This window comes from Gammaproteobacteria bacterium, assembly GCA_013214945.1.
GTDB lineage: Bacteria > Pseudomonadota > Gammaproteobacteria > Enterobacterales > Psychrobiaceae > Psychrobium.
Map to the genome: position 1 here is coordinate 57,672 of JABSRT010000015.1, position 57,671 is coordinate 115,342.

At 43.3% G+C, this 57,671-nt stretch carries 51 protein-coding genes and 1 CRISPR repeat array (2 of these 52 cut by a window edge); of the genes, 19 read left to right on the top strand and 32 right to left on the bottom strand.

Annotated features, from left to right (window positions below):
* Window positions 1-357: the final stretch of an MFS transporter gene (locus HRU23_12675; protein NRA54992.1), read on the top strand. It extends 834 nt beyond the left edge of the window; 357 of the gene's 1,191 nt are visible here — the last part of the coding sequence; its start codon lies off the left edge, out of view; the stop codon is at window positions 355-357.
* A gap of 189 nt (window positions 358-546) precedes the next feature.
* Here HRU23_12675 and HRU23_12680 read toward each other — a convergent pair whose 3' ends face one another.
* The 6 genes from HRU23_12680 to nudF form a co-directional block, all read right to left on the bottom strand.
* Window positions 547-1,428 (bottom strand): WYL domain-containing protein, encoded by an 882-nt coding sequence (locus HRU23_12680; GenBank protein ID NRA54993.1) that lies wholly within the window; start codon window positions 1,426-1,428, stop codon window positions 547-549.
* A gap of 153 nt (window positions 1,429-1,581) precedes the next feature.
* Window positions 1,582-3,489, bottom strand: a complete 1,908-nt coding sequence (gene parE / locus HRU23_12685) for a DNA topoisomerase IV subunit B (GenBank protein ID NRA54994.1) — start codon at window positions 3,487-3,489, stop codon at window positions 1,582-1,584.
* Window positions 3,490-3,568: 79 nt separating this feature from the next.
* Window positions 3,569-4,150 carry an esterase YqiA gene (locus tag HRU23_12690; GenBank protein ID NRA54995.1) on the bottom strand — a complete coding sequence of 194 codons (582 nt, stop codon included), beginning with the start codon at window positions 4,148-4,150 and terminating at the stop codon, window positions 3,569-3,571.
* A gap of 52 nt (window positions 4,151-4,202) precedes the next feature.
* Window positions 4,203-5,012 (bottom strand): 3',5'-cyclic-AMP phosphodiesterase, encoded by an 810-nt coding sequence (cpdA, locus tag HRU23_12695; protein NRA54996.1) that lies wholly within the window; start codon window positions 5,010-5,012, stop codon window positions 4,203-4,205.
* Window positions 5,009-5,473, bottom strand: coding sequence for a DUF1249 domain-containing protein (locus HRU23_12700; GenBank protein NRA54997.1), 465 nt, complete (start codon window positions 5,471-5,473; stop codon window positions 5,009-5,011). The genes cpdA and HRU23_12700 overlap by 4 nt, the downstream gene beginning before the upstream one ends.
* Window positions 5,466-6,092, bottom strand: a complete 627-nt coding sequence (gene nudF, locus HRU23_12705) for an ADP-ribose diphosphatase (GenBank protein ID NRA54998.1) — start codon at window positions 6,090-6,092, stop codon at window positions 5,466-5,468. The genes HRU23_12700 and nudF overlap by 8 nt, the downstream gene beginning before the upstream one ends.
* Before the next feature lie 197 nt (window positions 6,093-6,289).
* Between nudF and tolC the strand changes: the two genes are divergently transcribed.
* A complete protein-coding gene (gene tolC / locus HRU23_12710) occupies window positions 6,290-7,606 on the top strand; it encodes an outer membrane channel protein TolC (GenBank protein ID NRA54999.1) in 1,317 nt (438 codons plus the stop codon).
* A gap of 237 nt (window positions 7,607-7,843) precedes the next feature.
* Here tolC and hldE read toward each other — a convergent pair whose 3' ends face one another.
* On the bottom strand, window positions 7,844-9,271 hold the full coding sequence (gene hldE / locus HRU23_12715) for a bifunctional D-glycero-beta-D-manno-heptose-7-phosphate kinase/D-glycero-beta-D-manno-heptose 1-phosphate adenylyltransferase HldE (GenBank protein ID NRA55000.1): 1,428 nt from the start codon (window positions 9,269-9,271) through the stop codon (window positions 7,844-7,846).
* Between the two features lie 61 nt (window positions 9,272-9,332).
* Between hldE and lpxL the strand changes: the two genes are divergently transcribed.
* Window positions 9,333-10,325: an LpxL/LpxP family Kdo(2)-lipid IV(A) lauroyl/palmitoleoyl acyltransferase gene (gene lpxL, locus HRU23_12720; protein NRA55001.1), complete on the top strand. Its 993-nt coding sequence runs from the start codon at window positions 9,333-9,335 to the stop codon at window positions 10,323-10,325.
* Window positions 10,326-10,410: 85 nt separating this feature from the next.
* On the opposite strand, the gene HRU23_12725 is transcribed toward lpxL, so the two are convergent.
* From HRU23_12725 to HRU23_12740, 4 genes are all read right to left on the bottom strand, one after another.
* Window positions 10,411-10,875 (bottom strand): NfeD family protein, encoded by a 465-nt coding sequence (locus HRU23_12725; protein ID NRA55002.1) that lies wholly within the window; start codon window positions 10,873-10,875, stop codon window positions 10,411-10,413.
* Between the two features lie 2 nt (window positions 10,876-10,877).
* Window positions 10,878-11,813, bottom strand: a complete 936-nt coding sequence (locus HRU23_12730) for a paraslipin (protein ID NRA55003.1) — start codon at window positions 11,811-11,813, stop codon at window positions 10,878-10,880.
* A gap of 177 nt (window positions 11,814-11,990) precedes the next feature.
* A complete protein-coding gene (locus tag HRU23_12735) occupies window positions 11,991-13,094 on the bottom strand; it encodes a phosphoribosylaminoimidazolesuccinocarboxamide synthase (GenBank protein NRA55004.1) in 1,104 nt (367 codons plus the stop codon).
* A gap of 189 nt (window positions 13,095-13,283) precedes the next feature.
* The gene (locus tag HRU23_12740; GenBank protein ID NRA55005.1) at window positions 13,284-13,889 is read right to left on the bottom strand and encodes an NAD(P)H-dependent oxidoreductase; all 606 of its coding nucleotides are present in this window, start codon (window positions 13,887-13,889) and stop codon (window positions 13,284-13,286) included.
* A gap of 99 nt (window positions 13,890-13,988) precedes the next feature.
* Here HRU23_12740 and HRU23_12745 point away from each other — a divergent pair, with 99 nt between their 5' ends.
* On the top strand, window positions 13,989-14,885 hold the full coding sequence (locus HRU23_12745) for a LysR family transcriptional regulator (GenBank protein NRA55006.1): 897 nt from the start codon (window positions 13,989-13,991) through the stop codon (window positions 14,883-14,885).
* 77 nt (window positions 14,886-14,962) lie between these two features.
* Window positions 14,963-17,629: direct repeats of the CRISPR family, unit length 28 nt; unit sequence TTTCTAAGCGGCGTGTGCTGCCGCGGAT.
* Between the two features lie 127 nt (window positions 17,630-17,756).
* On the opposite strand, the gene cas6f is transcribed toward HRU23_12745, so the two are convergent.
* The 19 genes from cas6f to dnaK form a co-directional block, all read right to left on the bottom strand.
* Window positions 17,757-18,356 carry a type I-F CRISPR-associated endoribonuclease Cas6/Csy4 gene (gene cas6f, locus HRU23_12750; GenBank protein ID NRA55007.1) on the bottom strand — a complete coding sequence of 200 codons (600 nt, stop codon included), beginning with the start codon at window positions 18,354-18,356 and terminating at the stop codon, window positions 17,757-17,759.
* Between the two features lie 24 nt (window positions 18,357-18,380).
* Window positions 18,381-19,406 carry a type I-F CRISPR-associated protein Csy3 gene (gene csy3 / locus HRU23_12755; GenBank protein NRA55008.1) on the bottom strand — a complete coding sequence of 342 codons (1,026 nt, stop codon included), beginning with the start codon at window positions 19,404-19,406 and terminating at the stop codon, window positions 18,381-18,383.
* A gap of 51 nt (window positions 19,407-19,457) precedes the next feature.
* Window positions 19,458-20,423, bottom strand: coding sequence for a type I-F CRISPR-associated protein Csy2 (gene csy2 / locus HRU23_12760; GenBank protein NRA55009.1), 966 nt, complete (start codon window positions 20,421-20,423; stop codon window positions 19,458-19,460).
* A complete protein-coding gene (csy1, locus tag HRU23_12765) occupies window positions 20,420-21,703 on the bottom strand; it encodes a type I-F CRISPR-associated protein Csy1 (protein ID NRA55010.1) in 1,284 nt (427 codons plus the stop codon). Before csy1 ends, csy2 begins: the two co-directional genes overlap by 4 nt.
* A gap of 23 nt (window positions 21,704-21,726) precedes the next feature.
* The gene (gene cas3f / locus HRU23_12770) at window positions 21,727-25,278 is read right to left on the bottom strand and encodes a type I-F CRISPR-associated helicase Cas3 (protein NRA55011.1); all 3,552 of its coding nucleotides are present in this window, start codon (window positions 25,276-25,278) and stop codon (window positions 21,727-21,729) included.
* Complete coding sequence (cas1f, locus tag HRU23_12775) at window positions 25,275-26,270, bottom strand: type I-F CRISPR-associated endonuclease Cas1 (protein ID NRA55012.1); 996 nt, start codon at window positions 26,268-26,270, stop codon at window positions 25,275-25,277. Before cas1f ends, cas3f begins: the two co-directional genes overlap by 4 nt.
* Window positions 26,271-26,463: 193 nt before the next feature.
* Entirely contained in the window at window positions 26,464-27,186 is a 723-nt protein-coding gene (locus tag HRU23_12780) for a WYL domain-containing protein (GenBank protein ID NRA55013.1), read from the bottom strand.
* A gap of 106 nt (window positions 27,187-27,292) precedes the next feature.
* The gene (locus HRU23_12785; protein NRA55014.1) at window positions 27,293-28,600 is read right to left on the bottom strand and encodes a diguanylate cyclase; all 1,308 of its coding nucleotides are present in this window, start codon (window positions 28,598-28,600) and stop codon (window positions 27,293-27,295) included.
* A 185-nt stretch (window positions 28,601-28,785) separates the two neighbouring features.
* The gene (locus tag HRU23_12790) at window positions 28,786-29,463 is read right to left on the bottom strand and encodes a TIGR01621 family pseudouridine synthase (protein NRA55015.1); all 678 of its coding nucleotides are present in this window, start codon (window positions 29,461-29,463) and stop codon (window positions 28,786-28,788) included.
* Between the two features lie 9 nt (window positions 29,464-29,472).
* Window positions 29,473-29,847 carry a sulfurtransferase gene (locus HRU23_12795; GenBank protein NRA55016.1) on the bottom strand — a complete coding sequence of 125 codons (375 nt, stop codon included), beginning with the start codon at window positions 29,845-29,847 and terminating at the stop codon, window positions 29,473-29,475.
* A 150-nt stretch (window positions 29,848-29,997) separates the two neighbouring features.
* The gene (carB, locus tag HRU23_12800) at window positions 29,998-33,213 is read right to left on the bottom strand and encodes a carbamoyl-phosphate synthase large subunit (protein ID NRA55017.1); all 3,216 of its coding nucleotides are present in this window, start codon (window positions 33,211-33,213) and stop codon (window positions 29,998-30,000) included.
* Window positions 33,214-33,243: 30 nt separating this feature from the next.
* Window positions 33,244-34,398 (bottom strand): glutamine-hydrolyzing carbamoyl-phosphate synthase small subunit, encoded by a 1,155-nt coding sequence (carA, locus tag HRU23_12805; protein NRA55018.1) that lies wholly within the window; start codon window positions 34,396-34,398, stop codon window positions 33,244-33,246.
* 903 nt (window positions 34,399-35,301) lie between these two features.
* Complete coding sequence (locus HRU23_12810) at window positions 35,302-35,538, bottom strand: hypothetical protein (GenBank protein ID NRA55019.1); 237 nt, start codon at window positions 35,536-35,538, stop codon at window positions 35,302-35,304.
* Between the two features lie 195 nt (window positions 35,539-35,733).
* Window positions 35,734-36,201, bottom strand: a complete 468-nt coding sequence (locus tag HRU23_12815) for a PEP-CTERM sorting domain-containing protein (protein ID NRA55020.1) — start codon at window positions 36,199-36,201, stop codon at window positions 35,734-35,736.
* Entirely contained in the window at window positions 36,201-36,371 is a 171-nt protein-coding gene (locus HRU23_12820; protein ID NRA55021.1) for a choice-of-anchor E domain-containing protein, read from the bottom strand. Before HRU23_12820 ends, HRU23_12815 begins: the two co-directional genes overlap by 1 nt.
* Window positions 36,372-36,736: 365 nt before the next feature.
* Window positions 36,737-37,354 (bottom strand): FKBP-type peptidyl-prolyl cis-trans isomerase, encoded by a 618-nt coding sequence (locus HRU23_12825; GenBank protein NRA55022.1) that lies wholly within the window; start codon window positions 37,352-37,354, stop codon window positions 36,737-36,739.
* A gap of 17 nt (window positions 37,355-37,371) precedes the next feature.
* Complete coding sequence (locus tag HRU23_12830) at window positions 37,372-38,178, bottom strand: M48 family metallopeptidase (protein NRA55023.1); 807 nt, start codon at window positions 38,176-38,178, stop codon at window positions 37,372-37,374.
* Window positions 38,179-38,253: 75 nt separating this feature from the next.
* The gene (gene dnaJ / locus HRU23_12835) at window positions 38,254-39,384 is read right to left on the bottom strand and encodes a molecular chaperone DnaJ (protein ID NRA55024.1); all 1,131 of its coding nucleotides are present in this window, start codon (window positions 39,382-39,384) and stop codon (window positions 38,254-38,256) included.
* An 81-nt stretch (window positions 39,385-39,465) separates the two neighbouring features.
* Window positions 39,466-41,385, bottom strand: a complete 1,920-nt coding sequence (dnaK, locus tag HRU23_12840; GenBank protein NRA55025.1) for a molecular chaperone DnaK — start codon at window positions 41,383-41,385, stop codon at window positions 39,466-39,468.
* Window positions 41,386-41,621: 236 nt separating this feature from the next.
* Here dnaK and HRU23_12845 point away from each other — a divergent pair, with 236 nt between their 5' ends.
* Window positions 41,622-42,323, top strand: coding sequence for an SIMPL domain-containing protein (locus HRU23_12845; GenBank protein NRA55026.1), 702 nt, complete (start codon window positions 41,622-41,624; stop codon window positions 42,321-42,323).
* A gap of 442 nt (window positions 42,324-42,765) precedes the next feature.
* Here HRU23_12845 and grpE read toward each other — a convergent pair whose 3' ends face one another.
* The gene (grpE, locus tag HRU23_12850; protein ID NRA55027.1) at window positions 42,766-43,380 is read right to left on the bottom strand and encodes a nucleotide exchange factor GrpE; all 615 of its coding nucleotides are present in this window, start codon (window positions 43,378-43,380) and stop codon (window positions 42,766-42,768) included.
* Between the two features lie 199 nt (window positions 43,381-43,579).
* Here grpE and nadK point away from each other — a divergent pair, with 199 nt between their 5' ends.
* Window positions 43,580-44,476, top strand: coding sequence for an NAD(+) kinase (gene nadK / locus HRU23_12855; GenBank protein ID NRA55028.1), 897 nt, complete (start codon window positions 43,580-43,582; stop codon window positions 44,474-44,476).
* On the opposite strand, the gene HRU23_12860 is transcribed toward nadK, so the two are convergent.
* Window positions 44,473-44,850, bottom strand: coding sequence for an MmcQ/YjbR family DNA-binding protein (locus HRU23_12860; protein ID NRA55029.1), 378 nt, complete (start codon window positions 44,848-44,850; stop codon window positions 44,473-44,475). The genes nadK and HRU23_12860 overlap by 4 nt on opposite strands.
* A 254-nt stretch (window positions 44,851-45,104) precedes the next feature.
* Here HRU23_12860 and HRU23_12865 point away from each other — a divergent pair, with 254 nt between their 5' ends.
* The 13 genes from HRU23_12865 to tsaA form a co-directional block, all read left to right on the top strand.
* Complete coding sequence (locus HRU23_12865) at window positions 45,105-46,046, top strand: adenosylmethionine decarboxylase (protein ID NRA55030.1); 942 nt, start codon at window positions 45,105-45,107, stop codon at window positions 46,044-46,046.
* Window positions 46,047-46,187: 141 nt separating this feature from the next.
* On the top strand, window positions 46,188-47,855 hold the full coding sequence (recN, locus tag HRU23_12870) for a DNA repair protein RecN (GenBank protein ID NRA55031.1): 1,668 nt from the start codon (window positions 46,188-46,190) through the stop codon (window positions 47,853-47,855).
* 145 nt (window positions 47,856-48,000) lie between these two features.
* Window positions 48,001-48,342 (top strand): ribosome silencing factor, encoded by a 342-nt coding sequence (rsfS, locus tag HRU23_12875; protein ID NRA55032.1) that lies wholly within the window; start codon window positions 48,001-48,003, stop codon window positions 48,340-48,342.
* A gap of 9 nt (window positions 48,343-48,351) precedes the next feature.
* Window positions 48,352-48,822, top strand: a complete 471-nt coding sequence (rlmH, locus tag HRU23_12880; GenBank protein NRA55033.1) for a 23S rRNA (pseudouridine(1915)-N(3))-methyltransferase RlmH — start codon at window positions 48,352-48,354, stop codon at window positions 48,820-48,822.
* A 194-nt stretch (window positions 48,823-49,016) separates the two neighbouring features.
* The gene (gene mrdA / locus HRU23_12885) at window positions 49,017-50,930 is read left to right on the top strand and encodes a penicillin-binding protein 2 (protein NRA55034.1); all 1,914 of its coding nucleotides are present in this window, start codon (window positions 49,017-49,019) and stop codon (window positions 50,928-50,930) included.
* The gene (gene rodA, locus HRU23_12890; protein NRA55035.1) at window positions 50,927-52,051 is read left to right on the top strand and encodes a rod shape-determining protein RodA; all 1,125 of its coding nucleotides are present in this window, start codon (window positions 50,927-50,929) and stop codon (window positions 52,049-52,051) included. Before mrdA ends, rodA begins: the two co-directional genes overlap by 4 nt.
* Window positions 52,048-52,962 (top strand): septal ring lytic transglycosylase RlpA family protein, encoded by a 915-nt coding sequence (locus HRU23_12895; GenBank protein NRA55036.1) that lies wholly within the window; start codon window positions 52,048-52,050, stop codon window positions 52,960-52,962. The genes rodA and HRU23_12895 overlap by 4 nt, the downstream gene beginning before the upstream one ends.
* Before the next feature lie 133 nt (window positions 52,963-53,095).
* Window positions 53,096-54,268, top strand: a complete 1,173-nt coding sequence (locus HRU23_12900) for a serine hydrolase (protein NRA55037.1) — start codon at window positions 53,096-53,098, stop codon at window positions 54,266-54,268.
* 331 nt (window positions 54,269-54,599) lie between these two features.
* On the top strand, window positions 54,600-54,869 hold the full coding sequence (locus HRU23_12905) for a DUF493 family protein (GenBank protein NRA55038.1): 270 nt from the start codon (window positions 54,600-54,602) through the stop codon (window positions 54,867-54,869).
* Window positions 54,870-54,909: 40 nt separating this feature from the next.
* The gene (lipB, locus tag HRU23_12910; protein NRA55039.1) at window positions 54,910-55,581 is read left to right on the top strand and encodes a lipoyl(octanoyl) transferase LipB; all 672 of its coding nucleotides are present in this window, start codon (window positions 54,910-54,912) and stop codon (window positions 55,579-55,581) included.
* Entirely contained in the window at window positions 55,574-56,545 is a 972-nt protein-coding gene (gene lipA, locus HRU23_12915; protein ID NRA55040.1) for a lipoyl synthase, read from the top strand. Before lipB ends, lipA begins: the two co-directional genes overlap by 8 nt.
* 281 nt (window positions 56,546-56,826) lie before the next feature.
* Window positions 56,827-57,480 carry a carbonate dehydratase gene (gene can / locus HRU23_12920; protein ID NRA55041.1) on the top strand — a complete coding sequence of 218 codons (654 nt, stop codon included), beginning with the start codon at window positions 56,827-56,829 and terminating at the stop codon, window positions 57,478-57,480.
* Window positions 57,481-57,545: 65 nt separating this feature from the next.
* Window positions 57,546-57,671 carry the 5' portion of a tRNA (N6-threonylcarbamoyladenosine(37)-N6)-methyltransferase TrmO gene (tsaA, locus tag HRU23_12925; protein ID NRA55042.1) on the top strand. Its footprint extends 591 nt past the window's final position, so the window shows 126 of its 717 coding nt (coding positions 1-126); it begins with the start codon at window positions 57,546-57,548; its stop codon lies off the right edge, out of view.

The following is a 57,671-nucleotide window of genomic DNA, read 5'->3' on the forward strand; positions in this document are numbered from 1 at the left end:
ATATTACTGACCTTTAGCTTTACCGCGGTTAACCCAATCGCCGCCGTATTAACTATTTTAGTGTGGGGCGCGTTTGCCTTTGGCAATGTACCTGGCCTTCAGGTTTACGTCGTGAATATGGCGCAGCAACATACCCCAGACGCGGTCGATGTTGCCTCAGGTTTAAACATTGCGGCCTTTAATGTTGGCATCGCTTTAGGTGCTTGGGGGGGCGGATTAATTGTTGAGCAGTCAGGATTAATGACGACCCCTTGGGTTGGCGCAATCGTGGTGCTTGGCGCATTGGCCCTAACCCGTTTAAGCGGCGCATTAGATAAACGTGATTCAGGCCAAGTGGCAGCGAGCAACGCAATATAGTGAACATAATAGTTCATACACACTGGGGTTTATCAGCGTGTGTGAACTATTTTATCGACAATATTTTTTAACAATCAAGGGAAGCAATAACTCTGCCCTTTGATTTCTGACCCCTTGATTTCTTACAACACTTGTTTGCCACGTACTTTATTAGCGGCATCCCTGGTGTTTATTCAAAACTAACTTCTTTTAAGTCTTGTAACCAGGCGCAATCGACAAGCTCTCAATGCGCTGTAATTGGTGAATATTGTCGAGCCTAAGTTGATACTGGCCGCCAACTAATGTGCCTTCTAATGTGCCTTCTAATGTGCAATCAACATTCCATTGACGCATTAAGTAACCTATCAGTGCTTCGCGCACGCTTAATTCGAGTTTGCCAGCCACCATGGCATAATCTAATTCAATCGCTTTAGGGTGTTTAATGGACGGGTGAGGTACGAGTGTAATGTGATGAAATGTATTCCATGCGCTATCTTGCGCTAGTGCTGCTTTGTCCTCGACCTTTATCGATGATTCTTTGACGTTTTGCAAACGAGTACAGGCAAAGTCTCGAAACTCGTTTGATTTGCTATCGAATGCTCGCACATGCCAACGTTGGCCGTTATTGGCCAGTGCATGTGGCACTAACATTCTTGTCGTTGTACCCGAACTTAGCGAGGTATAGTCACATGATATGGCACTGCCACTGTTGATCGCTCGCATAAGAGTGGCGATAACATCGGTGTCGGGCTGGATTAAGCGACTAGCATCAATGCAAACTTGCGATGGTGTAATGTGCTGTGAGAAACCATCACCAAAACCTCGGCACAAACTATCAAGGATCGCTTGGGGTTTATGGTCGAAAACTGGGATAAACCCATTCGTTCGGTAATACAGCTTGGTGGTATGTTTTAAGGTTAAATTATTGGGCGCAAGCTCACGATATAATGTTAAATCACGAGAACATGACGCTAAGCCAGTTTTAAAGTGCGCAATCAGATCGGCACGCGCGATTTGTCCGAAAAATTGCAAACTGAAATCTATAAACGCCAACCTTTCACGTTGGGCATGATTCAATTTTTCTAATGGCATTATCGACTCTTATTTATGACAGGATTAAAGTGCACCATACTAAATAAAAAATAAAGGTGCAATCAAATTGATAACATCAAAATGATTGCACCTTTATTAAGGATCTACATGCTCGTCTTCACATGCCGTCTTTACATATTAGTCTTATACAAATTAATCTTCTACCACGTCAGTGACTTGAGCCAAGTTACCCTTAGTTTCTAACCAATGACGACGATCTGGCGAACGCTTTTTCGCCAATAACATGTCCATGCTTTCAACCGTTTCTTCAACATTGTCTAAGGTTAGCTGAACCAAGCGACGGGTATTAGGATCCATCGTGGTTTCACGCAGTTGCAGCGGGTTCATTTCACCCAAGCCTTTAAAGCGTTGTACGTTGACTTTACCGCGTTTTTTCTCCGCTTCGATCCGGTCTAAAATGCCTTCTTTTTCGCTCTCGTCCAGCGCATAGAAAACCTCTTTACCAATATCAATCCGGTAAAGTGGCGGCATCGCAACATATACATGGCCCTTTAGCACCAACTCTCTAAAGTGCATCATGAACAAGGCGCACAATAAGGTCGCAATATGCAGCCCATCGGAATCGGCATCGGCAAGGATACAAACTTTGTCATAACGCAGTTGAGACAAATCACTCGAGTCGGGATCTAGGCCAATCGCCACTGAAATATCGTGGACTTCTTGTGACGCTAATACCTGCGTTGATTCGACTTCCCAGGTATTAAGGATTTTACCGCGCAGTGGCATTACCGCCTGAAACTCACGATCTCTCGCTTGTTTGGCAGAGCCGCCCGCCGAGTCACCTTCCACCAAAAACAGTTCGGCGCGCGATGGATCTTGCCCGGTACAATCGGTTAATTTACCCGGCAGTGCTGGACCTGAAGTAATCCTTTTACGGGCAATTTTCTTGCTGGCTTTTAAGCGGCGCTGGGCATTACTAATACAGAGTTCTGCCAGTAATTCAGCAATATCGGTATGTTGATTTAACCACAGGCTAAAGGAGTCTTTTACCACACCACTGACAAAAGCGGCGCACTGTCGTGATGACAAGCGCTCTTTGATTTGACCAGCAAATTGCGGCTCAGCCATTTTTACCGACAAGACATAGCTACACTTGTCCCAAATATCATCTGGGGTCAGTTTAATACCACGTGGGATAAGGCTTCTAAACTCACAAAACTCACGCATTGCGTCAAGTAAACCAGTCCGCAAACCATTAACATGAGTGCCGCCCTGAATCGTTGGAATGAGGTTAACATAACTTTCATGCAGGCCATCGCCGCCTTCTGGCTGCCATACTACCGCCCATTCAACAGCTTCAGATTGGCTGCTCATGCTGCCAGTAAAAGGGTCGTCAGGCAAACATGGCCATTGCTTTACGGTGTCGAGCAAATAGTCTTTAAGGCCAGCTTCATAACACCAGTCTTGCACTTCTTTGGTGATTTTATTGGTAAAACGAATTTTAAGCCCAGGACTTAATACCGCTTTTGAACGCAATAAATGAAATAAACGTGAGACCGAGAATTTAAACGAATCAAAATATTTTGGATCGGGCCAGAACCGTACCTGAGTACCGGTATTGCGTTTACCGCAGGTACCCGTGACTTCAAGCTCTTCAACTTTAAAGCCATTTTCAAAGGCGATTTGATACACTTGAGCATTACGGCGAATACTAACTTCGACCCGAGTTGATAAGGCATTAACAACCGAAATGCCTACGCCATGCAAGCCACCCGAAAATTGATAATTTTTACCTGAAAATTTACCACCAGCATGCAGCTTACATAAAATAAGCTCAACCCCGCTAACCCCTTCTTCTGGGTGAATATCAACGGGCATGCCACGACCATCATCGGTCACTTCGATTGATTGATCTTCGTGTAAGGTCACTTGAATATAACTGGCAAATCCAGCCAATGCTTCATCGACACTGTTATCGATAATCTCTTGTGCCAAATGATTTGGTCTGGTGGTATCGGTATACATACCGGGGCGGTGCTTAACGGGATCTAAGCCTTTGAGTACTTCGATCGCATCCGAATTATATTGTTGGTCAGTCACGTATTGGCCCTGTTTTTAATGAGTTGGTGCTATGGTGCCCAGTGTAGCGAAAATAAGCCGTTGATTTAAGTCTTTAGCCCTAGTTTTCAAACAAAAACTCTACAATTGCATTTAAATAACGCTCAAAACCGTAAAATCCATGATCGCCGCCCGGTTCAAGGGTAATTCTGGCGCCTTGATAGGCATTGTTTGCACATTGATAATCAAGGGTCTCGTCACCTTGTTGCAACAAGACCCAAAAATTAGACGGTTGTTGCAATGAGGTCCAATCAAGCGTTGCTAGCTCGGCAAGTTCATTTGGGCCAACCTGATAAACCTCACCACTAACGGGGTGAGTATGCTGACCAAGAATAACATCGCCAATTAAATGCGGTTTAACCGCCGGATTAATTAACACGGCTTTAGTGCCAAATTTTTCTGCTAACAGGGTCGCGAAAAAACCACCCAAAGAGCTGCCAACAAAACCAATTTTTTGACCGGGATATTGCGCACTAATCTGACATATTTGCTGCCACGCGGCCTGTGGAGTTAAGGCAATTTGCGGCATTTCTAGAATAATTTCTGGATAATGTCGCGCGATAAAATCGCGCATTTTTATCGCTTTTTGCGACTGCGGTGAACTATTAAAACCATGCAGATAGATTAAGACGTTCGATTTCATGTTAACTCCATTGAAAAATCAAGCTAGCCAGTCTACCTAAAGAATCAGTAAATCAATAGCCTGCAGCGTCAAATTGGGCGACAAACTTGCCTGATTTCACCCGGTGGACTTTGGTTTTTATCTGACCATTGGCCAGCAGATCCAAATGTCGAAAGCCCGGCTGTTGCACGTCAACATCAAACTCGTCAACACCTGGGGTAAATTGCACACTGGTCGATGGCACGCCAAGCAGACGCACGCCGTCTTTCACCACGTCAACTGCTTGATGAACGTGGCCAAATATCATCGACTTAACTTGTTTAATCGAATTCACCACTTGCCACAGTTGCTCGTGGTTGATTAAGCGATGGCAATCAATCCACTGGCTGTCCATGGCAATAGGATGATGGTGCATTACCAACATTAGGTGGTGATCTGGATATTGCTCGGCGGCTTGTTTGATTTGAGCGAGCTGATCCTGACAAATTTCACCACAAACCTTCCCTTCAATTTGCGAATTTAAGAGTAGTAACTGCCAATGTTTAAATAAGATCCGCTTAACGGGAGTAATAGCACCACCAGACAAGTATTGTTGTTGCAGAGCTACGTTGTCATGGTTGCCAGATATCCAGGCAACGGGGTGTTTAGACCCACGGAAAACTTCGGCACACTTTTGATAAGATACAGCGGAATCGTCTTGCGAAATATCGCCGGTCAGCAAGGTTAAGTCTATCGCATGAAAATGTGATGCTAACGCTTTAACCGCAGCAAAACTCTCGTCGCAATTAATGCCCATTAACTCTTCACCGTCTGATAAATGTAAATCACTAAACTGCAATATTTGCGGATTACTATTGGCTAGTTTTAACATCTGTTGGTTCATAAAATCCCTTGGCTTTGAGGCAAAACGCGCCCATCAATGCAACAATGTTTGAGCCATTGGCTCAAAAACTTGTTAATTTGATGCTTTTCATCTGGCTGCTGCATTAAACGATTGGGATAATCATAACTCGATTTGAAAAACCGGATCTGTCGACTAGCTAACACTTCTGCCATTTCGGCATCGTGATATAAGCGAACTTTTATTTGAGGTGTGAGTGAACTGGCATTTTCGCCAAGCTCTACGTTACTGGCAATAGTTTCTATTGACACCACACAAGTATATTTTGTTTGTTCAATAACTTCCAACTGATAACACGCACTGTCTAAGTGGTAGAAAAAATAACTGCCGGCGTTAAGTTGCGGCACGAGCTTGAGCAATAAGCCGTAATTCAAGCTGCAACAGCGGTGCAACCCGACTAAATCTGGCTGATATTTAGGTTTAATATACAACTTGTTACGCATTAGATAACCACTCTTGTTTGATCCGCTGATGATTTAGGGCTAACCACTGAATGCCGATGATCGACGAGGCGTTCGTTATCTTGCCTTGCTCAATTGCGTCATAAGCTTGCTGACGATCCATCGCAAAAACCCTAATATCTTCCCCCTCGGCTTCAAGTCCGGCAATTTCTTTTATTTCACTGGCCTTAACTTGCGCAATGTATAAATCTATCCGTTCAGACATGCCACCAGGACTCGACAAATAACTCATGATTTTTTGACAGCGCTGGGTTTGAAGTCCGGTTTCTTCTAACGTTTCGCGTTTAGCTACCTCAATTGGGCGCTCGCCCACTTCAATTATGCCGGCCACCAGCTCGATCAACCACGGGTTAATGTTGTGGTCAAAGGCGCCAACTCTTATCTGTTCAATTAAAATCAACTGGTCGGTTTGCGGATCATAAGGGATCACCACCACCGCATTGCCACGTTCAAATAACTCTCGTGTTACAGGCTCGCTGAACCCACCAGCAAATAACTTATGCCGGAAAGTAAACTTTACCATGTTAAAGTAACCCTGCCACACCAGCTCGCGGCTTAAAATTTGTAAGTCTGTGGACTCGAAGGTGGTTAATTTCGACATAAGAATGTAAACGCTCATCATAAACAAGCTGTTAGTTTAACAAGCCCTACTCGGGTAAAACATCATAATCCCAATAAAAATATTCAGTTAAGGTTAAATTTATATTAACTAACACTAAATTTAACTTTATTATCTTGTAAGACAATGAAGCTGTTAAACTTCGTTTTAATATAATTAAAAGGACATTAGATATCAGCATGAAACTACATAAGCTAATCATCTCCGTCAGTCTGGGCCTACTTTCATATGGCACCAGCGCACAAAGCCTGCATCAGGTCTATCAGCAGGCATTACAAGGCGATCCGTTAATAAAACAAGCTAAAGCTAACCGTGATGCCCAGTTTGAAGCGATTAATCAATCTAGCGCGGTTTTATTACCACAAGTAAGCGGATCTATTTCGCTCGGTAATAGCGCTCGCTCTTTTAGCAACGATGGCAAAGGCTGGCAAACAGCCAACTGGGGTGGCGATGCCACCATCAGCCTAACCCAACAAATTTACTCACAAGGGTCGTGGTTAAGCTTAAGTATTAGTGAGAAGCTAGCGACCCAAAGTGATGCGCAATTAGCGCGGGCCCAGCAAGAGTTAATTTTAAGGGTCGCTAACGCCTATTTCGATATTTTACAAGCGCAAGATGAATTGTCATTTGTCCAAGCTGAAAAGCGTGCTATTGAGCGTCAACACGAACAAACCAAACAACGTTTTGAAGTTGGCTTAACCAATATTACCGATTTACACGAAGCCAAAGCCCAACTTGATTTGTCTTTGGCCAACGAAATTGCCGCCAATAATACGGTAGAAAATAGTGTTGAAGTGTTACGTGAAATCACCGGTCAGCAGCATGACAGTTTGGACGCGTTAAACACTGCGTTATTTTCACCTTCGATGCCTTCGCCAAGCAAATCTAGCGACTGGATTAAGCTAGCACAAGAAAATAACCTTGAATTACTTAATCAACGTTTAGCTGTCGACATTGCTAAGCAACAAATTGATCTTGCCAAATCAGGACACTTACCAACCCTTAGCGCCTCAGCTAGCATCGGCCATCATTATAATCAAAGCAGCACTACCCCGAATAATTACGAAGCAGCAGCACTAGGTTTAGTGCTTAATGTGCCTATTTATAGCGGCGGTAGCACCACCTCAAAAACCAAACAAGCCACCTTTGGCTATGTGGCAAGTGCTCAGGCGCTTGAACAGAACCATCGCGCGGTTGTGCGCCATATTCGCAGTAACTACAACAATGTACGCGCGTCGATTAGTTCAATTAATGCATTAACTCAAGCGGCAAAGTCGGCAGACAGTGCATTAAAGGCAACCGATGCTGGGTTTCAAGTTGGCACGCGTACCATTGTTGATGTGCTAAATAGTACCCGTCAGGTCTATAACGCTAAGCAACAACTTTCATCTGCTCGTTATAGCTACATTTTATCGATTTTAAGCTTAAAACAAACGGCTGGCACTTTGACCGAACGTGACTTGCAGCAGATAAGCACCAGTTTAAAGCAAGGTTAAGTTTGCCTAAATAGTCTCTCTTTGCCACATATAGCCAACGTGGCATAAGAACTGTGGTATTAGTACCGTGGTATTAGCACTGTGGTATTAGTACCGTGACATTAAGCCCATGACACTGCACGCAGAAATACATGTACTTGGGATTGGCCTGAAACATAAGACATAAAAAAAGCCCCCAGTAATTGGTTATCCAACTACTGGGGGCTTTTTATTTAACACTGCTGGCTAGTAAAGACGTTATTTATTACGAATGGCGTCAATTATTTTTGAGGTTGAGCAGCCGTCTTCAAAATTTAATACTTTGACTTGCCCACCATTGGCTATTACTTCGCTGCCACCGGCAATCTGTTCGGGCTTATAATCTCCACCCTTTACCAACAAGTCTGGTAATAACTCACCAATTAAGCGCGCAGGTGTATCTTCAGTAAAGCTCACCACCCAGTCCACGGCACCTAAACCAGCTAACACGGCCATTCGGCGATCGGTTGGGTTAATTGGACGAGCTTCTCCTTTTAAGCGTTTTACCGAGGCGTCGTCGTTAACCGCGACAATTAAGCGGTCACCAAGCTTGGCGGCTTGGCCGAGGTAAGACACATGACCTGCGTGCAAAATATCAAAACAGCCATTGGTTAATACTATTTTTTCGCCACGGGCTTTCGCCGCCGCAATACTAATTTGTAATTGCTGTTCAGTTACCACGCCAAAACCGACCTCGGGATGAGTTTTGGCAAGTTCGCCAGCCAGCTCAACAATGCTAACCGTTGAGGTGCCAAGTTTACCAACCACCACGCCAGCGCCGATATTGGCCAACGCACAAGCTTGCTCTAAATCAGCACCAGCGGCAAACGAAGCCGCTAACACTGAAATGACCGTATCGCCGGCACCGGTTACGTCAAAAACTTCGCGCGCCATCGCCGGAAAATGTAACTCTTGTTGGTCACGGCGTAATAAGGTCATGCCATGCTCTGAACGAGTCACCAGTAACGCTTGCAGGTCTAACTCAACCATTAAGGTTTGGCCCTTGGCGACAATATCGTTTTCGTCAATACAATGACCTACTACCGCTTCAAATTCACTCATATTTGGCGTTAACAAGGTAGCGCCACGATAACGCTTAAAATCATGTCCTTTGGGATCAATCATCACGGGTTTATTGGCCGCGCGGCATAAGGCAATCATTTTCTCGACTTGATCTAAGGTGCCTTTAGCGTAGTCAGACAAAATAACCACGTCGGCTTGGTTTAAGCGTTGTTGCAATTTTTCAAGTAATGGCGCCGCCGGTAGTTTGCTGGCGTGCTCTTCAAAATCAAGCCGAATAAGTTGTTGATTTCGACTAATCACCCGTAATTTGGTGATAGTAGGAATGTCCGATTGCTGATAAAAATCAGGCGTTACATTGAGTGCCAGCATTTGCTGTTTTAAAATGCGTCCGGCTTCATCATCGCCAGTAATGCCAATAATGTCACAGTGACTGCCTAGCGCCACAATGTTCAACGCAACATTGGCAGCGCCGCCGGGGCGATCTTCGATTCGCTCAACTTTAACCACTGGCACTGGGGCCTCGGGAGATATTCGTTGAGTGGGTCCATGCCAATAGCGATCAAGCATTAAATCGCCTAAAACTAAAACCTTAGCTTGATTAAATTGGGGCAAACTGATTGTCATGTGTATTTCCTAGCGCTAGATATAGTGCAATTGTATCATGTGATTATGCCAAAACCGAGACATGGTCAAGGCGATAGTTTACAATATCCGGCTTATTTTAGATTATTGGTACCATGTTTTGCAAAAGCCTTCGTTCGAACTTCGTTTTCTTCATCCGCGTTTTTGGCTGTTATGGCTGGCTTTCGGCTCTTTATGGCTGCTAGTTACCCTACTTCCTTATCGAGTCCAAATGTTTCTTGGCGCCAATTTAGGCCGCCTTTTAATGATGTTAGTCAAAAAGCGCGCAGCGACTGCCAAACGTAATATCGAACTGTGTTTTCCCGACATGGCGCAACCACAACGCGACGCCATGTTACTTGAGCATCATCAATCGGTTGGCATGGCTATTTTCGAAACGGGCATTGCGTGGTGGTGGCCGCACTGGCGCCTAAACAAATTAGTGACCTTTTCAGGCATCGAGCACATTGAACAAGCTAACCAGCAAGGCAAAGGGGTACTGTTGTTTGCGACCCATAGTTTTTGTCTCGAGATTGGCGCGCAGTTGTTCGCCGCGCAAATTGAATCGATTGGCGTTTATCGCCCGCATAACAACCCACTGATGGAATACATTCAAGTGCGCGGTCGCATGCGCTCGGCTGGCGTGCTTAAAAAGCGCGACCTTAGAGGCATGGTAAAAGCGCTTAAAAATGGTAAATCTGTATGGTATACCGTTGACCAAGACTTTGGCCGTAACAGTGCGGTGTTTGTACCATTTTTTGCGGTACCGCAAGCCGCGACAATAACAGGGGCGAGCGTGCTGACTAAATTGTCAGGTTCGGCGGTGTTACCCTATTTAATTAAACGTAAACAAGATCGCTCTGGTTATCACATTGAATTAAAAGCACCCTTGCAAAACTTTCCGACTGGCGACGACTTTAAAGACGCGACCTTTGGCAATCACATTATTGAACAAAGCATAATGAACGCACCAGGCCAATACATGTGGCTGCATCGACGCTTTAAGACCCGCCCTAATGAAAGCGATGCGTCGCTGTATGAGAATTTAGGTTCTTAAAACAAAAATCCCCGAACTAATACCACTGATATTAGTTCGGGGATTTTTTTGACTAAAATTAGATTTTTCAGCAGTAATTAGTTAACTAACTCTCGTCTGCAACCTTGGAAACCACTAAAATTCCAACTTTAACTTCGACAATAGATACATGCGTACCTAACGCCAAGTTTTCTTTCGCTTGCAGTTGCCAGTCGATGCCTGAGTAGCGGTGGTTAACAGTGCGCCCAACTGACAAATCTTCACTCAGAAAAAAACGATGGCCGACCATGTCATTATCAACTTTGGTCACTTCAACATCATTTTGAAAACTTTTAAGCGGTCGCCAGCTCACAAGAGCGACCACCAGTGAAACAACAGCCGTTGTTAGTAACGATGCTAACACCGTGGCAGGCACGAGCTCTGCGGCAATCAAGCCACCGGTAATAATTGTCGCAATGCCAACAAAAAATAACACAAAGGTTGAAAAGCCAAACACTGTCACCTCAATGGTGAGCAATATTAGCCCTAATACAATATAACTTTGGGCCAAGTTATCTAAAATATATGCCATTGTTAGCTCTTATTCAGGGTGTTAATGATGCTAGCTGCCTGTGCCACCATTGCCGCGGCGTCTGTACCACTATCGGGTAATAATATCACCGAAGACTCTTTAGCAATCGCCGCTTTAGCTTCAATCGCTTTGGTCGCTAGATCAAGCTGAATCGCTTTTTGGCCTGATTCGGTATTAGCTACTTCACCGATCTTACGGATAGCTTCCGCTTGCGCTTCTGCCACCGCTAAAATAGCTTGAGCTTCACCTTGCGCGCGCAAGACTTGCTCTTCTTTTTCAGCTTCGGCTTGTAATACCACTGAACGCTTAGCACCTTCAGCGACATTAATTGCCGACTGACGGTCACCTTCTGACTCAAGAATTTGTGCGCGCTTAACTCGCTCTGCTTTCATTTGAGCTTCCATTGCTTCCATCACGGTGCTTGGTGGCACAATATCTTTAATTTCATAACGCAAGACCTGAACACCCCAAGGTGCAGCGGCTTCGTTAATTGATGACACAATATTTACATTGAGTACATCACGCTCTTCAAAGGTTTTATCAAGCTCCATTTTACCCAGTTCTGAACGCATAGTAGTTTGGGCCAATTGGGTAACCGCAAACACGTAATCGTCAACCCCATAAGTCGCTTTATACGGATCTAATACTCGAAAATAAAGCACTCCATCAACAGTTAACGAAATGTTATCTCGGGTAATCGCGCCTTGACTTGGCACATCGACTGTTTGTTCTTTTAGCGAACGGTTGGCGCCAATATGGTCGATAAATGGCACTAAGAAGTTTAATCCGGCAACCCGGGTTGATTGATATTTACCAAACCGTTCAATAAGGAATGCACGGTTTTGCGGGACAAAGATAATGGATGATTTTAATATAATCACCACCAATACCAACGCAAACACTTCTATTCGTAATAGATATTCAAAAACCAATTCCATGGTGTATCCTTTTGTCATTAAGTAGTTAAAATTTTAGATAAGAGTAACGTGTTCTCTTGTTAATTAATATAGCTAAAAAATTATCAAACAGATAAAAACTTGCCAGATTTATAAAAAAAAACAGCCAAATTAATGGCTGTTTTTTAAGATCGAAATCAACGCTATATTCAATTGAGGTTAATCAATTAAGTTATAATCTCGACGTAAAATATCGATGATTTCAGCTTTAGGATTGTCTGATAACACAATAGGTTGACCGGTAATCTTTTCTGCGATCGCGATATAAGTCGCCGACACATCCATTAATACCTGCGCTGGTAGCTCGTTGTCTTGTGCCAACGCATTACGCTCGTCCATCCGATCTTTATTTAACAAAATATCAGGATCAGGGAAATGCTTAAGTAACAGCTGACGGAAGCCTTCTTTAGAGTTCTCAACCACTTTACCATCACGGTAACTAGCACCATCCCAAATACGAGAAGAGTCAGGTGTTCCTACCTCATCCATATAGATCAATTTTTCTTGACCACTCGCGTCGGTGACATAACCAAATTCAAATTTAGTGTCGACAAATACTTGATCAATCTTATCAAGCTCACCACTAATTAAGTCAAAACCGTCTTGTAACAGTTTTTCGTAATAGCTAATGTCTGCTAGCTTGGTAAAGTTAAAAGCTTCAAAATTATTTTCAATGTCACTACGGGTAATATTTACATCATCAACGGCTGGCACACCGGGGATCCCCGTTAAAATACCTTTGGTTGATGGCGTCATTAACAATGACGGTAACTTTTGATCTTTGGTTAAACCATCGGTCAAATTGATACCACAAAATTCACGCTCGCCTTTGGCATATGAACGCCACATTGAGCCCGTAATGTATTGACGACAAATTGCTTCGATCATTACTGGACGCGCTTTTTGCACGATCCAAACAAAGGGATGAGGAATATCAAGAATATGGCTGTCGGCCAAACCATTGTCTTTAAACAATTTAAACCAATGATTTGAAATAGCATTTAGTGCCGCGCCTTTACCAGGAACGCCGTTCATACCGCCTTCGCCACGCCAAATACAATCAAACGCTGAAATACGGTCACTAATAACCATAATAGCTAATGGAGCATCGGCTGCGACATTGTAGCCCTTTTCTTTGATTAGACGACGACTATCATCTGCCGTTAACCAATAAACTGAACGGACTTTACCACTGTGCACTGGTGCACCGGTACGAATAGGTAGGTCGTTATTAACTGCCAATACTTTATCTGCAAGACTCATTGCGTGTTGCCCTGTGTGAGGATCAAAAAATTAGTCTCAATGACATATTATGCCCTGAAACTGTTGCGGGCGATAATATCAGATCTCAGTTCAGATAGCAGTAGTTGTGATCTAAATCACACATAATATTGGCAGGGCGAGCGGTAAGGTGCGACCAGCGTTAGCCTGCACCTCTCGTATGTGAGCGAATTAAGCGGCAACCGACGCTGTTATCGCCGCGCGAGCCTGACTTAACGCTTGATCTTTGGCGTCGTCACCCATGTTTAGTCCTTCCGCATAAATAAACTCAACGTCAGTTATGCCTAAAAAGCCAAACATTTGTTTAATGTAACCCGTTTGCGTATCTGACGGTAAATCACGGTGAATGCCACCACGGGTAGCAACAACATAAACCTTTTTATTTTCGAGCAAACCAACTGGCCCAGTCGCGGTATAATTAAACGTTACACCAGCACGCGCAACATGGTCAAAGTACGAACTTAACATCGACGGCACGTTAAAGTTGTACATTGGCAAGCCAAGTACCACGACATCACTTTGCATTAATTGGGCAATTAAATTATCTGCAAAAGCAACCTGCTGTGCTTGTTCAGTGCTACGTTCTGACTCACTAGCGGCTAATGCACCAAGCAATTGACCATCAACATGGGGAATTGTCGTAGTTTCAAAATCTAATACTTCAAGTTCGCCGCCGCTATGTTTACTAATATATTGCTCAACAAATTCATTACTTAACTGATTTGAGGTACTATATTGACTTAAGATACTGGTTTTAATTTGTAATATTTTCATCATTTATCTACTGTGTGGTTAATTTGGTATAAATAATACATTAATTATCTTGCGCTAAATCGGCAATTTACTGGTGATAACAATCAACTTATTGAATGAATTATGATCCCAAGAACAACCTTAGAACAATGGGCAGTGTTAAACGCGGTCATTAAACACGGCAGCTTTTCGCTAGCCGCCGACGCGTTACACAAAAGCCAGTCAGCGGTAAGCTACACCATCAAAACACTGCAGGCGCAATTACCCGTTGAAGTATTAGTTATTAAGGGTCGCAAGGCCGAATTAACTAAAGCCGGCGAAGTATTACTGCGCCGTTCACAGCAACTGCTGGATCAAGCCAATTCACTCGAAAATATCGCTAAAAACTTGGCGCAAGATTGGGAAGCACAAATCACCTTGGCGGTTGATGCAATTTTCCCGATGGATATTTTGTATCGCGCCGTCGAATTATTCGAACCTATCAGTGATGGTTGCCGCATAACCATTGTAGAAACAACGTTGTCGGCCACCGAAGAAGCATTGCTCAGTGGCCAAGCCGATTTAGTGATTGCCACCAATATGCCACCAGGCTATTTAGGCAATATTATTCATCAGGCTAATTTGATTGCGCTCAGCAGTAAGGAGCATCCACTACAACAAATAGCACGGCCTTTAACCGATCAAGACTTAAAGCAACACCGCCAAATAGTGGTTAAAGACGGTGGCATTAAACGTAACCAAGATGTTGGCTGGCTTAACTCGGAACAACGCTGGACAGTCAGCAACTTTACCAGCTCAGTAGCAATGCTAGAACGCGGATTAGGTTTTGCCTGGGTACCACAACATTTCGTGCAGGCATCGCTTGACGCTGGCACCTTAGTACCGCTGAATTTAACCGCCGGAAAAATCCGCAAAATCAACTGTCAGTTGGTTATTTCAAATATCGATACCGCAGGACCTGCGACGCGAAAACTGGCTGAGATTATTGAAGAGTTGTGTAGAAGCTCACCGACTGACTAGCATTTCATCGATGTTTTTAAAAATACCCCTCCGAAATTAATAGTGTCAGTTCACTGCCACAGAGATTGACGACGGGTATTTCAAGCGGCGTGTACTGCCGCGGATTTGACAGTTTGTTCTTACGCTCAGGATTGAGCTTTCTAAGCGGCGTGTGCTGCCGCGGATACATTTACTAGCGCAACATTCGGAGCTATCACTTTCTAAGCGGCGTGTGCTGCCGCGGATCTCACCGAGCATTTCGCGCATCGTGCGCAATCTTTCTAAGCGGCGTGTGCTGCCGCAGATTTTCCGAGTTCAAAAGATCCAAGTGCTGAAAATTTCTAAGCGGCGTGTGCTGCCGCGGATGCTTTGGGGCTGGTTCCGCTATTGGTGCAATTTTTCTAAGCGGCGTGTGCTGCCGCGGATGGCTAAACGGGCTGATCACTATTTACGCAGAATTTCTAAGCGGCGTGTGCTGCCGCGGATCGCCATCATAATACGCGCAGCAAATCGCGCTATTTCTAAGCGGCGTGTGCTGCCGCGGATGATTACGAAACAGGCTTGCGCCAGCATCGTGATTTCTAAGCGGCGTGTGCTGCCGCGGATGTGATGTGCCCAAGCGCCCGCAAAGCTATGCATTTCTAAGCGGCGTGTGCTGCCGCGGATCTGGTTGGTTACCGCTTTGTTGTCGTTAGCAATTTCTAAGCGGCGTGTGCTGCCGCGGATAAAACGACGAAATCATGAGCCCGACAATTTCATTTCTAAGCGGCGTGTGCTGCCGCGGATTAGAAATTTAGGCATTAAGGCTCCATCTGTTTTTTCTAAGCGGCGTGTGCTGCCGCGGATCGATAGCGGTTGCCGGGCTAATTGGTCTGAGTTTTCTAAGCGGCGTGTGCTGCCGCGGATAAGGCTTTATGTTGATAATCCCTCGCTGGTTTTTTCTAAGCGGCGTGTGCTGCCGCGGATCCTGCCATGAACAAATAATTATCAATTCGTTATTTCTAAGCGGCGTGTGCTGCCGCGGATATTTACGTCCTCAATTAAGGGACTGATTAATTTTTCTAAGCGGCGTGTGCTGCCGCGGATGCCTGTTATTTCGTGCGTTACCATCTTACATATTTCTAAGCGGCGTGTGCTGCCGCGGATATCAGTATAGGTATTGGCTGTCGTTTGCTTATTTTCTAAGCGGCGTGTGCTGCCGCGGATAAAGTAAGATCTCTATAAATACATTATTGTTTTTTCTAAGCGGCGTGTGCTGCCGCGGATAAAACGACGAATGTGGCTGAGGGATTATAGCATTTCTAAGCGGCGTGTGCTGCCGCGGATTGCTGCATTACGTTAGTGCCTTTAACGTCGGTTTTCTAAGCGGCGTGTGCTGCCGCGGATTTTTTGGTGGAGCTGTAGCCACCAGCTTTCTATTTCTAAGCGGCGTGTGCTGCCGCGGAACTCAGCCCAGGAGCTTCATTGCTGAAACCCTTTTTCTAAGCGGCGTGTGCTGCCGCGGATATAACGGTACGTGGGAGTACCCGAGCCTTATCTTTCTAAGCGGCGTGTGCTGCCGCGGATAATGCGTTTCGTCAAAACAACGGCTATCTGACTTTCTAAGCGGCGTGTGCTGCCGCGGATGGTGCCCCGAAAAAGTAATATTACTGCCAGTCTTTCTAAGCGGCGTGTGCTGCCGCGGATATGCGTTGCCACCTGTCGCAGATCCGCGAGCATTTCTAAGCGGCGTGTGCTGCCGCGGATCGAGCATCTAAAGGCGAAGAGGGGGGTAAGCATTTCTAAGCGGCGTGTGCTGCCGCGGATATTTCTCTAAACACTGGATTACTCTGCGCGCTTTTCTAAGCGGCGTGTGCTGCCGCGGATATTAAATCAGGCATTAGCAGTCTATCGGCTGATTTCTAAGCGGCGTGTGCTGCCGCGGATAGATCATCTAGCGCCGCCAACGCCGCCGCCTTTTTCTAAGCGGCGTGTGCTGCCGCGGATATGAACATCATGTAACTTAGTGGCTATGTACATTTCTAAGCGGCGTGTGCTGCCGCGGATTCAATTCAACAGCAGCGGCTTTAACGTTAGGATTTCTAAGCGGCGTGTGCTGCCGCGGATAGCAGGCGTCGAGCGATGAGCCTCATTACTATTTTCTAAGCGGCGTGTGCTGCCGCGGATGAACTTCGTCAATAATCAACAACGCACCGACATTTCTAAGCGGCGTGTGCTGCCGCGGATGTTTCAAGAAATTGCGCATTGATTGGTGGATTTTTCTAAGCGGCGTGTGCTGCCGCGGATGAATAATCCAATCATTAATCTCTTTTCGTCCCTTTCTAAGCGGCGTGTGCTGCCGCGGATGACTAATTAATGAATCTTATTAGCGGGGGATGTTTCTAAGCGGCGTGTGCTGCCGCGGATAAGCGATTGGCCGCACAACCGATGTGTCATTTTTTCTAAGCGGCGTGTGCTGCCGCGGATAGCATTTAAAATTGGATCTCGCGACCAGCGGTTTTCTAAGCGGCGTGTGCTGCCGCGGATTTTTTTCGTTTTCGATTGCCTGCCGCGCCTGTTTCTAAGCGGCGTGTGCTGCCGCGGATTTCTCAGAGATACTAGCGCACGATGATAAAGATTTCTAAGCGGCGTGTGCTGCCGCGGATCTATTGCTATACACTACCCAACCTTAATGGCTTTTCTAAGCGGCGTGTGCTGCCGCGGATTCTGCCGGGATAATTTCCAACGTATATTTCACTTTCTAAGCGGCGTGTGCTGCCGCGGATAGTAGTGTAACAGACAAAAAAACAGCTACAACAATGATTTAGACGTTTAACCTAAAAACACCTAAATTTCTAGCCATGCTGTAGCTATTTGTTTTAATACAATTTTTTAAAGAGCATTACTTTTAGGTTAAAATTTAGGTAAAGCTGCCTCTTTATTAAAGCCATACGTTGAAAACGCTATTTCTCGATTGCGTTCACTCATAGCAGTGCGTTTAATGGCGAGATTAAAATCTCCTTTATCACTTAAACTTTTCATTTTAATAAAGGGCAGTGCTTTAATTGTTTTATCCATTGAATAGCTGGAGAAATGACTTGTGGCCTGCTCTATTGTTTCGCCTTTGCGTTTCATGCGCCGGCGAATAAGTTTATCTGGTCTGCCTGCTTTGGTTATTCGATTAAAACTCTCAAAACCTTCGATCTCATCCGGCACTTCCTTTACCGCTTTAATATGCACATAATCCTCTAAGCGAATGAGCCACTTTTGAATATTGAGTTTGTCAAAATCACTCAGACATGCTGCAAATAAGCGCACCTTATTGCCCATAAACGCTGCGTGCTTTGCTGTTGCTGATTTACATTCAGGAAAGCTAACCGCAATAGGTGTTTTATTATTGGTGTCTTTTATTTCGACCAAGGCGAGATGCACTTGCATCATCACCTTGCCCCATAAAAAATGAACGCCAATATCATCACTGGGCAATAGCGTGATATCGATGTAGTGTTTCAATGTTTGAGTCATTACATGGCGCTCCTATTTATCACTTTCACCAAACACACCACCACGTACTAGCACTGCCATTACATAATGCTCATCTTCGACGCGGCTCAGTTTTTCACCGCGTGCCCATGCATCAAAAAATGTGTAGAAATCTTGTTTATCTTTAGGGGTGCGATAGGCCTTACCTAAATTAGTTACTGCGCCATATGGTTCGATGGCTATTGGGCCTGCGGTTTTATCTTCATCCTCAAATTCTGGATACCAAGTATCAATCGAGCGCAGCGCGTTGCCCACTTTTTGTGAGTGCATGGCGGCAATATTATTAACATGATATAAAATTTTGCTTTTTTCGCCCTTACCTTTATCAAGCACTAGCTCTTCACTTGGGTATACTTCTTGCGCCAACCCAACTTGTGCATAACAGGTAATGTCGAGCATTAAGAAATCATCATCGCTAGATAATGCGGTGGCAATACGCTCTGCCAGTGATAATACATCACTATTTTTATGATCAAAATGGCGTGTACTCAACGTCGCCGCATCAAAACTCCAGCTTTGCTTGGCATTTTTATTCAGCGCGTTCACTTCAACAATAATATTGTCTGCGCCTACGCGGTTGCGCCATAAAAAACGTGCATTGGCAATATTGGTTGCATAACGTTTCGCTAATTCATTAAATCCTTGTTCTTTAATGTAAGTTGTCGCAGCTGCTTTATAGCTTTGTTTAAAAAAAGCATTGTTGCATGCTGATGGTTTGGTAATACCGCCTAACACTTTTAAAGTGAAATGTAGTTTTAAGGTATCTTGCTCGGGAGATAATGCGCAAGCATCAACACGTTGTAAGTTGGCTTTTTCAACTTCGGCATTCAATTTTGCAGGATCATTTTTTACCGCTAATTTTAAGCGATTTGAGATCGTACCGCGCACTGATTTTTCAACGAGGACTAGCGCTGTCGCGTCGTTTCTATTTTCCCACGTAGTGCCATATAGGTAGCCGTCGCTTGATACTAATTTTTTCTCGAACGCCAATACCGATGCAATATTTTCTTTCTTAGCCATGATTAGTTTCCTTTCTATTATTAAGAGCTTTATATATTTAGTTTTTAACGTTTAAAATTCGTCGTCTTCGCTTTCACTGAAATCTTGAGTCGGCTCCAGTGCATGTACTCGTTGAGCCGCTTGTTTTTGCTCACACAAATATAAACTTTGCTTACTGTTAAATTGATAGCGCCATAGCAAATTGTCGATGCTTTTAATACGATGTGGCATTTTAAATTCGCCAAGGGTAACAACACTTTCAGCAAATCGATGAGGAGTGCTTTCATCTCGTTGATTTTTTGCAGCGCCCAGCTCACTGATCCCTTGAAACCCCGTGGCAATAGGCACTATCCATCCCGATGTTTTTCGCTGGCTTGTCCAACTAATGCTTTCTTTACTGTTGCCATCGGAATCTTCTTGCTGTGTCACGGTGCAGGTGTTGTGTACTGCCAGAAAATCGATTAGCCCATCTAAGGCATCGAGTCCTTCTTCTTGAGCTCGTTGCAATAAGTCTCGTCGCTCAATTAAGGCATAACCCGGCATGAGCTGGCGTTGTAATTTTTGCAGGCTGTTGTCGTCATCGTCCACCACGTGAAATTGCGGTTGTTGATGACTCATAATGTCGCCACCTGCTAATTTCATGTGGCCGTTAAGTAAATGACGTATTTTTTCAATTAATTCATCGCGTTGCTCAAGTGCCAAGTGTGAGACTTCAATAAGTAAACTCACATCAAGGTGGATACGCGCCTCTTCAATAAAAGCACTACGTGCGCCAGTTTTGTCCAGTGGATTACCCGTACCTATGATGGAGTGAACAAAATCATTATTGCCTTTATGTGTTTGTAAATCAGCATGATGACTGATAACACCTACAGCAGAAAAAGTGACGGAAATACCTTGCCCATTAAGCTTTCGCTCTAATGCATGCGCCATTCCCATAAAGCCTGTCATCGCTGGAAAACCAATGGTAAACGGGCTAGATAACGCGTTGGCGTTATGCACCTTTATGTGGGGAATTAATATCAGTTGTTGGCTCATCGCAATAACTCCTTATTGTTGTCAACCAACTTGGCTATATGTTTGTATTCGGCATCACCGAGCTTTATCGCCTTTTTGCCTAAAATGGCTTCGTAGCCTTGAAATATAAATTGAGTTATTTGGCTAAGCAGCCCATCAAGCCAATCGTCATTGTCTGGATATGACGTTACTTGCAGCCAAATTTTTTGCTGGCTGGGTAACTGCGAATGACTCGCTAAAAATTGATCCTTCGCGACGCGCATTTCCCACAACACACCAAGCATATAATCCACAATATCTTGATAAAGCTCATCACGCTTTTCACGCACATGCATATTGTTTTGATCTTGCTTATAAAGTGCGTGCAAGGCATAGAAAACGCTGCGACAGGCTTTAGTATTTATGCGCACGCTCTGAGTGAAGAAATCTTTGGTAGGAAAAATGGTATCGCGCTTTGCAAAGCTTGGTGGTAGCGACATAAATAGGTGCACTTTCCCACCATTAGCATTGTTCAATACGCTGATATTTTGTGGTTTTGTTCCACCATAACCAATCGTCGTCAGATTATAAATTTCTTTATAACTTGCGCCCTCTTTATTACTTTTTTTGCTACTACGCGCAGCTTTTACTTCATCAGAAAAACGCAGTGTATCTAGCCGTTTTCGTAGATCAAACATAATGCCTGATGGCGACAATATAGATAGCTGATGGTATTTATCTTGATCATCGACCACTAAGTCATCATCGACAGGGAAATAAACCTGTTTAATTTTAGAGCTAGTAATTGACTCACCACCTGATTGCAACATCACCATAAAACCGTCTTTTAAAACGTCATAACGGCATGACTCATCTTGCGATTGGCAATCAAGTGCAATTTTTGCCTGCGGGCTATCTTGATCAAGGTGAGTCAATAATGTTTGACCATCAGCTAACTTGGTAGTGAGATATTTATACACATCCAATGCCGCCGCATTACCCAAGGCATCGGGCTCAACATTGACATTACCACTGCGCAAAAATCCATCGGCTGCGCTCAATGTTCTAGCAATAACAGAGCTAGCATACCCATTTTTATTTTTACGCGAACTTGGGTGACTAAAAGTGCAAGGGTGCGTTGCAATGGATATTTGCCCTGCTCGCCGAGCCGCATTTGGTAGCCAACTTTTAGCCTCAAAGACATCATCACAATCGATGTTCAACTGATTAATTTCAACATCATCCATTGATGCTTTAATATTTTTCTTGAGCCAAGCTTCTTTGCGAACGGCAAAAAACTCGCTTAATGCAGGATCTAACATAACACCTCCTTGGTATTTCAAATTCATTCTTTAACCAGCCCAAACTGGTCGTTATAATAATATTGCTTGCCCTCTTGATGGCGAAAGTTCAACTCTCCATATTTAAGGCATACTCGACGTAAACTCACTTCTTGTTCACTGGCTTTTTGTTTAACGCTTTGCTCATAATGTCGCGTTAGCCATAAACGCTGCTGCGCGCATTCACTAAGCGTTTCAAAGCGGATACCTAATGGCAGCTGTCGATCGATAGCAAAGCCTTGTTCATCTTTTTCACAAAATTTATAGGCATGTTGTTCATGTAAATAAGTGAGATAGGTTTTTATGCCTGCATCTCCAGCACGAAAACGAAAAAAGGTTTGTGGCAGCCCAGTTAGCCACCAGCTTTCGCGTAAATACCCTTGAAATGTATTAGGGCCAACTTCGGCTTTAATGCTACTTTTGGAATTGTCTTTACTGGCATAATTGGCCAATAACTTCCAAATTGACGCATGTTCAAGTTCCGCCAAGCTTTTCGGGGCACTTATTCCCCCTAGGCTGCTCCCCAAACCACGAAGATAACCCGATTGCTGATGCGCTTCTTTTTGAATACGCGGCGCTGCGTCTAGTCGCATATTGATGTCTTTTTCATTGAGTAGTTGTTTTAAATCGTGACTATTAAGGAGTAATTTGTTGGTTTCATAACCGGGTTTTTCAAAACACGGCTCTTCTACCAGCGCGTCATTAATCGATTGTACTTTAGTGTTACTCACACCATCGTTTTTCACGCTTTTTAAGTTACGCGCCATAATAGCGATATTAGGGCAAGCGGCTTCGCCATCACGATGGCGGCGTACCCGCCCTGCTAATTGAATAATGGAGCGATACGATGACGGCTCAACAATTGCCCAATCAAAGTCGTGATCGCGGCCAACTTCTTCCACCGGTGTAGCCACTAAGATAAAAATCACATTGCTTATTGCTATCTTGTTATTACCTGCATTTTTACTGTCTACATCGCACTTAATGGTATCAAGGTGTTGTCGTATCACCTTGTGTAAGAATGCTGCAGGCGCTTTACCGATATTTTCTTTACGTTTTAAGACTTCATCAAGGTGTTTTTCTTGCTCAGATCGCAACAATAAGGTTTGCTGGGAGTGATAACAAAGCACGCGTATTTGTGTGTCGTTCGCAGGCGAATAGTCACTAAGTAAATAGCGCGTTAAATCGACGCAAGGGTTTATGTTAGCCACGCGGATCACGCCAAAAGAGACATCAATACCTGTTTTAATATCTTTGGTATGATGCGTTTTATGCAGCTCACTCGTTGTTTTTGCCATGATATTAAAATAGAGAGATTGCTTACTTTTGTTGCGCTCATCAAGATTTTGGCTTAAATCAATCTCCGCTTTCAACACCCTATCAACATCGACAATGCGCGCTTTGCGTTTAGCAACCTCTTTGGCCAATTTTTTGATACGCTTATCAACAAAAATGGCGTGTTGTTCTCGATAGCCTTTAATGGCGTCGCTAAGCGTTGCTTGGTTATGTGTGCTAACGGCTGTTTTAAATTCGTCTGACCATGCACACCCAATAAGGGGCGGAATATTTCGTGAGGCAGCAAACAATAAATAGCCATCGCGATAGGCTTTAAAATAACCTTCAGCCAAATCGGGCGGAATAGTCGCTGAGGAGATCATCACTTTACGCCCCATCAAGCCAGCAAAGTGAATTAACCGCCCTATAGCGACTAAATCATCCCCACTAAAGTCGTCAATTTCATCAATCACTAGATCCGCTGACATCATGCGCAAGCTGGGCAATATGTAGCGACCACCCCGCACGCATTCTGTGGCGCTCATTAGGTGATCAATGGTGCATGAAAGCACTGGCGCGTATAAAAACTTACGGTCTCGCTCATTAGTGAGCACTGTTATTAGCCCCTTATCCGGGACATCACAATCAAAATCGATATCTTCATCGAGTAGCGTTTCTGCAGATTCACTGCCTAAATTCGTAATGGCTTTTTCATCTGTGATTTTTTTATTGCTGTTATGTAGTTCAAGCACAGCACTTGAACCAATCAATACCGCCAGTTCGCTGTCATCTAACCCTATTCGCTCACGGTATTCATCTCCGGTTTGAAGCGTTAAGGTTCTAAGTCCTAATGCGAGGGTATAACGCAGGCTGTTTGCATCACTTGAGAGTGCACGCATGATCTTGGCATTGGCAAAAGTTTTTCCTTGACCTGTACTGGCCATGTTCACGGCAAAAAATCCAAATTGGGTTTGTGTGTATTCAGTGCGCCACTGCGTTATCGCAGTGACTGCTTTGTCTTGCCATGCGAACTTTTTAGGGCTGGGTTTCTTTAAACTGTTGATATCTTCTGCGCTTGGCAGCTCATTTTCAAAACATGGTAAATAATACGCATTTTGTAACGCTGCTTTCGTTACGCCATAAAGATGTTCATCGAGCTTTTGTTTAAGCTTGCCGCTATCTCTGTCGGTATTAGCATAGAGCCCTGCATCATCTGACCAATTCTTAGCAGCCTCTTGCGAGGAGTAATAATGGTCCCCGAGCATTAAACATAAGCGTGCATGATGAAGCACGACTCGAATGCTGCCATCGCTGATAGATTGCTTGGCGAGCACTTGTTGATTGTTTAATTTAGTCGCCCATTTTTTGACTTCGCCACGCCATTTTTTCGCTTGGGTGAGTAAGCCATGGTTAAATTCAAAGCATTTTCTGACTCGCGCTTGATACTCGGTTTCATCATATCGATTTTCATAACCCCACTCTTTGCTCACCAGTGCCAGTAGTCCGCGTATTTCACTGCGCTTTTCGCCCTTATAATACGATGCAACTTGTGGTGTTAGCTCACCAGTTGGTGTCGTTCTCGGTAAGTTAGGCAAACGGTGGTGAGATACAATCAACCACATGACAAGCTCAGCAATAGGCGATAACTGAGTAAATGGGCTGCTTGTTGCTATGTCGTTTTTGTCAATTGAGCTCAGTAACGCTTGCTCGTCTATGTCGCTATCACTTAGCAACGTGAGCCATTGCTCGCCACTGTTGTCACCCTGTTGTGTAACTAACTGTGTGCCTGATTGTTTGATAAACTGCGAGAGTAATAAGCAAGACACCCATTCGTGACGAATAGGATCGCCTTTGAATTTATGCTCACTTTTTGGTGCTAATTTTTCTTGAAATAAATCCGATGCCTTCCCCCAATCATGAAATAGCGCAGCAATTGCGCTTAGCGATTGTATGAGGGGTAAATACTGCCAATTATTTTCTTCATTTTTGTAATTCATATTCTTTGTACTATTCACCGGCACTACGCCCTCAAAATTAAATGCATCGCGTTTACCCACTACCCACACCAATTCGCTGCGTGCGCGCGAACGAATCCAGTGACAACTAACAGCGGTGCTTTTGCTGGCGCTTTTACGCAGCAGTTTTTTAACAGCGCCTAAGCCTTCTTGGGTTATCACGGTTTGCCAGGTGTTATCACCAATGCGGTTTGCAAAAGCGTCGAGTACACGGCGCGTTTTTTTAATCGCATTCTTTTCACACTGTGAAACAAAGGTCACCATCATGAGGCGTCACCGCCTTTGTTATCCTCACGATCGTCAGTCCAATCAGTTTTCATCGCGATTAACTTAACTTGGTCGAACATGAATTCCAGCGCGCTGTGTTGGGTAAAGGCGAGTAGGCATTGCTGACGAAATTCTTGCTCGGTTGCGCCCTCTTTGGCGCAAATAAAGGCCCATGGCAGAATAAGGGTGTCTTTGATTAAATCGGCAATGTCGAACACTAATGCGCCGCGGCGGGTTTTACCGTGCATTACTGCAAAACCGTGGGGAATGCCTAATACCCACAAGGTCGTGGCGGCTAAGCCATAGGCTAAATAGTTACCATGGTTTAAAAAGGCGTTGGCGTTGTCTACCACTACTCCATTTTCACCACGCTCGCGCCTGAAATCACCATGTTTGGTCACATTGGCGGCGAATTTATAGAGCCGCTTGGTTAATACAGCCTCAATCGGCAACAGTTCAGTGACTTTATTAGCGCGAGTTATATTGGCTTTGGCCTCGGTTAAAAACCTGGACAATTGGGCGTTATCGGTGTTGAAACCCTCACCTTTTAAGTCTTTGTCTTTAGCCCAAATAGTTTCCATGTAAGTGATGCGCGCTATTTGGAATGCTGCTGCAGCTTGGAAGCGTTTACTTTCATCAAACCAAAAACTCATCCAGCCTTGCACATATTCTGTCGGGCGATATTCACTTTGGGGGCTGAGCCATTCAATTTCATTGGCCATTAACAGCGGCGTGCCGCCGCCACCACAAAAACCTACCAGCACACCTGCTTGTGCGAGCATGCGCATTGCTGCTTGAGTAATTGAGGTGCCTGTGCCGAGTAAAATACAGGTCGTGTTAGCAATGGGAATATTCCAATACTGGTTTTGTTTCTTTGCTTCGGTGAGATAAAGCACGCGACCGTCTTTTTGCATTACTCGGCACTTGTCTAAGTAATAAATATTTGCACGCTTGGAGTGTAATATTGCTTTTAAGTCAGTTAGTTGTTCCATTACTTCTTCCATAAAAAATATCAAACTTTCAATCCACTCATTTAACCACCACAACAGTAGTCAAACAACGCGTCAACTTTTAGACATGTTCATTTGTTTACAGGTCAAAACGGTAAGGTCTAATATGCTGTTCTGATTGTGCCGTTAAGGCTATTTGCTGAGTGCAAGGGTCGGGATCTTGGCGGGTTAAATGTCAACGTTTTAGCAGGTAGGAAACCAACGCGGCACGCGATGTTATAGTCAAGCGGCCTTGAGTCATTTGATAATCGTCACTAATCACTTTTTGTTGAGCCGGTGTTAGCCGCTGATCAGGCTCTATTTGTAGTTCGACTATTTTGTGCCATAACACATCGTCAGCAACATCGGTTTGGGCTTTACCTTCGTGGACCACTTCGCCATTGAATCTCGATAACACAAAGTCTCGAAAAGCCATATTTTTGCGACAAAATGCTCTAACGTGCCAACGTAAACCGTCAAAAACTAAACTGTGGGGTTCAATAATTCGATCTTTATATTGAGGAGTTGAAAGTGAGGTGTAACCAATGTCTATCGCCAACTTATTGTCTATTGCTCGTAAAATTGGCTGAGCCAGATATTGTTGGGGGTTTCTGGTTGGAATGCTAACGTCGACAATATGCGAAAAACTAAGCGCTGAGCTACTGTTGACTATGGATTGATATTGACTAAATTCGGCTGTTGAATAACGTAAGCTAAACTCAGCGTCAGCCACAAAACCTTTAATACTGTCTTGATAAATGATGCTATTAGGGTGCAGAGCAATATATTTATTGAATGTTCTACTCGCTGATGGCCTAGATAAATTGAAGTATTTTGTCAGATGACTCGCATTAACTCTTCCCTGCCAACGGATCATAATTTCTATAAACTGAAATCTTTCGATGTATTCTTTAGCCATGCTTTGCTCCCTGTAAAGGCACAGGTTAACATTACAATAAACTTGTTAAATGATATATAGTTAAGTGGCAATTTGTAGTTATTTATTAATGGAGATCAAGCCATTTTCAATTGGTTGATTCATTATCTTCGCTGGAGATGTAGTCGCAAGTTTTAAATTGCACTTGGTTACGCCCTTGTGCTTTAGCTTCATATAAGGCCATATCGGCACGGTGAATGAAACTGTCATTGTCATCTATTGCCCGATTATACAATGACACGCCGATGCTAACGGTTGAACGTACCCCTTTAGCATGCTTTTGATTGGCACAGGTTACGCAAATTCGTTGCGCTATGTCGTGGGCTTGTGTTTGCGACAGCTCAGGCAACAGTACAATAAATTCCTCACCACCATAGCGAGCAAATAGCTGATGTTCTTCAAGCAATGCGCCGACTGTTTGAGCAAACGTAATTAATACCCGATCGCCAATGGCGTGGCCATGGTTGTCATTAACCAGCTTAAAATTGTCTAAGTCAATTAACAAAATGGCCAAAGAGGAGTTGCTCTGCGCAGACCTTTTCATAGTCTGTGTTAGCTCTTGTTCGAAGAACAGTCTGTTTTTGATCCCGGTAAGTCCGTCAGTAGTTGCTTGATGATGTAGCTCTTCTAACAAACGTTCTCGTTCTGAAATATCGCGCACAATCGCAGTAAATTCACTTTTGCCGTTAACGTTCATTTTTGATATAGAGATTTCAGCAGGAAATTTTGAGCCGTTTTTTCGCTGGCCATAAACAATGCTGCGACGACTCATTTCACGAGATTGGATATCCGAGGCTGAGAAACCATCAACATAACGCTGATGGTATTGGCGATATTTGGTTGGCAACAACATCATTAAATTTTTACCGACCACTTCATCATGACTATATCCCCATGTTTGCTCGGCCGCCTTGTTAAACAATACAATGTTACTGGCTTCGTCCATCGTTACAATGCAGTCGTGCACTGATTGAACGACCGACCGATAGCGGTTATGCGAGGTCACTAATCTTTGTTGCTGGAGTTTCTTGGCACTGATATTAATGCCGTTAATAAACAGTTGTTCTTGTGGTTGGTTGTCATCAATTAAGGGAGTAATAATTAATAACCACCATTGCTGATGCTGATGGTTACTCAGAGAGAACTCAAATTCTACTGCGGTTTTTTTTTGGCTAGCAAGCGATAAATAATAACTGAGCTCGGTGCTATCTACGTCGTCAAGCACCTCACGGATTGAGAGCGGCAGTGAGCTGTCAGCTACAGCACCAATCATTTCAAAAAACAGTTGGTTGCAAGAACTGATCACAAAGTTATTATATTGTTCAACCTCAATTACGGCAAAAGTAGCGCCAACAATTGACGTTTTAGAAAATATCGTGGGAAACAGGTTAGCCATTAAATTCCTTACGATCGTAAAATACTTAATACTTAATACTTACTGCCTAGCAATCCGAAACGTCAAAGTATGACCTTTTAACTCTACATAAATTAGTTAAGTGAATCAACACTGATCATAACCCCGCATATAGTGACGACATGGCAGGCATATTTTATGCTAGATCTTGGCACCTATGACGATCATTATAATGTTGGCCAATCGAGTGACCAGGGTTGATTACCATCGCACCATGCTTCGATACTAAGGTTGTCGAGCACCCAAGACGGTGATGTTTGGTAGTGATAGTCCTTGCCCGCTAGCGTAAAGCGTAAACACCAAGCATGGAGCTGACCAATCGTTTGCTGATTGTTGGGGTAATATCGTGGATCACCATTGATTGGCGCGCCAAGGCTTTTCATCGCTACTCGCAGTTGGTGAGTTTTACCAGTATGTGGTTTAAGCACGAAAATCCGCTGACCATGCCCTACTGAAAAACTAAAAAACTGAGTCACTGCCGGGTTTTGCTTGGTCTTTAACAATAAGTAACTGCCATTGCGGCCTTTGCTCATATCGCCTTTGATCAAACCCTGCTTTTTTTTCGGTTTTTTATCGGAGAGTGCGAGGTAATACTTCTCGATTAAACGCTCACTAAATAAGACGCCAAACTGTGCAGCCACACTGGCCGTTTTGGCAAAAATCAATAATCCAGAGGTCATTTTATCAAGCCGATGAACGGGGTATAGTTGCTGGTAATTGAGCTGTGCTTTCACCAGTTCAACAATTCCAAGGACGTCTTGCTCGGTATGAAAATTAATATTGGGGGCTTTATTGACGACAATAAAAAGCGGATTATCGTCAATTAGAGTGAACGGAGCTGTCATGTTAGGCGCTTATATCGGTGTTACCAATGAATAACCGGCATTCTTCCATGCCGTGTAGCCGCCATCAAGTGAAATTACGTTGTTGTAACCCATTTGCTGTAAATTAGCACTGGCCATCGAGCTGCGAAAGCCGCCACCGCAGTACAATACCAAGATCCGTTCAAAGTCGACCACTCGCCCCACAATATCACGCTCGATAATGCCTTTGCTTAAATGAATAGCCTCGGGTAAATGACCTTTGACCCATTCATGATCTTCACGAACATCAATTAATAGAAAATCGCGTTGCTGCTCTTGCCAATCTTTAAGGGTAGCAATGTCGGTATGCGCTACTTGCTCTGACGCTTTAGTGGCAATCGCTAAAAATTCTTTACTGTGGATCATAACAACGTCCTTGGTTTATTTGTTTGTTTAGGCTCGCATTATGGCTTGCTTGGCAGTCAGATTTCAATAGCGACCTTTCTCTAACATGTTATCAGATCAAAAAAGGGCTTACCTAAGTAAGCCCTTTTGCGTATCACTCGTTAGTGGTGATTATATTTTGGCGTGCAGCTCTTGAATTGAAGTAACCGTGGCACGGTCATCAGCAAGAATTGCATCACAAGTGGCTAATGCTGCGTTCATGGTGGTGGTGTAGCTCACCTTGTAACGTAACGCGCCAGCACGTAGCTTGCGAGAGTCATTAATTGCTTGACGACCTTCGGTAGTATTAACAATGTACTCGTACTCACCGTTGGTGATTCTATCAAGAATATGCGGACGACCTTCGCTTACTTTGTTGACCAAACGTGGGTTAATGCCAGCTTCGCCAAGAATTATTGCGGTGCCGTGAGTTGCATCAATGGTGTAACCCAAATCAATCAACTTCTGAGCCAACTGAACAACACGTCCTTTGTCACTTTCACGGACCGAGATTAGCGCACGGCCTTTCTTCGGCACATTTGATTGAGCACCCAATTGCGCTTTAGCATAAGCTTCAGCAAACGTAACACCAACACCCATCACTTCACCAGTTGAGCGCATTTCAGGGCCTAAGATTGGGTCAGAACCGTGGAACTTGTTAAATGGCAATACTACTTCTTTTACCGAGTAATATGGCGGAATAACTTCCTTGGTGAAACCTTGCTCTTGCAGTGACTTACCAGCCATTACCTTAGCGGCAATCTTAGCTAGCGGTACACCCGTTGCTTTAGAAACAAACGGAATAGTACGTGCAGCACGCGGGTTAACTTCGATCATGTAGATTTCGTTGTCTTTAACCGCAAACTGAGTATTCATCAGGCCGATAACGCCAAGCTCAAGCGCTAACAAACGTACTTTTTCACGTAATCTGTCTTGAATGTCTTGCGTTAGTGTATAAGGAGGTAATGAACAACCCGAGTCACCTGAGTGAACACCGGCTTCTTCGATGTGCTCCATGATGCCGCCAATTACCACATCGACACCGTCACATACCGCGTCAACATCAACTTCAACCGCGTTGTCTAAGAAGCGGTCAAGTAAGATTGGTGAATTGTTAGATACACTCACTGCCGCTGACATATAACGACGTAAGTCTTGCTCGTCATAAACGATTTCCATCGCACGGCCACCGAGTACATACGAAGGACGTACTACTAGTGGAAAACCAATGCTCGCTGATTCAACAATCGCTTCTTCGGTATTGCTTACCGTTGAGTTAGTCGGTTGCTTAATGCCTAAACGCTGAACCATAGTGGCGAAACGCTCACGATCTTCTGCGCGGTCAATCGCATCGGGTGAAGTACCGATAATTGGTACACCGGCAGCTTCTAACGCCCGTGCTAACTTAAGGGGTGTTTGACCACCGTATTGCACGATAACGCCTTTTGGCTTTTCAATCCGTACGATGGCCATCACGTCTTCAAACGTGATAGATTCAAAGTATAATCGGTCAGAAGTATCGTAATCTGTTGATACGGTTTCAGGATTACAGTTAACCATGATGGTCTCGTAACCTTCTTCGCGCATCGCTTGAGCGGCGTGAACACAACAGTAATCAAACTCAATGCCTTGGCCAATCCGGTTAGGACCGCCACCAATAATCATGATTTTTTCACGATCAGAAACGTTTGCTTCACATTCTTCATCGTAAGTTGAGTACATGTAAGCGGTATCTGAAGAGAATTCAGCCGCACAGGTATCAACACGTTTGTAAACTGGATGAATGTCAAAACGTTCACGAATTTTACGTACTTCAGATTCAGCAACATCTAATACGTCCGCTAAGCGCGCATCGGAGAAACCTTTACGTTTAAGGCTGCGTAAGTAATCGCTGGTCAGGTTAGCCATGCCGCCTTGGGCTACCTTAGCTTCTTCTTCAACAATGTCAAAAATTTGCATCAGGAAGAAACGATCAACTTTCGTGATGTTGAATACTTGATCTAAAGTCATGCCAAAACGGAAAGCATCGGCAATGTACCAAATGCGATCGCTACCGGCGTTAGCCAGTTCGTGTAAAATCTTGTTTTTAGCTTCTGGGTCGTCAAAATCAACAATTGGGTCAAAACCATTAACGCCAACTTCTAAACCACGTAATGCTTTTTGCAATGATTCTTGCTGGTTACGACCAATCGCCATGACTTCACCCACAGATTTCATCTGTGTGGTTAAACGGTCTTCACAACCGGCAAACTTTTCGAAGTTAAAACGTGGGATCTTAGTGACTACGTAATCAATTGATGGTTCGAACGAGGCAGGTGTTTTACCACCGGTGATATCGTTGTCTAATTCATCAAGGGTATAACCTACCGCTAACTTAGCGGCGATTTTAGCAATGGGGAAACCTGTTGCTTTCGAAGCAAGTGCCGATGAACGAGAAACTCGCGGGTTCATCTCGATGATCACCATGCGGCCCGTATCAGGACAAATACCAAACTGAACGTTAGAACCGCCCGTTTCAACCCCAATTTCACGCAGTACTGCCATTGAGGCATTACGCATTAACTGAAATTCTTTATCGGTTAATGTCTGAGCAGGCGCAACCGTGATTGAGTCACCCGTGTGGATGCCCATAGGATCGATGTTTTCGATGGTACAAACGATAATACAGTTGTCTTTTTTGTCTCGAACCACTTCCATTTCGAATTCTTTCCAACCGATTAATGACTCATCGATTAGCAATTCTGTGGTCGGGCTTAAATCTAAACCACGAGTACAAATTTCAACAAATTCTTCAGCGTTGTATGCGATACCACCGCCGGTGCCACCCATGGTGAACGACGGACGAATAATACAAGGGAAGCCAACTTTACGCTGTACAGCATGTGCTTCTTCAATGGTGTGTGCTATGCCAGCTTCTGGTGTCGCTAAACCTATTTTCTTCATTGCAACATCGAAACGACTACGGTCTTCTGCTTTATCAATAGCGTCAGCCGTTGCGCCGATCATTTCAACATTGTATTTAGCAAGAACGCCTTTGCTTTCTAGTTCAAGCGCACAGTTTAAAGCCGTTTGACCACCCATGGTCGGTAAGACCGCACACGGACGTTCTTTTTCAATAATTTTCTCAACAACTTCCCAGTGAATTGGCTCAATATATGTCGCATCGGCCATTTCAGGGTCAGTCATGATGGTCGCTGGGTTAGAGTTAACTAAAATAACTCGATAACCTTCTTCACGCAGTGCTTTACACGCTTGTGCGCCAGAATAGTCAAACTCACAAGCCTGACCAATGACGATTGGGCCAGCGCCCAGAATAAGAATACTTTTTATGTCGGTACGTTTAGGCATGATTCTCTCTTTTTTCTTATCGGCTTGTGATTATTTTGCGGCTTTAAATGTTTCAATCAATTCAATGAAGTGATTAAACAATGGCGCAGCATCATGAGGACCAGGGCTTGCTTCAGGGTGACCCTGAAAACTAAACGCAGGTTTGTCCGTCAAATGAATACCTTGTAATGAACCATCAAACAACGATTTGTGCGTCGCAATTACATTGGCAGGCAAGGTGGCTTCGTCTGCCGCAAAACCGTGGTTTTGCGCCGTAATCATTACACGGCCAGTTTCAAGCTCTTGGACCGGGTGGTTAGCACCGTGGTGACCAAATTTCATCTTGACCGTGGTCGCGCCGCTCGCAAGTGCTAATAACTGATGACCTAAACAAATACCAAAAATTGGCGTTTCTGTCGTTAAGAACGTTTTGATTGCGTCGATGGCGTAAGTACAAGGTTCTGGGTCACCAGGGCCATTCGATAAGAAAATACCATCAGGCTTTAATGCCAGTACTTCTTCAGCGCTCGTTTGCGCAGGCACCACGGTTAAACGACAACCACGGTCAACCAACATCCGCATGATGTTGTCTTTTATACCAAAGTCATAAGCGACAACATGATGAGGTAACTCAGCTGCTGGTGTCTCTGATGGCAAGCCATCGATTAACGCCCACGTTTTCTTGGTAAAAGTATAAGTTGATTTAGTCGTCACTTCTTTCGCTAAATCCATGCCTTTTAGACCAGCAAAGCCTTTAGCTAATTCCAACGCTTTAGCATCGTCAATGTCACCTGCCATCACACAACCAGCTTGAGCACCTTTGCTGCTTAACAGACGTGTTAAACGACGGGTATCGATATTTGCAATTGCAACAATACCAGCATCCTTTAAATATTCGTCAAGTGCTTTTTCATTACGAAAGTTACTGGTGATTAAGGGTAAATCACGAATCACCAAACCGCAGGCATGTATTTGACTTGATTCTGCATCGGCACTGTTGGTGCCGGTGTTGCCGATATGGGGGTAAGTAAGAGTAACAATTTGTCGGGCATAAGACGGGTCAGTTAAAATTTCTTGATAACCTGTCATTGAGGTATTAAAAACCACCTCTCCAACTGAATGACCTTCTGCACCGATAGATGTTCCACGGAAGATAGAACCATCTTCAAGAACTAACAAGGCGGATTTACTCAAAGCAACCTCCAAAAAAGATAATGAATAATTCACTAAAACGTGGATTATATAGTTTTACTAAGTCGCCTACCGCTTAAGGTAGACTAAATTGCGCGCAGCATAGCACACAACTATTTTATCGTCCACAAAACAGAATAAAATATTACATTAAAGCAATAAGCCGCCTTAAAGCCGCGTTTTACAACAAAACAAATAACAAAACAAATAACAAATAACAAATAACAGTTAAATTACAAACACTTACAGAGCAAATAAAAATACAAAAAACAACAAAACAAAACAGTTAACCATGTGGCAACACCCGATAAATAGATAACGTTAAGTAATATCACAGAAATTAACACTACTAGCTATCACGAAATATTAAAACCCAACATGAGTCACACAATATTTTATAATTGGCATATAAATTCAATAGCCCCACCAACAATAACAAACAAAACCAAACAAAATAACAATCAAAAAGCTAAAGTGTCAAAACCAACACAAAAACAACAAAAACAAATGTAACATATTGTAATTACTTACCATTAATACAACCAAAAACAAAACAACAACAGAAAAGAAGCCCAAAAACATCAAGTTAACCACAAGAACACCCTACCAACATAAATAACAAACCACCACCTTCGCTGTTTTGACATAACATTGCGTTTTATCGACTTAAAACAAAAAGCCATGCGCATAACCATTCACATTTTGTAACTACGGAGTCACAAAGATCAGTTTCATCATTAGGTTTTTCTGAAAAAACAACTTTGTTTGAAGTAAATAAAATAGCATTGGTGTCGTGAGCAGATAACCAGGTGATATCAATTTTACTATTTTATTCAATAGGCAGCACAACATAGCCCTTGCAAATTAAGGCGAGTTATTATTAATGAAGGAAGTTATTTTAAGGTTGAATTAACGATATTATTTTTGGTTGGAATTCTCTTGCTCATTGGCCATTAGCAAGATTGTTAGATATATTTTAGTTGGTAGAGACAAAATAAGCCCAAAGGCAATGCAGGCCGTGCATACAATAATACCATTTATACCCCACCGCTCAGGTAAGTGTGCATAGCTAATCAAGTAGTGCCCTAACAAGAGCAGTGACAAACCAAAACACATCGCCACTTTTAATACTCGAATAATTACTGTATTTGTCATTTTAATCTCCTTAACGTTAATTATAGGGCTCAGGGGCATGGCGACCATGACATAAATCAACATTGGGGATGCAAAGCGGCACTTGAACGGGGTGATTCACGGTGCAGGATCAAATAAGGCCCACTAAAAAATAAGCGAGCCTTAATAAATTAGTGTAACCAGCTTAGTGGCAACTAATTAAGTTTATAAAAGTAATTAACTCGATTTTCTTTTACGCAAGCCAGAAAAACCTAAAATACTCACAACAAATAACCATAAGCTACTTGGCTCTGGCACTTGTGCAACCGGAGCATCGGCAGAGTATGTATAAGCAATATCGGCATAACAAGCAGCTTGAGTTTGCTGAGTAGTATCAATGTTACCGCCACCAGTCATCGTTGAACCTGTGAACGTCGTACAACAAAGTTCAAAGGTATCACCCGCTGCGCCAATAAAGTCGCTAAGTGCAGCACCAGACACCATCAACTCATAAGATCCGCTATCGTTTTGAGTACCAAGATCTAACGTTTCATTTGTCACCAGGGCCACAAAACCACCCGTCGAGGCTAAAATGGCTTCAAAAGTAGCAACCGGTACAACTTGATTTACAGATGTTACATCAAAGAAAAAGTTCAATGTTGATTCAAACGAAAATGATTGTGCAGCAGATGCAGTGTTAGTCATTAAGGTGTTGCTAATTGACTCACCTGATAATGTAAAATTAAAGAGTCTAAAGTGCCTAATGTACTGTCGAACATTGATAATGAGCCTGTTTGGGATATTTTTGTTGTTTCGAGGCTATTAGTAAAGCTATCGGTTATAACATTAGCTTGAACACCGTCAGTTACTGCAATTAAACGGCTAAAATCAAAGCTAAAATTGTTTTTGAATTTTTATCATTCCTTTATTTAAGAAAACCTCAACCAGAAATTGAGAGGCTAACGACAACAAAGCAACCGTTAATGGATTTAACATATTGCATTAAAAAACAAGTAGATATAACAATACAAATAAGATTATTTATTGGAAGTGATGTCACTACAAAGTTAACAGACAGTGCTGATTAAACGACATAAAATTTAGAATAAAAAAGCAAACATGACAAAATGAGCGCTAGCTGACTAAATTAAACTCAAGTTACTTTTTTAATCAGCGAAAAAAAATGCCACCCATATAAATGAGTGGCATTAACGTCAACCGCCAATAAGGCAGTGGGAAATTAAGCAATAATTTCTAGTAATTCAACTTCAAATACTAACGCGGCGAAAGGAGCGATTGCGCCGCCAGCACCTTGCTCACCGTAAGCTAGGTGATGTGGGATATGTAGCTTGTATTTAGTGCCTGTAGCCATTAGTTGTAATGCTTCAGTCCAACCTTTGATTACGCCGCCAACTGGAAATTCAGCAGGCTGACCACGGTCAACAGAGCTATCGAAGATAGAACCGTCGATTAGGGTACCGTGGTAATGAACACGTACTGTTGATTCAGCTGTTGGCTTTTCGCCGTCGCCTTGAGTAATCACTTCAAACTGTAGACCAGAAGCCGTAGTAGTGATTTCTGCACGCTTAGCATTTTCAGCTAGGTAAGCTTCGCCTTCTTCAGCCATAACACCGGCTTTTTCAGCGGCAGCGGCTTGCATGCGTTCGTTGATTTCTTTGAATGCTGCGTTTAGGTCGTCCATGCTAACTTTGCTATCAGTTGCATTAAATGCATCGGCAATGCCTTGCTGAACAGCGCTAACGTCAATACCATCAAAAGGGTTAGCAGCTAGTTGCTCACCCATGTTACGACCTACACCATAGCTAGCACGTTGTTCAATAGTTGTATATTCAGACATATTCTATTTCTCTTTACTTAAAGTTTACAGTTGGGACGATTACCCGCCGCTCTTGCTTGATTATATGAACTCTGTGCAGAGGCCATATTTTTATTTAAATCGTTAATACGATGCTCATTTGAGGGATGCGTTGATAAAAACTCCATTGGCTGATTGCCGCCAGAAGCTTTTGCCATTGCTTGCCACAACGAAACGCTTTGCTGTGGCGCAAATCCCGCTTTGGCCATGAGATCTAAGCCGATAAGATCAGACTCACTCTCTTGAGTGCGGCCAAAAGGTAACGCAATGCCATACTGCGCGCCAAGACCTAAGCCTTGCATCCACATCCCTTTATTTTGAACACCGCCTAAATCAAATGCGCCACTGGCCATTTGCATCCCAAAGCTGGTTAGCTTATTTTGTGATAACCGCTCATTAGAATGATTAGCCAGTACATGACCCACTTCATGACCAATAACCGCCGCCAATTGATCGGGCGTAGTCGCAACCTTCATTAATCCGGTATACACGCCGATATGACCACCAGGTAACGCAAAGGCATTCACTTGGTCAGAGTCAAAAACAACCACTTCCCAGTTTGTGACACCATAAGAGCTCGGCACCTGAGCCGTTATCGCGTTAGCAATGCATTTAACGTAATTATTAACGCGACTAGAAGTGACTATTTTCTCTTTCTTTTTCATTTCTTCAAAAGATTGAGCGCCGAGGCTGTCCATGTCACCAGTAGAGTACATTAACGCTTGAGTGCGTCCGGTCGGACTCTTGGTTAATTGACAACCTGCTAATACGGCTACTGCCACTACGGTTAAAATTACTTTTTTCATCTTAGCTCCTTGCATAATGGTCAAAACCTATCCTAATATGATTAATATAGCCCTTGACCATCAAATGCCCAATGATTATTTGGCTAGGTCATCAAAAAAGTGTTTCACACCGTCGAAAAAACCCTGTGCTTTAGGTTTATGTTCTTTTGAAGAACCATTCACCGCTTCGTCAAATTCTTTGAGTAGCTTGCGTTGATGTTCAGTCAGCTTAACCGGAGTTTCAACAACCACTTTGCAAATTAAATCGCCAGTGCTGTTACTACGTACTGATTTAACACCTTTGCCGCGTAGTCGGAACATTCGACCACTTTGAGTTTCGCTAGCAACTTTTAGTTTAACTTTACCGTCAAGGGTTGGTACTTCAATGTCACCACCAAGTGCTGCATTAGAGAACGAAATAGGCACTTCACAATAAAGGTTGTTACCGTCTCGCTCAAAAATAGCGTGCTCTTTAACATGAACCTGAACGTATAAGTCACCTTTAGGCGCCCCAGTTTCGCCCGCTTCACCTTCACCCGTTAAACGGATCCGGTCGCCGGTATCAACACCCGCTGGGATTTTAACCGCTAACGTTTTGGTTTTTTCATAACGACCTTCGCCGTAACAAGTACGACACGGATCTTTAATTATTTTGCCTTTACCACGACAAGTAGGACAAGCCTGCTGAACGGCAAAGAACCCTTGACGCATCTGAACCTGGCCTTGACCATGACAGGTACCACAAGTATTAGCTGATGTACCTTTTTTAGCGCCACTACCATGACAATCATCACAGCCTTGCAGTGAAGGTACTTGAATGTCTTTACTAACACCCTTAACCGCTTCTTCAAGGGTTAATTCCATGTTGTAACGTAAATCGGCACCACGAGCAGGACCACGTTGACGGCCACGACCACCAGCGCCGCCGCCACCAAAGATATCGCCAAACATGTCACCAAACACGTCACCGAAATCTTGTGGGCCACCGCCGCCTCGGCTTTGATCAACACCAGCATGGCCGTATTGATCATACGCGCCGCGCTTTTGCTCATCGCCTAAAACGTCATAGGCTTCTTGCAGCTCTTTAAATTTATCAACCGCGGTTGCATCGTCTGGGTTACGATCTGGATGACATTTCATCGCAAGACGTTTGTACGCCTTTTTTAATTCTTTATCCGTTGCAGTTTTAGCAACACCCAAAATTTCATAATAATCACGTTTTGACATAAAATTTACTCAAACCTAGTTACGACTACGGGCGTCAAGGTTTCCCTAAACGCCCGTTGGTCTATTTAAAGTGAACGACGATTATTTTTTGTCGTCTTCTTTAACTTCTTCAAACTCAGCATCTACTACATCATCATCTGACTTAGCTTGCTCTGCAGCTTGGCCTTCAGGTGCTGCACCGGCTTGTGCTTTCGCTTGAGCAATTTCCATTAATTTAGCAGAAGCTTCCATTAACGCTTGAGTTTTAGCTTCGATAGCTTCTTTGTCTTCGCTTTTCGCTGCGTCTTCTAACTCTTTAAGTGCCGCTTCAATTTTCTCTTTTTCGTCACTTGGTAAGTCATCACCCGCTTCTTCTACTTGCTTGCGAGTTGCGTGAACCATACCGTCAGCTTGGTTACGTGCTTGAACTAGTTCTTCAAATTTCGCATCTTCTTCAGCATTAGCTTCTGCATCACGAACCATTTTTTCAATTTCAGCTTCGTCTAGACCTGAAGAGGCTTTGATAGTGATTTTCTGTTCTTGACCCGTATCTTTGTCTTTCGCAGATACGTGTAAGATACCATCAGCATCAACATCGAATGTTACTTCGATTTGCGGTGTGCCACGCATTGCAGCACGGATACCTTCAAGATTAAATTGACCTAGAGATTTGTTATCGCTAGCGCGCTTACGCTCGCCCTGACAAACATGAATCGTTACTGCAGACTGATTGTCTTCAGCAGTTGAGAATGTTTGTGCTTGCTTAGTCGGGATAGTGCTGTTTTTAGTGATAACGTTAGTCATCACGCCGCCCATAGTTTCGATACCTAGAGACAGTGGAGTAACATCAAGTAGTAGTACGTCAGTTACGTCACCAGAAAGTACGCCGCCTTGTACAGCTGCGCCCATTGCTACTGCTTCGTCTGGGTTAACGTCTTTACGTGGCTCTTTACCGAAGAACTCAGTAACTTTCTGTTGTACTAGTGGCATACGAGTTTGACCACCAACCAAGATAACATCATCGATGTCGCTTAGGCTTAGTTCTGAATCAGCTAGTGCAACACGTAGTGGCTCAAGAGTACGCTCAACTAGGTCTTCAACCAGTGATTCTAGTTTTGCACGAGTAACTTTAATGGCTAAGTGCTTAGGACCCGTTGCGTCAGCCGTGATGTACGGTAAGTTAACTTCAGTCTGTTGTGTTGTAGATAATTCGATTTTAGCTTTTTCAGCAGCTTCTTTTAAACGCTGAAGCGCTAAAGGATCATTGCTGATGTCGATGCCTTGATCTTTCTTGAATTCTGCTACTAGGTAGTTGATTAAACGGCTATCGAAATCTTCACCACCTAGGTGAGTATCACCGTTAGTTGCTAATACTTCAAACGTGTGCTCGCCATCCATTTCATCGATTTCGATGATTGAAATATCGAATGTACCACCACCAAGGTCATAAACAGCAACAACATTGTCGCCCGCTTTTTTGTCCATGCCATAAGCAAGAGCAGCAGCCGTTGGTTCGTTGATAATACGCTTAACGTCTAGACCAGCAATACGACCCGCATCTTTAGTTGCTTGACGCTGTGCATCGTTAAAGTAAGCAGGAACTGTGATTACGGCTTCAGTAACTTCTTCACCAAGATAGTCTTCAGCAGTCTTTTTCATTTTCTTAAGAATTTCAGCTGAAACTTGTGGCGGCGCCATTTTCTTGTCTTGAGCTTCAACCCATGCATCACCGTTGTCTGCTTTAACGATGTTGTAAGGCATGATTTTAACATCACGTTGTACAACTTCATCTTCAAAACGACGACCAATTAAACGCTTAATAGCGAATAACGTGTTATGTGGGTTTGTTACCGCTTGACGTTTTGCTGGCTGACCAACTAACACTTCATTTTCAGTGTAAGCGATGATCGAAGGGGTTGTGCGATCGCCTTCAGCATTTTCAATGATGCGAGTTTTTTCGCCGTCTAATACTGCCACACAAGAGTTTGTTGTACCTAAGTCAATACCGATAATTCTGCCCATCGGGGATTCTCCAAAACAATGTCATTAAATGACTAATAATATGAATGTGGGTGTTTGTAATAAACGACCCTTTGCTTAGAATTATATATGGGGGTGCAATTTCAAATGCCAAGGCAAGTTTGAAAAATAATTGAACTTTTTTTTGTTTTTGCCCAAAAGAATTATTAACCAACTACCGCGCCCTGTTATGGTATTCATTTCATTTCTAAAATATTGGCAAACTTTAAGGAATTACGATGTATAAACTACACCAACTATTCATTAGCTTATTATTGACGACTTTCTCACTGGCCGCTTCAGCGACCGAGCTGAACTTTAATCTCTATCAACTGGTGGCCGCTACTGAAGAACAGGTTGATAATGACATAATGAAGGTAACACTGACCGCTTCCCATCAAGCGCAAAGTTCCGCTACCGTTAGTAACAAAGTTAATCAGCAGATGAACGCAGCGCTAAAAATACTAGCCTCAAGCTCAGATATAAATTATCAAACGGGAAATTACCAGACTCACCCCACTTATCAGCGCCAAAAAATTTCCGGTTGGCAAGCGTCGCAACAACTCATTTTAAAAAGCAGCGACGTTAAGCAAATGACCGACTTAATAGGTAAACTGCAATCACAGTTAAAACTGTCGAGCATGAAATTTGAAATCAGTAAAAAGGTTCGTCACAACGTCCAAGATAAATTATCAGTGACGGCACTGAACCAATTTAAAGCGCGTGCGACCTTAATTCAGCAAACAATGGGCGCTGATAGCTACCGAGTGGTTAATGTTGATGTTAACTCCGGCATGCAATTTATGCCGCAAGCCCGATCCATGATGATGAAATCAGCAATGTCGATGTCAGCAGAGAACATGTCAGCACCTTCCGTTAGCAGCGGTACCAGCAAAATAAATGTCCGGGTTAGTGGTCAAATTCAACTGGTGTTTAACTAAAAACTGCTCCTGCGTTACCCTACCTCCTAAATCCATTTAGTCGTAAGCATCGCCGCTCTATGCTATTGCCACCAGGGATGGTGGTACTTAGGTTTTGTCTGGAACTTAAAACCTGTGACACCAGGGATGGTGCTACTTAGGAAATGTCTGGAACTAATTTCCTGACTCGATAATTGCTCCTGCGTTACTCTACCTCCTAAATCCATTTAGTCGTAAACATCGTCGCTCTATGCCGTCCTTGGCACCGCGACATTGCATGCAGGGATGCATGTACTTAAGCTTTGCAGGAGCAAAAAGCTTGACCGTTCATCCTCGGTAACTGCTCCTGCGTTACTCTACCTCCTAAATCCATTTAGTCGTAAACATAAAAAAGCCAGTTTGCATTGCAAACTGGCTTTTCTTTGACTCAAGCTAACGTCTTAGCTTGGCAATAACTTTTAATTTAAGCTTTCGTATCTAATGGTGCAGGTTTAGCAACGACAACCATCGCCGGGCGTAACAAACGACCGTTTAGCTCATAACCTTTTTGCATGCAGTCAATGACCGAGTTTGGCTCAGCGCCAGGGACTTCAATCATGGTCATTGCTTGATGCAATTCTGGGTTGAATATTTCGCCCACTGGGTTTATTTGCTTAACACCTGATTTATCCAGCGCAGTAGTAAAGCTATTAAGTGTCATCTCAATACCTTCAATAATTGACTTAAACTCTTCGTTGTCTTTATCAATTGATGATAAGGCACGATCTAAGTTATCAACTACAGGTAATAATTCTGACGCAAATTTATTAAGTGCAAATTTATGCGCTTTTTCTACATCAATGCTAACGCGACGACGCATATTTTCAATATCGGCACGACCACGTAAAACACCATCTTGTTGTGCAGCAACTTTTTCTTCGCTTTTCGCTAACGCTAGCTCAAGTTCAATAATGCGCTGTTCCATTGAATCAACGATAACACCGTCGTCAGCTAATTCAGGGGTAATATCTTTTTCAACGACAGGTGTTTCTTGTAATTCAACATCCTGTGGCTGGCCATCTAAATCTTTATCGCTCATCATTTTTCCAAATTCAATGTTTAATACTTATGCTGTTTATTATGGGGATCAAATTTTTTGATTCAAGAGTAAAAACCAAAATTAACAACGCAAGTTAAATTTCTTGCCCGTCCACAAAATTAACACCTTGTTTTTGTGGCGCAATCTAAAAAGATGGGGGTATACTTGCTATTATCTCTGTCAGGTAAATATTTATACTATGAAGCGCCCATTTAACACCATTGGTCTGGTTGGTAAAGCCAATCATCATGCCACCAGTCAAACATTATCTGAGCTTTATCACTTGCTCATATCTCTTGATTATCAAGTCTTAGTTGAAGAAATGGTCGGTCAAGACCTTGAGGAACTAGCGCTTGAACGGGTCGAACTTACCACAATAGGTGAACGTTGTGACTTAGCCATTGTCATTGGTGGTGATGGCCATATGCTCGGCAGCGCAAGGGTTTTAGCGCGTTATGACATTGCCGTAGTTGGCGTTAACCGCGGTAATCTTGGTTTTTTAGCCGATTTGGATCCCGACAATTTAGAAGCGCCACTATGCCAGATATTACAAGGGGAGCACCTGATTGAGCAACGTTTTCTGCTCGAAGCCCAAATTTTTCGTCATGGCATGATGAAAAGCACCAATACCGCCATGAATGAAGTTGTCTTGCACGCTGAAAAAGTCGCACACATGATTGAGTTCGAGCTATATATTGACGACTTGTTTGTTTACCATCAACGCTCTGATGGTTTAATCACTGCGACCCCAACAGGTTCGACAGCATATTCACTGTCTGGTGGCGGCCCGATTTTAACCCCGAATATGGATGCTATTTCGCTGGTCCCAATGTTTCCGCATACATTAAGTTCAAGACCAATAGTGATTGCCGGTAATAGTCAAATTAAGCTGCGGATCCCAAATTATACCGATGATCAAATCCAACTAAGCTGTGACGGACAAGTTACCTTAGCCGTACAACCCGGTGATGAAATCATCATTAAGAAATGTACCAACCTGCTGCAGTTAATTCACCCAACAGGATACAGCTACTACGAAGTCTTGCGCAGTAAATTAAATTGGAACGAGCAAAAGGTTGTAAGGCGTAAACCTTAAGCTTGAGAATCAATTAAGGCCATAGTTTTTAATACTTTTTTAGGCAAAGACGTAACGACTAAATTAAAGGAATTATCGATCATCCGTTCAATTTCCCCAGCGGCGATTGAACCATCAATGACTACGGTATTCCAGTGCATTTTATTCATGTGATAACCGGCAGTTATTGCATCATAAATATCACGCAGTGCTAAGGCTTCATCGGGATCACATTTTAAATTAAGCGCACACAAGCCACTGGCACGATCGGTTGTAACTGACGCAAACATTTTACCTTTGACCTTAAAGACCATCACTGCCAATCCGAAAGGGTGATCTAATAGTGCATAGGGTTTTCCCAATAAATATTGCTTATATTTTTCGTGATTATCCATTTAGCCTCCAATACAACATAATTTGGTGAGCGCAGTTACTGCTTACTTATATCAATAATTTTAGAGTATAGTAAAAAAAAGTGTTTTTTCAGATTGTTAAGCACTTTTAGCAAAATTAACGTCCAATGTCGTCGTTTAGCAATACAATTGGACGCCATTGCAGCTAATGGTTGATATTAACTTAAATTCTTTCGGTCACACGCGGCTTAACTATATAATCTAAATGTACAACTACCCAAGTGAGGCACGTCACCTTGTTTTTTGAAGGCTCCGAGAAAAAAGCAACAATAACCATCGATAATACCCGACTTTCACTATTAAAAGATTTTGATGATGATTTTTGGCATTTATTAGTTGAACAATGCCAAGCGAAAGTTTTGTCAAAAATTTCAAATCAAGACTGCACCGCTTATTTACTGTCGGAATCGAGTTTATTTGTCTGGCACGATCGTTTTGTTATCCTGACCTGTGGTACCACGAGTTTGGTTAATGCGATTGAGTTTTTTGTCAGCCAAGTCGAAAGCAATATAATTATTGGCTTAATTTTTCAGCGAAAAAATGAATTCTTCGCCCATGCACAACCCAGCTGCTTTAATGATGATGCTAAAATTTTACAAAAATATTTTGATGGCCAAGCTTGCCGCTTTGGCAGTTTAAATAGTCACCACAATTACCTTTACCATTTAAACAAACCTTTAGCGTCAACGCACATCAACCCTAGCTACGAATTGCTTAGCTATCAAATTAGCCGCAAAGCCTCAGCTATTTTATGTCAGCCCAAGCTTACCACTGATCTGGTGCGTAAATTTTTACGCCTTGATCAATTTTTACCAAATTTCAGCTACGATGACTTTGTCTTTGAACCCTATGGCTATTCGTTAAATGCCATTGCTGGGCAAAACTATTTAACCATTCATATCACCCCACAAGAACATTCAAGTTACGTCAGCATTGAAACAAACCTTAATTTAATGCCACTGTTGCCGCTGTTATTAGAAATATTAGCGCCTAGCTCTTTTGACTTGATCGCTTTTAATGCCCCTGAATTTTCGGCATTAACAGCCTATTACATTCCCGCGCCCTACCTTAGCCATCAAGTAGTTGCGAGTACGTTAAGTTGTAACGAGCATGTGGATTTTGCCAGCTTTATCAAACCCACTCAGCAAGCAATAGCGCCTAACTCACTCAAAATTTAGTCAGATAGTCCCAGAATGCACCCTGATTGTAGCGGTTTTCATAATATTTATCGGCTGAAAACTTGACCAACACTAAATATACTGTATAAATAGCCATGTACTGTATGTACCACTGTATACAATCAACCACAGGGTGACACCATGTTAACGCAGCTAACCATTAATGATTTTGCCATTGTTCAATCTCTCGATATTGAATTGCAACCGGGTATGACTACCATCACGGGTGAAACGGGTGCGGGAAAATCAATTGCCATTGATGCATTATCGTTATGCTTAGGCGGGCGTGGTGAAGCCGGCATGGTTCGTACCGACGCAAATAGAGCCGACATCTGTGGTCAATTTAATATCGCAACCAATAAAGCGGCAGCTAAGTTTCTGAGCCAGCATGATTTAGACAAAGATAACCAGTGTATTGTCAGGCGGACAATATCCAAAGAAGGTCGCTCTAAAGGTTATATAAATGGGATCGCGGTACCCATTAGTCATCTAAAAGAGCTTGGACTATTATTACTAAACATTCACGGCCAACATGCCCATCAAGGTTTGTTAGATCCAGTAATACAGCTTAAATTACTCGATCAGTACGCCAGTCACAAAAAATTGCTCGAGCAAGTTGAACGAAGTTACTTCAGTTATCAGCTGGTCAACAAAGAATTAAGTCAGCTAAAACAACAGCAACATGAATATAGCGCTAAGGTTCAATTACTCGAATATCAAGTGGAAGAATTTGATCAATTTGCCTTAATTGAAGGCGAATTTGAACAGATTGAAGCGCAACATACTCGACTAGCGAACAGCGACTCAATAAAAACCCAGTGTTACCAACTGCTTGAACAGCTAAGTGATAGCGCAGATTCAAATATAGAAGGCATGCTGAATCAAGCAAGTAGTTCGATTAGTGATTTAGTTGAACATGACCAAGCATTAGTCGGCATTAGTGAAATGATTAATGCCGCGTTGATCCAGATTCAAGAAAGCAGTAATGAATTAAATCAATACAGCGAACAACTTGAGCAAGATCCTCAGCAATTAGCCGAGCTAGAATTAAGACTTAGCAAAGCGATGCAGTTAGCGCGTAAGCACCAAATTCAGCCCCAACAAATCCCGGCACTACATCAACAAATAAAAGATGAATTAGCCCGCTTAAGTGGTAACGAAGCACGAATAGAGAAATTGGCAGATCAGTTGATTGAGATTAAGGCGCAGTATGTTATTGCCGCTGATTTTTTGTCTGCTAGCCGATCTAAATATGCCCAAAAATTAAATAAACTGATTATGAAGTCGATGCGCCGCCTTAGCATGGAACATGGCATATTCGAGATCGCACTTAATGCCAAACCAACCGAACAAATTTCCCTGCTAGGCCAAGACGCCATCGAATTTAAAGTCACGACCAACCCAGGGCAACCACTAGAACCCTTGCATAAAGTTGTTTCGGGTGGCGAGCTGTCGCGTATTAGCTTGGCAATTTCGGTCATAACTGCCGATAAAGTCGCAACCCCAACCCTAATTTTTGATGAAGTAGATGTCGGCATCAGTGGCCCGACAGCCGCTACAGTTGGCGCAATGTTACGAGAACTGGGTAAAAGCACCCAAATTATTTGTGTCACTCACTTACCGCAAGTAGCCGCTTGCGGTCACCAACAGTTGCAAGTCGCTAAACATACTGATGGTAAAACGACTTCAACCACTATGTTAGCGTTAAGCGAAGAAACACGAGTGCTTGAACTCGCTCGGCTGCTCGGCGGTAATTCTATTAGTCATACAGCGGTGGCTAATGCTCAAGAACTACTAATTAGCCATTAAATTAAGCACAACATGACAAAAATTTGAGCCACTAAGCATAAACTTACCTAGTGGCTGGTCAAATATGTGAGACCAGCACTGTTAGATAAGCCAATACAATGATAAAATATATCCTTTAATTTTATACCAATTTAAGGGTAATCCATTGCAAGGCACTCAACTACTTGATTTTATAGTCAAAAACCTAGAAGACATGAAAGCTCGTGATATCGTAACATTAAACATTACTGATCTTTCGGCCATCACAGATAAAATGATTATTTGTTCAGGTAATTCTTCTCGTCATTGCCGTTCTATTGCCAACAGCTTATTGGTTGCAGCGAAAAAAGCCGGCGTTCCACCACTAGGCATCGAAGGCATCAAAGAAGGTGGCTGGGTTCTTCTCGACATGAACGAAGTTGTTGTTCATGTAATGGACGATTACAGCCGCGATTTCTATAAGTTAGAAGAGCTTTGGAACGGTGAATCTAAACACCTAGCTCCTTAAATCAGTTCGATGAAAATTCAAATTATTGCAGTAGGCACTAAGATGCCAAGCTGGGTTGAAAGCGGTTTGCAAGAATACTTGCGCCGCTTTCCGCGTGATTGCACCGTAGAAGTTGTTGAAATAGTTGCGGGTAAGCGCGGTAAAAATGCCGATATCAAAAGAATTTTACAAAAAGAAGGCGAATTAACACTGGCCGCTGTCCCTAAGGGGAATCGCATTGTCACCTTAGAGGTTGAAGGGAAACCTTGGACCACCCCACAACTTGCGATAAACTTAGAAAAATGGCAAGTAGACGCCCGTAATGTCAGTTTGCTGGTCGGTGGTCCCGAAGGACTAGCACCCGACTGTATCCGCGCTTCTGAACAGCGTTGGTCGTTATCGCCACTCACCTTACCTCATCCGATGGTCCGTGTTATTGTTGCCGAAGCGCTATACCGTGCTTGGAGCATCAACAACAATCACCCTTACCATAGAGAGTAATATCAATTACACCAATAAGTTGACCGTTTCCACGAGCTAAACGTCTGATCATGGCAACCAAGGGTACACTAGGTGTGTATATCCTGGTTAAAAAATTGAATAGTTCATTAATATTACTAATTTTATTTTAAAATTAAGGAACTATCTCCAATTTGTTTCGTCCATATCTTAGTTATAAAGGATAAGCTGAGCGCATGTTTCTAAATAAACGGGCACCGATCCGTAATCTTAATGCTGAAAACACATTATTTCTGCGCCGGGCTCTGTTAGCCTTTATTGGTGTTATTGTATTAGTGTTAGTGCTGTTTACCAATCTGTATCAAATTCAAATTAATCTGTATGAAGATTACCAGACCCGTGCTAATGGCAATAGAATTAAGCTTATTCCCGTCGCACCTAATCGCGGCTTAATTTATGATCGCAACGGTGTATTACTGGCTGAAAACAAACCAGTCCACAGCCTTGAGCTTATCCCTGAACAAATCGAATCGATTGAGCAAACCTTAACTACCATCAGCAGTATTATTGAGTTAAGCGAAGCCGAACATACTCGGTTTATGAAGTCGGTCAAGTCACAACGACGCTTTAAAAGCATAACCTTAAAGAATCAATTGAGTCCGACCGAAGTCGCAAAAATATCGGTCAATCTTCATCAGCTCACCGGCGTAAGGATTGATGCGCGGCTCAAAAGATTTTATCCTTATGGTCCATCTTTGACTCACGTACTTGGTTACGTGGCAAGAATAACCAAAAAAGAGCAAGCCACGATATCGGCTAATAATGAAGAAACGGTTTACGCGGCGACGCGTGATATTGGCAAGCAAGGCATTGAAAAGTATTACCAACGATTGCTTCACGGCACGCCTGGACATCAGGAAGTTGAGGTCAATAACCGCGGACGAATTATTCGGGTGCTAAATTACCATCCGCCAACTCACGGCCAAGACTTATATTTAAACATTGATGTAAAACTGCAACAGCGCGCTTTTGATATGCTTGAGGGACGACGGGGCTCAGTCGTTGCCATCGATCCAAATAATGGTGCGGTATTAGCTTTGGTAACGAGTCCCAGTTATGATCCGAATTTATTTGTTCATGGTATTTCGTCTAAAGAGTACAATAAATTACTTTCTAGAGACAAACCGCTGATTAACCGTGCGACTCAAGGCACTTATCCACCAGCATCAACCGTTAAGCCCTTCATTGCCTTAGCGGCTTTGGAAGAAAAAATAATCTCGGATCGAACCTATATTAATGACCCCGGCTGGTTCAAATTACCCAATGTTAACCGAAAATTCCGTGACCACTTAAAATGGGGCCATGGCAAAGTCAATATATATAAAGCGCTTGAAAAATCATGTAATACCTATTTTTATGATGTGGCCTATCGACTTGGCATTGATAAACTAAGTAATTATATGACCCAGTTTGGTTTTGGTGAATATACCGGTATCGACATTCATGAAGAAAAAAGTGCCATTATGCCATCTCGAGGTTGGAAACGCGCTCGTTACAATCAACCTTGGTACATCGGTGATACCATTTCATTAGGCATCGGCCAAAGTTACTGGACGGTCACACCATTGCAATTAGCAAAATCAACCGCGACCTTAGCAACCAATGGCAAGATTTTTGTGCCGCAGTTACTTGGCGCCAGTCAGAGTGAACAAGGACTAATCCAAATTCCTGCTAAACAGGCCGCTACTATTACTTTGAAAGACAATAATAATTGGAATATCATCCATAAAGGCATGTGGAATGTGACCAATAAACGTGGCGGTACCGCCTATAAAGTATTTGGTGATGCCCCTTACGAATCAGCAGGAAAAACCGGTACGGCCCAAGTTGTTGGGATCGCCGAAGATGGAAAATATGATAAAGATAAAATACATGAACGGCTAAGAGACAATGCTATTTTCGTCGGTTACGCCCCGTTTGATAAACCTGAAATAGCGATATCAGTCGCGATTGAAAATGCCGGCCATGGTGGCAGTAGTGCCGCGCCTATCGCGCGAGAAATATTTGATATTTACCTCGAGCATATTAATTCCACCTTACAGCCCTCTCTCGTTAAACAACAGCAACCTTCAGGCGATCCCGTATTATGATGCCATCAAATTCTGACCAAAGAGGTTATGCCCGCAAGGCATCTTTCTGGCATCGAATTCACCTCGATATCCCGTTATTATTAGGCCTGCTGTTGTTAATGGGCGTCTCGTTGATCGTTATTTATAGCGCATCAGGGGCAAGTATTGGTTTGGTAAAACGCCAAGCTTTGCATATTGTCATATCGTTAGCAGTGATGTTCGTCGTCGCTCAGATCCCACCCGACACGATTCGTCGCTGGGCCCTGCCTTTGTTTACATTTGGCGTCGCCATGCTCATTGCTACCTTATTGTTTGGTCATGTTGGCAAAGGCGCGCAGCGCTGGCTTGATTTTGGTTTTGCTAAATTTCAGCCCTCCGAGGCAATGAAATTAATTTTGCCGATTATGATTGCCCATTTTATTACCCGCCACGCGCTGCCGCCGCAACTGAAACATGTGATGATCGGGTTTGTTATTGTATTAATCCCTACCTTACTGATTGCCAAGCAACCTGATTTAGGCACATCAATTTTGGTCGCCAGCGCGGGGATCTTTGCGTTGTTTTTAGCCGGCATGAGTTGGCGAATTATTTTGTCTTTTGCTGGCGCCATTTCAGCCTTCATCCCAATTTTGTGGTACTTTTTAATGCGCCCATACCAGCGCCAACGAGTATTAACCTTCTTAGATCCTGAAAGCGATCCATTAGGTTCTGGGTATCATATAATCCAATCAAAAATTGCAATTGGCTCTGGTGGCCTCACTGGCAAGGGCTGGCTAAATGGCACTCAATCGCAGCTCGAATTTTTACCGGAGCGCCATACAGATTTTATCTTTTCAGTATTCTGTGAAGAATTTGGCCTAATGGGGGTCATCGGATTATTGTGCCTTTATATGTTTGTGATTGCTCGCGGGCTGATTATTGCAACTCGGGCTCAAGATCCTTTTTCCAGAGTATTAGCAGGCAGCATTACCCTCACTTTTTTTGTGTATCTGTTTGTCAACATTGGCATGGTATCTGGGCTGTTGCCCGTTGTTGGCGTTCCGCTACCTTTGATCAGTTACGGCGGCACCTCGATGTTAACGCTGATGTTAGGTTTTGGACTACTAATGAGCATCCATACCCATCGCAGGTTCAATAAATGATCACCAACCAATTTTCTATGCCAGAGGTTAACATGCGTTTTTTTGCTTTACTTTTCATTACCACTTTTATCATTGGTTGTAGCAATACCCCCGAAACTAAGTCTCGTTACAGTATCAAACAAGATAAAGCGCCAGTGCGCCTGCCTACGGTCACTGAAACCCGCGATATTATCCCTGGTTTCGAGCCCTATTCTCGTGGCGGCAATAAAAACTACACGGTGCGGGGCATTAGCTATCAAGTGCTCAAACAAGCCACTGACTTTCAACAAATAGGCAATGCTTCATGGTATGGACAGAAGTTTCATGGTCACCTGACCTCAAATGGTGAAACTTATGACATGTATGGTTTATCAGCAGCGCATACTCAACTGCCATTGCCCAGTTTTGTTAAGGTCACTAACTTAGTCAATAATAAAGAAGTGGTGGTCAGGGTTAACGATCGCGGTCCATTCCACCCTAATCGCATTATCGATTTGTCTTATGGTGCAGCTCACCGCTTAGGTATGTTAAATGCTGGCACGACTCGGGTAAAAATTGAAGTGCTAACGTTTAGTCCCAATCCCGCGCCAGAGCTAATTCCGGTATCAGTTCCTGCACTATCGCCAGTGTTAACACCAGCACTAACTCCAGCGCAAACGGCTATCGATAAATCGGCTCACCCAGTCCTATTAGATCCAGCGCCAGCCAAACAATCTCGCTGTGTGGTGCAATTAGCCGCCACCTCTAATAAACAAACCGCGCAAACACAGCTATCAAAAATAGCCAAACAATACCAAGTGACAAGCCAACTTGAACCTGCAGGCCGCTTCGTTCGGATGCAACTAGGGCCATTAGCCGGCAAACAAAACTGTGATCTAATCTTAAAAAAAATCACAGATAATTATCCAAAAGCATTTATCAAAATGCTGTAACCCGTTACTATTAACTTATTTTCTGCCTCCGTTGTAATACTGGGCAGTTTCTCTTTCACCAACATCATCTGCCAGCAGCTAGTGCGTTATGGCTTCAGTCGCAGATGATAATATTACTGGATATGACGATTTCATGAGTAAGTACATTATTGGTTTAAAAACCCTGGTCGCATCTGCTGTTTTACTGGCATCAAGCACCAGCCAAGCCGCGATGATTACCCCCAATGCGCCCACTGTAGCCGCTAAAAGTTATATCTTAATTGATAATACCACCGGTCAAATTTTGGCTGAGAACAACGCCAATGATCAGCTAGCACCAGCGAGTTTAACCAAGCTAATGACCAGCTTCATTATTGGTCGTGAGCTAAAATCGGGCAATATCAAACAAACTGATCAAGTCACTATCAGCAAAAATGCTTGGGCCAAGAACTTTCCTGGCTCATCAGTGATGTTTATTGAGGTCGGCACCGATGTGTCGGTCGCCGATCTTAATCGCGGTATCGTCATTCAATCAGGCAACGATGCTTGTGTCGCCATGGCTGAGTATATCGCCGGCACCGAAGATGGTTTTGCCGATCTAATGAATACGGTCGCCACCGAGCTGGGCATGGACTCGAGCTTTTTCGAAAACAGTCACGGGCTCGACAGTGATTTACACAAAACAACCGCCTTTGATATGTCAGTGCTCGCCCGTGCAATTATTAGTGAAACACCTGAAGAGTATAAGCTTTACAGCGAAAAGTCGTTCACTTATAACAAGATAAAGCAGTATAACCGTAATGGGCTATTGTGGGACAAAAGCCTAAATGTCGACGGCATGAAAACGGGTCACACCTCGAACGCCGGTTATAGCTTGGTATCATCGGCTGAAAAAGACGGCATGCGCCTGATTTCCGTCGTCATGGGCACCAACAGTAAACAAGCCCGCACCAGTGAAAGTAAAAAATTATTAAACTATGGCTTCCGCTTTTTTGAAACAGTTACCCCATACCCAGCAGGCCACAAATTTGCGAGTCAGGATATCTGGTACGGCAAAACTAATGTGGTTGATTTAGGCGTAACAGCCAGCACCCCATTGACCATCCGTCGTGGGCAAGCTAAAAATCTTAAAGCAAGCTTCGAGTTAAACAAAGCGCTTGAAGCACCTATTGCCAAAGGCGAAGTTGTTGGCACGGTTTATATTCAACTAGACGGCAAAGAGTTAGCCCAATATCCACTAGTGACCTTAAATGAGGTTGAACTTGGCAGTTGGTTTAAACGCACGATGGATTACTTTAAGCAAATGGTCGCAACTTGGTTTAATTAATCAGCACGAAAAGTCAGTAAAAAACCATCATGATTGATGGTTTTTTTTCGACTAGCCGCCAACCGACGAATGAGATAAAATAGTAGGTTATCGAGCTTACCCTACCAAGGCGCTAATCTCATTGCTAGACCGTTATCACCAATGTTTGTCATTGGCATGATGGTTTAAATAGAATTGGTATAAGGTATGTCACAGCTACCCCAATATTTTTATTCGATACGTATCACCACAGCAGCGGCGTAATTGCGTTAAACACTGTGGTATTAAAATAATTCTGCCAAGTTAGACAGCACATGTTTTTCCTTGGCGACCCTTTGTGTTGGAGATTTTAATGGACACAAATTTTGATGAAATTCTCGATTTTCCTTGTGACTTTGGCTTTCGTATCATGGGCCTAGCTCAAGATGAATTACCAAATGTTGTTAACGCAGTTTTTGATTTGCATGCCCCTGGCGACTATAAGCAAAAGCCTGGCATTCGAGCGAGCAGTAGCGGAAAATATAACTCAATTTCATATACTGTGCGCGTACAAAGCAAACAACAAATCGAGTTACTTTATACCGAACTTTCGGCGATCGATATTGTACGTTACGTGCTTTAGGAAGAAATAGTAGATAATTGGCAGCAATTAAAGGGGTTTCATGTCAAATAACGGCGCAGCACCAGCGAACAATTTAGTTATCCGACAATTAAATCGTCGGGATTACGAATCAGTCTGGCATGCAATGCAAGACTATACTGATACGCGTGATGCACAATCACGTGATGAAATCTGGTTGGTTGAACACGATCCGATTTTTACCCAGGGACAAGCAGGTAAAGAAGAGCATCTCTTATTTCCCGGCGATATTCCGGTGGTAAAGGTCGATCGTGGCGGTCAAGTAACCTATCATGGACCGGGCCAATTAGTCGCTTATTTCTTATTAGATATTCGCCGGTTAAAGTGTGGCGTTCGTGACTTGGTGACCCATATTGAACAAAGCTTAGTTGAATTGCTCAATATCTATGATATAAAGGCGTACCCAAAACCCGATGCACCCGGCGTATATGTCGATGGTAAAAAAATAGCCAGTCTCGGATTACGAATTCGCAAGGGCTGTTCCTTCCACGGATTGGCCCTTAATGTTGATATGGATCTCGGCCCGTTTAAACGGATAAACCCTTGTGGTTACAGCGGTCTTGAAATGGTCCAAATCAATGATCTTAGCGGTCCCATTGAGTTGGCGTCGGTTGAGAAAAATTTAACCAAGATTATTGCCCAACGCTTAGGTTATATTAATCTAGAGCACGTTACAGGATTCACCCATGAGTAACTTAAAACAATCAAAATTAGTCGCTGGCGAAAAACTTCGCGACGCCGACAAAATGGCGTTTATTCCGATCAAAGTGGTCGAAACCCCAAAAGCCGAAGTGTTACGCAAACCTAGCTGGCTCAGAGTTAAATTACCTCGTAGCACCGCTAAAATTGATGAAATTAAAAGCGCTATGCGTAAGCATAACCTCAGCTCTGTGTGTGAAGAGGCTTCTTGCCCTAACTTAAGCGAATGTTTCACCCATGGCACGGCAACGTTTATGATCCTTGGCGCTATTTGTACTCGCCGCTGCCCATTTTGCGATGTTGGACATGGCAGACCGCTACCAGTCAACGCCGAAGAGCCTGAGAAACTCGCCCTAACAGTGCGTGATATGAAGTTAAAATATGTGGTCATTACTTCGGTCGATCGTGATGATTTACGTGACGGTGGCGCTCAACACTTTGCCGATTGTATTAAAGCTATTCGTGCTGAAGTACCTTCAATAAAAATTGAAATATTGGTGCCTGATTTTAAAGGCCGGATGGACAAAGCGCTTGAGATCCTAAGCACCGAGCCACCTGATGTTTTTAACCACAATTTAGAAACAGCACCGCATTTATACCGTGAAGTGCGTCCCGGCGCTCATTATAAAAATTCGTTAGAGTTATTACGCCGCTTTAAAGAAATGCACCCAGAAGTGACGACTAAGTCGGGCTTAATGATGGGACTGGGCGAAACCAATGATGAGATTGCTGCGGTATTAAAAGACTTACGCGATCACAATGTTGAGATGCTTACGTTAGGCCAATATTTACAGCCAAGTAAGCACCATTTACCCGTTAAACGCTACGTACCACCAGCAGAGTTTGACGCACTGGGTGAAATAGCGAAAGAACTTGGTTTTACCCACGCCGCTTGTGGACCAATGGTTCGTTCTAGTTACCATGCCGACATGCAAGCTGCTGGTAAAGAAATAAAATAACTAGGCTCTTTAATCGCCGGCTTAGTTATCCCACTTAGCGCAATAACCAATAAAGTTTGGTTACTGCGCTCACATTATCATCGTCGTTAGTTCCAATCTTTGTACTTCTCATCAGAAACCACCGGCAGTATAGGTTGATTTTTAACCACCAGTTTCACGTCGATTATTTTGAACCAAACCCAGCGAGTACCAAGCGATCCGACCAGAACATAAGTACTTTATATATCATTAATATACCGTTATTATGATCCATCTAAGATTTATATTATGAGAGTTTCCCAATGAATTTTTTGTCACACCTTTTTGATAACAACAAACATTGGGCTAAAGAAGTCGAATCCAATGAACCTGGTTTTTTTAAAACATTAAGTGAACAGCAAAAACCAGAGTATTTGTGGATTGGCTGTTCTGATAGCCGAGTCCCTGCCAATGAGATTGTTGGTCTAAAACCTGGTGAGTTATTTGTACATCGTAATGTCGCCAATGCTGTAGTACATACCGATCTTAACTGTTTGTCGGTTATTCAATACGCGGTTGATATATTAAAAGTAAAACATATTATCGTGACTGGTCACTACGGTTGTGGTGGTGTTATCGCGGCGATGAATAATGCAAAATTAGGCTTGGTCGATAATTGGTTACGTCACATTAAAGATATCCAACATAAACACCAAGCTCATCTACGATCGATCAGTGATGTTAAACTACGCCAAGATCGGTTATGCGAACTTAACGTCATTGAGCAAGTGATGAATGTGTCGCAACTGTCAATAGTGCAAGACGCGTGGTTACGCGGCCAAGACTTACAGCTCCATAGTTGGATTTACGGTGTTCATGACGGCAAACTGCATGATTTAGAAACCTCGATCACCAACAGTAATGAAGCGGTTGATGTTTACCAAAACGTTATTAAAAACCTACAAATTCCAAGTTAGTATTTTCTTATTTCATCCCGAGATTTGATGAAATCTCGGGCATTAATTTCGCCATTGAGGCCACCATGTCTTCACCTAATGCTCCGCAGTATCCAATCAGTGCTATTGGCCATATTGAATCACCCTTTAAAGAAAAATTTGCCATTCCGCGCCAACCACGTTTAGCCAGTGCTGCTTTGGGTATTATTAGA

Bases quoted from the DNA above. Each gene is read 5' to 3' on its own strand.
- mrdA (NRA55034.1), top strand. From the start codon at position 49,017: ATGTTTCTAAATAAACGGGCACCGATCCGTAATCTTAATGCTGAAAAC.
- nudF (NRA54998.1), bottom strand. From the start codon at position 6,092: ATGTCGAAATTAACCACCTTCGAGTCCACAGACTTACAAATTTTAAGC.
- lpxL (NRA55001.1), top strand. From the start codon at position 9,333: ATGGTCAAGGCGATAGTTTACAATATCCGGCTTATTTTAGATTATTGG.
- HRU23_12900 (NRA55037.1), top strand. From the start codon at position 53,096: ATGAGTAAGTACATTATTGGTTTAAAAACCCTGGTCGCATCTGCTGTT.
- carB (NRA55017.1), bottom strand. From the start codon at position 33,213: ATGCCTAAACGTACCGACATAAAAAGTATTCTTATTCTGGGCGCTGGC.
- lipA (NRA55040.1), top strand. From the start codon at position 55,574: ATGAGTAACTTAAAACAATCAAAATTAGTCGCTGGCGAAAAACTTCGC.
- HRU23_12810 (NRA55019.1), bottom strand. From the start codon at position 35,538: ATGACAAATACAGTAATTATTCGAGTATTAAAAGTGGCGATGTGTTTT.
- HRU23_12825 (NRA55022.1), bottom strand. From the start codon at position 37,354: ATGTCTGAATATACAACTATTGAACAACGTGCTAGCTATGGTGTAGGT.
- rlmH (NRA55033.1), top strand. From the start codon at position 48,352: ATGAAAATTCAAATTATTGCAGTAGGCACTAAGATGCCAAGCTGGGTT.
- HRU23_12780 (NRA55013.1), bottom strand. From the start codon at position 27,186: ATGGCTAAAGAATACATCGAAAGATTTCAGTTTATAGAAATTATGATC.
- csy2 (NRA55009.1), bottom strand. From the start codon at position 20,423: ATGAGCCAACAACTGATATTAATTCCCCACATAAAGGTGCATAACGCC.
- HRU23_12830 (NRA55023.1), bottom strand. From the start codon at position 38,178: ATGAAAAAAGTAATTTTAACCGTAGTGGCAGTAGCCGTATTAGCAGGT.
- HRU23_12740 (NRA55005.1), bottom strand. From the start codon at position 13,889: ATGATGAAAATATTACAAATTAAAACCAGTATCTTAAGTCAATATAGT.
- HRU23_12905 (NRA55038.1), top strand. From the start codon at position 54,600: ATGGACACAAATTTTGATGAAATTCTCGATTTTCCTTGTGACTTTGGC.
- lipB (NRA55039.1), top strand. From the start codon at position 54,910: ATGTCAAATAACGGCGCAGCACCAGCGAACAATTTAGTTATCCGACAA.
- HRU23_12860 (NRA55029.1), bottom strand. From the start codon at position 44,850: ATGGATAATCACGAAAAATATAAGCAATATTTATTGGGAAAACCCTAT.
- HRU23_12680 (NRA54993.1), bottom strand. From the start codon at position 1,428: ATGCCATTAGAAAAATTGAATCATGCCCAACGTGAAAGGTTGGCGTTT.
- HRU23_12785 (NRA55014.1), bottom strand. From the start codon at position 28,600: ATGGCTAACCTGTTTCCCACGATATTTTCTAAAACGTCAATTGTTGGC.
- hldE (NRA55000.1), bottom strand. From the start codon at position 9,271: ATGACAATCAGTTTGCCCCAATTTAATCAAGCTAAGGTTTTAGTTTTA.
- HRU23_12725 (NRA55002.1), bottom strand. From the start codon at position 10,875: ATGGCATATATTTTAGATAACTTGGCCCAAAGTTATATTGTATTAGGG.
- recN (NRA55031.1), top strand. From the start codon at position 46,188: ATGTTAACGCAGCTAACCATTAATGATTTTGCCATTGTTCAATCTCTC.
- cpdA (NRA54996.1), bottom strand. From the start codon at position 5,012: ATGAACCAACAGATGTTAAAACTAGCCAATAGTAATCCGCAAATATTG.
- tolC (NRA54999.1), top strand. From the start codon at position 6,290: ATGAAACTACATAAGCTAATCATCTCCGTCAGTCTGGGCCTACTTTCA.
- HRU23_12815 (NRA55020.1), bottom strand. From the start codon at position 36,201: ATGACTAACACTGCATCTGCTGCACAATCATTTTCGTTTGAATCAACA.
- can (NRA55041.1), top strand. From the start codon at position 56,827: ATGAATTTTTTGTCACACCTTTTTGATAACAACAAACATTGGGCTAAA.
- HRU23_12730 (NRA55003.1), bottom strand. From the start codon at position 11,813: ATGGAATTGGTTTTTGAATATCTATTACGAATAGAAGTGTTTGCGTTG.
- grpE (NRA55027.1), bottom strand. From the start codon at position 43,380: ATGAGCGATAAAGATTTAGATGGCCAGCCACAGGATGTTGAATTACAA.
- csy1 (NRA55010.1), bottom strand. From the start codon at position 21,703: ATGTTAGATCCTGCATTAAGCGAGTTTTTTGCCGTTCGCAAAGAAGCT.
- HRU23_12690 (NRA54995.1), bottom strand. From the start codon at position 4,150: ATGAAATCGAACGTCTTAATCTATCTGCATGGTTTTAATAGTTCACCG.
- cas1f (NRA55012.1), bottom strand. From the start codon at position 26,270: ATGGAACAACTAACTGACTTAAAAGCAATATTACACTCCAAGCGTGCA.
- HRU23_12745 (NRA55006.1), top strand. From the start codon at position 13,989: ATGATCCCAAGAACAACCTTAGAACAATGGGCAGTGTTAAACGCGGTC.
- rodA (NRA55035.1), top strand. From the start codon at position 50,927: ATGATGCCATCAAATTCTGACCAAAGAGGTTATGCCCGCAAGGCATCT.
- HRU23_12895 (NRA55036.1), top strand. From the start codon at position 52,048: ATGATCACCAACCAATTTTCTATGCCAGAGGTTAACATGCGTTTTTTT.
- csy3 (NRA55008.1), bottom strand. From the start codon at position 19,406: ATGGCTAAGAAAGAAAATATTGCATCGGTATTGGCGTTCGAGAAAAAA.
- HRU23_12795 (NRA55016.1), bottom strand. From the start codon at position 29,847: ATGATCCACAGTAAAGAATTTTTAGCGATTGCCACTAAAGCGTCAGAG.
- HRU23_12790 (NRA55015.1), bottom strand. From the start codon at position 29,463: ATGACAGCTCCGTTCACTCTAATTGACGATAATCCGCTTTTTATTGTC.
- HRU23_12700 (NRA54997.1), bottom strand. From the start codon at position 5,473: ATGCGTAACAAGTTGTATATTAAACCTAAATATCAGCCAGATTTAGTC.
- dnaJ (NRA55024.1), bottom strand. From the start codon at position 39,384: ATGTCAAAACGTGATTATTATGAAATTTTGGGTGTTGCTAAAACTGCA.
- HRU23_12845 (NRA55026.1), top strand. From the start codon at position 41,622: ATGTATAAACTACACCAACTATTCATTAGCTTATTATTGACGACTTTC.
- nadK (NRA55028.1), top strand. From the start codon at position 43,580: ATGAAGCGCCCATTTAACACCATTGGTCTGGTTGGTAAAGCCAATCAT.
- HRU23_12735 (NRA55004.1), bottom strand. From the start codon at position 13,094: ATGAGTCTTGCAGATAAAGTATTGGCAGTTAATAACGACCTACCTATT.
- dnaK (NRA55025.1), bottom strand. From the start codon at position 41,385: ATGGGCAGAATTATCGGTATTGACTTAGGTACAACAAACTCTTGTGTG.
- cas3f (NRA55011.1), bottom strand. From the start codon at position 25,278: ATGATGGTGACCTTTGTTTCACAGTGTGAAAAGAATGCGATTAAAAAA.